We start from the raw sequence: 55492 nt of genomic DNA on the forward strand, positions 1-55492 counted from the left end.
ACGAAACAGGCGGCCTGTGGTAGGGCGCGGCGGATGTCAGCACGGCTGACGGCCTGAATCGTGATATTGGCGGGGCCGCTGACTTGGCTGATCTGGATACCCGCCTCGGACCGCAAGCGGTGCAGGAGGCGCGAGAGGTCCGATTGCAGCGTCGCGGGCGGCGCACCGGTGACCGTCACGCTGATCGGTCCCTCAAAGCGGGTCAGCACGGGCAGGTCGCGGCCCGATTCAAGGCGCAGCGACAAGTCCATGAAATCGCGCGCGATATCCTGGTTGGATCTGCTGGGCGCAGCAGGGTGCGGCACCGAGAACATCTTGATTGCAGGCATCCCGCCCAGGTCCGGCGTGGCGGCGCGCGACGCGACATCGCCTGACGTGCCGGGCACGCACGCCCCAAGCATGAGGCAGATAGGCAAGATCATTCGGCGCATATGCACCCCCATGGTGAACCCGGACGCAAGCGCACCCCCGCACCGATCTGGCACCGAGGGGCGCGGCCCCTCGTCCATTGTGGGCCGATGCTCAGGCTCACGTCGCTTATGGTTTTCTCTAAGGAGCATTTGAGACCATTTTACGGCACGCTGTCCGAAATTCTCGCAGGCCCCGTGTCATCCGCCGCGCCGCGCCATGAAGGCCAGACGCTCGAAAAGATGGACGTCCTGTTCATTCTTGAGAAGCGCGCCGTGCAGGCGGGGCAAGGCATCCTTACCATTGCGCTGTAGATCTTCGGGGCTCAAATCCTCGGCCAAAAGCAGCTTGAGCCAGTCCAGAACTTCGGAGGTCGACGGCTTTTTCTTGAGCCCCTGTTGATCCCGAATCTCGTAAAACTGGGTCAGTGCAGTTGTCAGCAGCGCGTCCTTGATGCCGGGATGATGCACCTCGACGATGCGGCGCATCGTGTCCATGTCCGGAAAGCGGATGTAGTGGAAAAAGCAGCGGCGCAGGAAGGCGTCGGGCAGCTCTTTTTCGTTGTTAGAGGTGATGATGACGATGGGGCGCTGCGCCGCGCGAATCGTCTCGCCGGTTTCGTAGACGTGGAACTCCATCTGGTCGAGTTCCTGCAGCAGATCGTTGGGAAACTCGATATCCGCTTTGTCAATTTCGTCGATCAGCAGAACGACGCGGCCCTCGGCGGCGAAAGCCTGCCACAGCTTGCCGGGGCGGATGTAGTTGGCGATGTCATGCACGCGCGCGTCGCCCAGCTGGCTGTCGCGCAGGCGGCTGACGGCGTCGTATTCATAGAGGCCCTGATGCGCGCGGGTCGTGGATTTCACGCTCCACTCGATCATCGGCAGGTCCAGCGCCGCGGCCACCTGGCGGGCCAGCTCGGTCTTGCCGGTGCCCGGCTCGCCCTTGACCAGAAGGGGCCGCTGCAGCGTGATGGCGGCATTGACCGCGACAGTCAGATCCTCGGTCGCGACGTAACTGCCTGTGCCTTGAAAATTCATAATCCGATCAGCCCTTTCAGGCGCACTTCTCATCCGCGCCGCCGGTCAGCATATGCGCAGAGCCGATTTCGATCAATGCGCCTTGAATTCGTGTAGTGACAACGGCTGCCGGTTGCAGTAAATGCACCCCGAGGGGGAGCCAGATGACACAGCATCCTGACGCCTTGGACCTTGAAAATAAAGAGGATCAAAGCTTGAAAGCCGAAGTTTTCCTGCCCGACGATTACCAGCCCGTCGAAGACGAGCCCTTCATGAACGAGCGCCAGCAAGAGTATTTTCGGCGCAAGCTGATGGATTGGCGAGAAGATCTGCTGGCCGGCAGCCGCGACACGATCGAAGCGCTTCAGGATGGCACACGCGCCATCCCCGATGTTGCAGATCGCGCCAGCGAAGAGACGGATCGTGCGCTGGAATTGCGCACCCGCGATCGCCAGCGCAAGCTGGTTGCCAAGATCGATCAGGCATTGCGCCGCCTCGATGAGGGCGAGTTCGGATACTGCCAGATGACCGGCGATCCGATCAGCCTCAAGCGGCTGGACGCGCGCCCCATCGCCACCATGACGCTGGAGGCGCAAGAGCGTCACGAGCGCCGCGAGAAGGTGCATCGCGACGATTGATCGCGCGGACATGACAAACTTTCTGAAACGCCGGGGCTGGTTCTCCGGCGTTTTTCGTATGATCTAGGGGCATGGATATGCAGGGCCTCTCAATCTCGATCATCGGCGCGGGTATCGGCGGGCTGGCCGCTGCGCGCGCGCTGGCTCTGCGCGGCGCGCGCGTCACCGTGCATGAGCAGGCCGCCGAGATTTCCGAGGTGGGCGCGGGATTGCAGATCTCGCCCAATGGGTTCGCGGTGCTCCGCGCTCTGGGCCTTGGCGATGCCGTCCGCGGCGCGGGCGTGCAGGGGGCGGCGGTGGCGCTGCATGATTACCGTCGGGGGCAGGTGGTGCGTCTGGATCTGACGCGGCTTGCCTCGCGCGATTACTGGTTTTTGCACCGCGCGGATCTGATCGGTATTTTGCACAAGGGCGCCGTGGATGCTGGCGTTCGGATCGAACTGGGCAAGCGCGCGGTGGACCCTGCTGCGATGGATGGCGATCTGGTCATTGGCGCCGACGGCCTGCATTCCGTCACGCGCAGCGCGTTGAACGGCACACTTGCGCCTTTCTTTACCCGCCAGGTCGCGTGGCGCGCGGTCGTGCCGCATGATGGCAGTCGCATGGGCGAGGCGCGCGTTCACATGGCGCCGCACCGGCATCTGGTCAGCTATCCGCTCCGCGGCGGGTCCGAGTTGAACATCGTCGCCGTCGAGGAGCGCGCGGGCTGGGCCGAGGAAAGCTGGAGCGCGGCGGGCGACCCGAATGATCTGCGCGCGCGCTTTGCCGATTTCGGGGCAGATGCGCAGGCGATGCTGAGAAAGGTCGATCGTGTGGGCCGGTGGGGCCTGTTTCGCCACCCCGTCGCGCCCGTCTGGGGCAAGGGGCGGCTGGCCGTTCTGGGCGACGCGGCGCATCCGACGCTGCCCTTCATGGCGCAGGGCGCCTCTCTTGCGATGGAGGATGCCTGGGTGTTCGCCGACGCCCTGGCCACGGCGCCGGATCTGTCTGCCGCCCTCAACACATACCAAGAGCGCCGCGCCGAGCGCGCGCGCAAGGTCGTCGAAGCTGCAAACGGTAATGCGTGGAAGTATCACTTGAAATTCAAGCCGCTACGCGCCGCAGCTCATCTATCACTCAAGATTGGTGGTGCGCTGGCGCCGGACCGCATGATGGGCCAATTCGACTGGATCTATGGCCATGACGTGACGGGCGGCGCGCCTCCTGTCATCCCTTCTTGAGCGGCCGGCCGTACAGCTCCATTTTGTGCCCCTTCAGCTTGTAACCGAGACGGGCCGCGATCTTTTCCTGCAAACGCTCGATCTCGGGGTCGAAGAACTCGATCACATCGCCGGTCTCGAGATCGATCAGGTGGTCATGGTGACCCCGCTCGGCATCCTCGTAGCGCGCGCGCCCGTCGCCGAATTCCAGCTTGTCCAGAATGCCGCTTTCCTCAAACAGCTTGACCGTACGATAGACCGTCGCAATGGAAATCTTGGGATCGCGCGCGGCGGCGCGGGCATAAAGCTCGTCGACATCGGGATGATCGTCTGCCTCTTCCAGAACGGCGGCGATGATGCGCCGTTGGCCTGTCATGCGCAGGCCGCGCGCCTCGCAGCGGTCGATGATTGTCTCGGGCGTCATTTCGGTCATGGGGGTATCCGGCTGGTATCAAGGCGTCTTTGTTAGCGTGCGGTGTTTTGGATTTCTACCGTTCATGGCGCGCGCCGTCACGCAAAGCTTGACTTTGCTCGCGCGGCCCTCCATCTAGCGCCTACCGACATTTCCTGCCGCGTGAGCAGCCGGGCCGCCCAAACGGCCGCCCCCAGATACCGAAATGTCGCCAGTATGATCCCAATATCACGCGTGGGGCCAGCCGCCGGATCGGCGCGATGGGCAATTCCGCCTATGCGTCAGGGCCTTGGCGGAACCACCGTAAGAGGCTGGCCGTACGCCGCCTCGACGCACGGGCCATTCGCGCCCGGAAACGGCATGGGACGTTCCCATGTCCGAAAGGATAAGATTTTGAACCTCTTCGAAGAAATGGGCCTGCCGGCCGTATTGGTCCGCAAACTGGGCAATATGGGCATCACCGAGCCGACCCCGATCCAGACACATGCAATTCCCTATGCGCTCGATGGCAATGACGTCATGGGCCTCGCCCAGACGGGCACGGGCAAGACGGCTGCCTTCGGCCTGCCGCTCATCGCGCAAATGATGGAGAATGACGAGCGTCCGCGCCCCAAGACGGCGACCAGCCTCATCCTCGCGCCGACGCGCGAACTGGCCAACCAGATCCGCGAGACGCTGCTGCCGCTGGTCAAGGACACGCCGATGAAGATCAACGTGGTCGTTGGCGGCATGTCGATCAATCCGCAGATCGCGCGCCTGGAGAAGGGCACGCATATCCTGGTGGCGACGCCGGGCCGCCTGCTGGACCTGATCGACCGCCGGGCGATCCGCCTTGATGCCACGCGTTTCCTGGTGCTGGATGAGGCCGACCAGATGCTGGACATGGGCTTTATCCACGATCTGCGCAAAATCGCGGCCCTTTTGGCCAAAGAGCGTCAGACGATGCTTTTTTCGGCCACCATGCCCAAGCAGATGGAAGAAATCGCGGGCAGCTATCTCACCCACCCGAAAAAGGTGCAGGTCAGCCCTCCGGGCAAGGCCGCCGACAAGGTCACCCAAGCGGTGCATTTCATTGCCAAGGCCGAAAAGCCGAACCTCTTGATCGAGCTTTTGGGCAAGCACAAGGGCGAGTTGGCGCTGGTCTTTGGCCGGACCAAGCACGGCTCGGACAAGCTGGCGCGCAAGTTGGAAAGCGCGGGCTACAAAGTGGCGGCCATTCACGGCAACAAAAGCCAGGGCCAGCGCGACCGTGCGCTGAAATCCTTCCGCGACGGGCATATTCACGTGCTGGTGGCAACGGATGTGGCCGCGCGCGGTCTCGATATCCCGGACGTCAAGCATGTCTATAACTTCGATCTGCCCAATGTGCCCGAGAATTACGTGCACCGCATTGGCCGTACGGCCCGCGCGGGCAAGGATGGCGCGGCCATCGCATTTTGCGCACCCGATGAGATGGGCGAGCTGAAGGATATTCAGAAAGTCATGGGCATTTCGATTCCCGTGGCGTCCGGACGTGCCTGGGAAGAGCTTCCCGATCCCAAGGCCGCAGCCAAGCGCGGTGGCGGCAACGGTGGCGGTCGCCGCCGTGGTGGCGGAGGCGGCAAGCCCGGCGGTGGCGGCGGCGCTGCATCCAAGCCGCGCCGGCGGCGCAGCGGTGGTGGCGGAGGCGGCGCGCGCAGCAACGCGGCCTGACATTCACCATCCCGAGATCGCAACCGCCGCTCAAGTGGCGGTTGCGACCTTGGTTGAGTTTGCCCGGTATGCCATTGCTTCTTCGCCATCGCTTGAAGATCGTGAGGCGCTCCGCGCAATTCGCAAACGAATACCGCATCTTGCAGGGATTATCTGGCGGCTGCATCCGTGCCCGTTACACAGCTTGAAGCTTGCTCGACGGAACGAAGCGCAGCTGACGCGTCAGCTATCACCTTGCGTCATGTGCCGCAGAATGTCTCGCGTACGATTTGATCCGGGCTGGGCGGCTCTGCCAGATAGGCCGAGACTTCGAGATCCTCATAGGGTCGCGCAAGTGCCTCGACCATCCTGTGAAACGGCGCATCATCACCTGCAACGGCAGCGGCGATCATCTCTTCCACCCGGTGATTGCGCGGAATGACGGCGGGGTTTGCAGCCTCCATGCGCGCGCGCCAGTCTGGCTCGCTTTCGATGCGGCTCTTCCAGCGCGTCTCCCATGCGCGAAACAGTGACGGATCGGTGAACTCATCTGCCGCCTTGCCGCGCGCCAAGGCGCGAAACGTGTTGGTGAAATCCGCGCCGGAATCCTCCATGATCTGTAGCAAATCCCCGATCAACGTCGCATCGTCCTCGCTTGGCTCGGCCAGCCCGATCTTGGCGCCAAAGACGCGCAACCGCTCGTCCTCGATCAGGTCCGGCATGGCATGGACCGCCTCCGTGAAATCGGCGATGGCGGCGTCTTGGTCAGGCATGAGTGGCACTAAGGCAGTCGCCAACTGAGCCATGTTCCAGACGATCAGGTGCGGCTGATTGGAATAGGCATAGCGCCCCTGCCGGTCAATCGAGCTGAATACCTGATCGGCGAAATATCCGTCCATAAAGGCGCAGGGGCCGTAGTCGATTGTCTCACCCGAGATCGAGGTGTTGTCGGTATTCATCACTCCATGGATGAAGCCGAGCCCCATCCACTGCGCCACCAGCGCCGCCTGCCGCGCAATGACCGCCCGCAGGAAGGCGCCCGGATCCTGCGCGCCGGGATAGTGCCGCTGGACTGCATACCCGAAAAGCCGCGCCAGCGACGCCGTATCGCCGCGCGCCGCGAAATACTGGAACGTGCCGACGCGCAAATGGCTGGAGGCAACGCGCGTCAGTATCGCACCCGGCAGGGGGCCATCCTGGCGCAGCACCCGCTCGCCCGTGCGCACGGCGGCCAGCGCGCGGGTGGTCGGAATGCCCAGCGCGTGCATTGCTTCGCTGACCACATATTCACGCAACACCGGACCCAGCCAGGCGCGCCCGTCTCCGCCCCGCGAATAGGGCGTGCGGCCTGAGCCTTTGAGCTGCACGTCGCGCCGCGCACCGCCGCTGGTGATGACCTCTCCCAGAAGTACGGCCCGCCCATCGCCCAATTGGGGAGAGAACCCGCCGAACTGGTGTCCGGCATAGGCCTGCGCAATGGGCGCGGCGCCGGGCAGGGCGCGGTTGCCGGCAAAGATCTCGGCCAATTCGTCATCGTCGCCGAGCGTCATGCCCAGATCCGCCGCCAACGGCCTGTTGACGGCGATCAGCGAGGGCGACGCCACCGGGACAGGCGCCTGCGGCGTGTGAAAAGGCGCCGGAAGCTGCGCGTAGGTATTGTGAAACGGAATTGTGGTTTGCATCATGGCCTCAAGATAGGCGTGTGGCGCCCTTACGCCAATGCCGCGCGCCTGAAAACCCGCCCGCTATTGGGTATTTTGCCCAAGAAAAAGCCGGGCCACAGCGCCAGTCTTTCATTGTTCCGAAGGTACTCCGGGGTCCGGGGCAGCGCCCCGGCGGGTCAGAGCGGGCGCGACATCAGCATATATCCGTCCCGAGCGCGAAAATGCATTTTCTCGTAAAAGGCGCGCGTCTTGGCATCATCGCGCGCCACCTCCAGATGGATCGTGCGCAGACCCGCGCCCGCCAGCGCGCGAGGTAGGGACGAGAGAATCTCGGTGCCAATGCCGCGGCCGCGCACGCCGGGGCGGATGTAGATCTCGTCCAGTATGCCGTCGAGGCCGCCATATTCCAGCGACCAGCCAAAGCTGATAGCTGCGTAGCCGATCGGCGCGCGCACCGGGCCTGCGATGTAGATCGCACCATGGGGCGAGCCTGCGAGCAACGGCTCGACCGCTTTGCGGCGCATGGCCTCGTCCAGAGCGATCCCCGCCTCTGTATGAAAGGCGGCGATGAGCGGCAGGATGCGGTCGATATCGTCTGATTTGGCGAGGGTGAGGGCGGTCACGGGCGGCTGGGCTTTCGTCTGGGAATGCCGCGCCAACATGCCCGCCGGGCCGCGCGCTGTCCATGCGCTGCCCTTCAGTCTGGGCCTTTTTCCGCCGCAGCGCGGTAGTGGCGCAGCACGTGGAGCCGGATCGCCGAGGCGAGGCCAAGATCGGGGCCGCGCGCTGCGTCGATTTCGGCGGCGAGTGCATTGATCGGCGTGCCGCTCTGGGCGGCGATGGCACGGAAGGCGCGCCAGAATTCGGGCTCCAAGGTGACGGAGGTACGGTGCCCGCGCAGGGTAAGCGAGTGTTTGACCGGGCGTAGAGTCATGGCAAGGTCATGGCAGTCTCAGGGCTCGCGCTTGTGATCGTCGATGTGGCGCGCCGCCTTGGCCGCCTCCGTCTCGTCGCGCTTTACCTGAGCCTTCGTGCGGCCGAAGCGGACGGCGTTCTCATCCGCCTCGGCCTTGGCCGCTGCCCGCGCGCGGGATTTGCGCGCGCGGTTCAGATTGATTGGCTTGTCCGTCACTTCGGCCCGACCATGTCTTCGGGCCGCACGACGCGGTCGAAGGTTTCGGCATCAACAAAGCCGAGCGCAATGGCCTCTTCTTTCAGCGTGGTGCCGTTCTTGTGCGCGGTCTTGGCCACTTTGGTGGCGTTGTCATAGCCGATTTCGGGCGCGAGCGCCGTGACCAGCATGAGCGACTCGCGCATCAGCTTGTCGATGCGCGTCTCGTCCGCTTCCAGCCCGTCCACCAGATTGTCGGTAAAGGCCGAGGCCGCATCGCCCAGAAGCTGCATGGATTGCAGAACGTTATAGGCCATCATGGGCTTGTAGACGTTGAGCTCAAAATGGCCTTGGCTGCCGGCAAAACCGACGGCGGCATCATTGCCCATGACATGCGCGCAAACCTGTGTCAGCGCCTCGCATTGCGTGGGGTTCACTTTGCCCGGCATGATGCTGCTGCCGGGCTCGTTCTCGGGCAGGATCAGCTCGCCCAGACCGCAGCGGGGGCCACTGCCGAGGAAGCGGATATCGTTGGCGATCTTGAAGAGCGATCCCGCCACGACGCGCAGCGCGCCCGAGATTTCGACCATCGCGTCATGCGCCGCCAGCGCTTCGAACTTGTTGGGGGCGGTGACAAAGGGCAGGCCGGTGATCTCGGCCATGTTGGCGGCGACCGTCTCGCCCCAGCCTTTTTGCGTGTTGAGGCCGGTGCCGACAGCCGTGCCGCCCTGCGCCAGCTCGTAGATGCGCTCGAGTGCGGCATGGATGCGCTCGATCCCCATGGCGACCTGATGCGTGTAGCCCGAGAATTCCTGGCCCAGCGTCAGAGGCGTGGCATCCTGCGTATGTGTGCGCCCGATCTTGATGATATGCGCCCATTTTTGCGCCTTGGCCTCCAGCGCGTCTTGCAGCTTCTCCAGCCCCGGCAGCGTCACGCCATGGGCTGTCATCGCAGCGGCGATGTGCATCGCCGTTGGGAAGGTGTCGTTGGATGACTGGCCCATGTTCACATGGTCATTGGGATGCACTGGGTCCTTCGAGCCGATTGTGCCGCCCATGATCTCGATCGCGCGGTTGGCGATCACCTCGTTGGCGTTCATGTTCGATTGCGTGCCCGAGCCGGTCTGCCAGACGACCAGCGGGAAGTTGTCGTCGAGATCGCCCTGGATGACCTCGCTTGCCGCTTCGATGATGGCATCGGCGCGGGCCTCGTCCAGTTTGCCGTTTTCCTTGTTGGCTTGCGCACAGGCTTTCTTGATCACGCCGAGGGCGCGGACGATGGCGATGGGCTGACGCTCCCACCCGATGGGAAAGTTGATGATGCTGCGCTGCGTTTGCGCGCCCCAATACTTGTCCGACGGCACTTCGAGCGGGCCGAAGCTGTCGGTTTCGGTGCGGGTGGTGGTCTCACTGCGGCTCATTGGGGCGCTCCTTGGTCAGGTTTGCGCCTGTCTTACCGTCTGGTGCGGAAAGTTCAACGGGCGAGGTGCCGGGCGGCGCGCCCCGCGCCCCGCTTCAATGCTTGCGAAAACTGTCGAGGCTGACGATATCGCCGCCGCCCTTGGGCGCGGTGTCCTCGTCCAGATCCGCTTCCTCGTCCTCTTCGTCCTCATCGCTTTTGGGCTGTGTCTCGAATCGCAGGCCGAATTCGACGGAAGGATCGACGAAGGTCTGAATGGCGTCATAGGGCACATAGAGATTTTCGGGCGCGTCGCCGAAATTCAGTGTGATCCCAAAGCCTTCGTCGCTGACCTCAAGATTGTCGTACCAATGCTGCATCACAACGGTCATCTCGTTCGGGTAGCGCTGTTTCAGCCAATCGGCCAGCGCGGCCTCGGGGTGGTTGGTGTCGAAGGTGATAAAGAAGTGGTGCGCGCCGGGCAGGCCGTTTGCGGCGACATCCTCCAGCACCTCCTGGATCAGGCCACGCATGGCCCGGTGCATCAGATTGCCGTATTCGATGGTGCGCGACATGCCTTGGCCCTCGGTATTTCCTAGATCCCACAATACGGGATTCCGAGGAAAGGAAAAGGGGCGCCGCGCGGCTAGAGCGCCAGATGCAAGAGCCCGCCCGCCGCAGCCATCAGCGCCAGCGCGGGCAGCATCGGGATACGCAGGGCCAGCATCAGGATCGCGGCCAGCGCGGTAAGGCCCGCCGCGGGTGTATCGAGGCTGGAGAGGACCGGATAGGTGCCCAAGGGACCATTGCGTAGCTCCGCAAAAAGAACGTGGAGCCCGAACCAGAGCGAGAGGTTGGCGATGACCCCGACCACCGCTGCTGAGATCGCCGAAAGTGCGCCGCGCAGGCGCGGCTGCGCCAGAAGCCGCTCCAGATAGGGCGCGCCCGCAAAGATCCAGAGAAAGCAGGGAACGAACGTCACCCAAAGCGCCATGGCCCCCGCCGCCAGCGCGGTGCCAGTGCCGCCCGCGCCGAAGCCCGCCAGCATGGCGACGAATTGCGTCACGAGGATGAGGGGGCCGGGCGTCGTCTCGGCCAGTCCCAGCGCGTCGATCATCTGGTCCGCGCTGATCCAGCCATGGGTCTGCGTCACGGTCTGGGTCATATAGGCCAGCACCGCATAGGCGCCGCCGAATGTCACCACCGCCAGCTTGCTGAAGAAAGCTGCGATGGCGGCGAGGAAGGTCGCGTCAGCGGCATGGGCCGCCAGGACAGGCGCGGCCCAGAGGCTGCCCCAGATGGCGATGGTGCGCAGCGTGCGAGCCGTTTGACCCGGAGTGATGGGCGCGGCCGCCCCATGCGGCTGTCCCCGAGCGGCCCAGGCGCCCCAGGCCGCGGCGGCGGCGATGATCAATGGAAAGGGCAGGGCGGCGGCATAGATCGCGGCGAAGGCCAGCACGGCCAGAACCACCTGCGCGCGCCCCTCCAGCGCGCGATTGCCCAACCTCCAGAGCGCTTGTGCGACGATCACCAGCACCGCCGCCTTGACCCCCGCAAAAAGCGCCGCAACCAGCGGCACGTCGCCGTATTGCGCGTAGGCCAGCGCCAGCGCGAGGATGGCCAGCGCGCCGGGCAGGACGAAGAGAAGGCCCGCGAGGATGCCGCCCCATGTGCCGCGCAGGCGCCAGCCCGCATAGGTCGCCAGCTGCATCGCCTCCGGGCCGGGCAAGAGCATGCAAAAGCTGAGCGCGCCGAGGAACTGACGCTGCTCCAGCCAGCCGCGCCGCTCGACCAGCTCGGATTGCATCAGGGCGATCTGAGCCGCCGGGCCGCCAAAGGACAAAAGGCCGATCCGCCCGAAGGCCGCCAGGAAAGCGCGCGTGCTGACCTGCATATCAGGGCCGCCCATTTTGGCCGTGGAGCCAGTCATGCCCCTCATCCTGCCCGTCCCGCGCCCAGCGGTAGAGCGCATCGTAAACGGGAATGGCGGCCTCAAGTTGGGCGTGATCGTTCTTGTATTGACGCGACAGCCCGACCGAAATGGCCAGCAGTCCCGCGGCAACGGGATGCAGGTCATGCCGGTTGGTATCCGCCGCGCGAATGGCCAGCGCCATCTGCTCAAGCGCGGGTGTGGCAAGGCCGAAACGGCGGAGCATCACATCGAAGCTGCACAGATCGCCCTCATGCGAGAACTCGGCCCCGTCAATATCGAAGGGGGTGGCGTCAAAGATGTCGGCCGCCGCCATCACCTCGGACGGGGCGACAAAGAGAAAGCGGGCACGCGGATCGACGAAGCGCCGGATCAGCCAGGGGCAGGCGATCCGGTCGATCTTGGGCCGCGCGCGAGTGATCCAGCGGGTTTGACCCTCCGCATCGAAGCGCACGGCGTTGATCGGCACGAGAGGGCCACCGCTGGCCTGCCACGCTTGCACGCCGCCCGCCAGATATTCGGCCGTGACGCCTTCGGCCTGCAGCGCGCTGACGACGCCCTGGCTGAGCTTGCGGCCCTTCTGGCAAATGATGATTGCGGGGCCGCCGTTGAGGCTTTGCCTCAGCGCCGCCAGTTCGCGATGCGACGCGCGGCGGGCGCCTGGGATCAGTCGGGGATCTTCTGCGAAATCCTCGGGCAGGCAGATGTCGATGAGTGCGGGACAGGCGGGCGTGCCGATCAGGCGCATCAATTGGGGTGGTGTGATGGAATTCGGGTCTGGCATGGCATCCTCTGAGCAATCGAGTTCAGGATGCGACATTGGGCCAAAGCCTCACGGGGAAGTCGCTGTCGTCCCCATGAACAAAGAGTGCACCGGGACCTGCGCGGCTGTCAATGCGGCGTCATTCGGGGTGTACGGGTCACGGATTCAGCGAGTATCTGGCGAACGGGAAATGAAGGTGCAGACTTCCGTTGCCCAAGCGTCTTTCGCTTGCGAAAGGTGCGTGCGAAGCCTGAGCGGCTTGCATTGGCAAATCTAAGAGTTTAAAGGTGAAAAGTGCAGGCTTCTGTTGCCAGGTGCCTGCGGACCCCGCCTTACGCTGCTAGGCGCAAGGACTTAGGTTTCGATTCCTCGAACCGCTTACGCGGCCAGAGCAACCGGAGCACGATTGTCATTTGCAATTGTACTGTTCGGGCCGATACGGTGGCACCCCGCCGAGACAAAGCATAACCCCTTTAGACGTTCGTCGATCCTGTTTCGACCCCGATCCGCCCCCAAATGAAGGGTGATTGGTGGAGTCGCCGGGTACCGCCCCCGGGTCCGATCCGCTTATTACGAGCGCGTTTATGTCCATAGTCCCCGAAGGGACATTATGAATATAGGCAGGCGTACAGGATTTGCAAACCTATGGAGAGCGGGTAGTCATGATTTTTTTTGCTGAGCGTGCGTGGCGCCACTACGCTTCGCGGGACGAAGCTGCCATCGAACGATCAAGGTAAGACTTTTGTCACCCGCCTTAGGATCCAACACAATAGCTTGAGCCACCGTAGATAACCGGAGCGTATCGGGGGCAATTTCCAAGCTGTCTGTTAAAGGGCTTGGCACCGGCAGGATCGCTGACGCGGCCTAGCTTATTGTCCGCGCAAGCGTTAATCCATGCAGCCTCACTGGAGCTAACGTTGCTATCAGGAACTATCCGAATAAGGGTGTCGCCTCCCCAAGGATATGCAACATACGTGGCCCGCAAGCTCGGATATCCACCGTTACCAAGCTCATAGTTGCAGTCAACTATCGCACGATGCTGGTCAGGGGCTGCGAAGTAGTCTTCCCGTTGTGGAAAGTCTTGATCTGGTGCGCCCTCCGCGTATGCCATCTGTACTGAAAGCATTGCCGTGAAAACTACAGCCGAAGCCTTGATTGAGTGCCGCATGTAGGTTTCCTTTGCCGGACAGAAGCTTGATTCCTTTATAGTATGCTATTTCTCCAAAGTGGTCGACATGTCTAAGCAAACAAGGTTATTGGATGCTTGAACCACGCCGGACGGAACGGATGCCTAGAATTCGCCCTTAGCGCCATAATGTATAGGCTGCATCATTGGTCACAAAGGGCTCGGAACAGACTTTCGCTGCGCCGGTCATTTACTGACAGCCGGCATCCAAGCTTTGCAACCGGCTAAACCGTCAAGCAAAAGCACCCGGCAGAACCTGCCGGGCGCTTTCATTTCTCTCAGAGCCTTCGGGCGATCAGCCCTTGCTGAACTCCGGATAGGCCTCCATGCCCAGCTCGGCCATGTCGAGGCCCTGGATCTCGGCCTCTTCGCTGACCCGGATGCCCAGCGTGGCCTTCAGGATGACCCAGACGATCAAGCTGGCGATGAAGGTAAACGCGCCGTAGGCGATGATCCCCAGAAGCTGCGTCATGAGGTTTGCGTCGCTATTGTAGAAGACGACGGCGATGGTGCCCCAGATGCCCGCAAAGAGGTGCACCGGGATGGCGCCGACCACGTCGTCGATCTGAAACTTGTCCAGCATCGGCACGGTCACGACAACGATCACGCCGCCCACGGCACCGATCCAGAGCGCCCCGAAAAGGCTGGGCGCAAGAGGCTCGGCGGTGATCGACACGAGGCCCGCAAGCGCGCCGTTCAGCACCATGGTGAGGTCTGGCTTTTTATACATGATCTGGCTGAGGATCAGCGCAGTCACGGCACCGGCTGCCGCCGCCATGTTGGTATTGGCGAAGATACGGCTGACGTCTGACACGTCGCCCACGGTCCCCATGGCCAGCTGCGAGCCGCCATTGAAGCCGAACCAGCCCAGCCACAGGATGAACGTACCCAGAGTGGCAAGCGCGAGGTTCGAGCCGGGCATGGGGTGGACGCGGCCATCCTTGCCGAACTTGCCCAGACGCGGGCCTAGGATGATGGCACCGGCCAAGGCGGCCCAGCCACCCACCGAGTGGACCACGGTCGAGCCGGCGAAGTCCTGAAAGCCCGCGGCATCAAGCCAGCCTGCGCCCCATTTCCACGACCCCGAGATCGGATACATGAAGCCGGTCAGCACGATCACGAAGATCAGGAAAGGCCACAGCTTGATCCGTTCGGCCAGCGCGCCCGACACGATCGAGGCAGTGGCGGCAACAAAGACCAGCTGAAAGAAGAAGTCCGATCCGATCGACGCGTAATCCAGCGCCGCGTCAGCGGCGGCCACGCCCACCGGATCGAGCACGGTCGGCACAAAGAAGCTGCCGACATAGCCGTTGAATTCGCCCGGATACATCAGGTTGAACCCAACGAGCCAGTATATGATCGCGGCGATGGAATAGAGCGCAATGTTCTTGGTCATTTGCATCGTGACGTTCTTGGACCGCACCAGCCCGCCTTCGAGCATGGCGAAACCTGCGGCCATGAAGAAAACGAGGAAGCCCGCCATGCAGAAAAGCAGGGTCGTCATGATATAGGGGCCGATCTCGTTGAAGTCGGGCGCGGCGGCCGCGTCCTGGGCAAGGCCCATCTGGGGCAGGGCGATCAGCGCTGCGACGATGCCAAGTTTGGTCTTGAATGACATGAGTTTTGTCCTGTCCTTTGTAGTGTGAGTGTCAGCTGGGAGGCGGCGCATCACAGCGCGTCCTCGCCCGTCTCGCCGGTGCGCACGCGGGCCGCATGGGCCAGATCCAGTACGAAGATCTTGCCATCACCGATCTTGCCGGTGCGGGCGGTCTGCATGATCGTGTCGCAGACCTGATCGGCCATCGACGAGGCAACGGCGATTTCGAGCTTGATCTTGGGCACGTAATTGACGGCGTATTCCGCGCCTCGATAAATCTCGGTATGGCCTGATTGCGCGCCAAAGCCCTTGGTCTCGGTCACCATCATGCCGCGCACGCCGATTGCGGTCAGCGCCTCGCGCACCTCGTCGAGTTTGAATGGCTTGATCGTTGCGATGATCAGTTTCACCTGACGTGTCTCCCTTGTGGCCGTGCAGTCGTCTGCACCTGTGCCCGAAGCTGACGACCTCTGCGGCGCGGCGTAAGGCGGATCTGCGCGTGACGTGCGGGATTTACGCAGCGCCGCCCAAATTGCGGGCGCCTCAAATAATCTGCCTAATTTTTAGGCATTATCTGTTTGGTCTGTTTTAGCCCCGCGCCATCGCTGGACAGCGCAGGTCCACGATCTAGTTAAAAAGACCGATAAGGAATGAAGGACAGGACAGCCCCATGAGTGATTTTCGCATCCCGCCGACCAATGCGCAGGCCCCCGCACAGGCCACTGCCGGACGCCGCCTTGGCCCCAGCCGCCGCAGCGTTCTTGCCAGCGGCGCGGCCGCCGGCCTCGGTGCCGCCCTGCCGATGGGCTGGGCCAAGCCGGCGCGGGCCGAACCCAAGCGCGGCGGAGTGTTCCGCGTCGGCGTGCATGACGGCAGCTCGACCGACACATGGGATCCGGCCACGACCGAGAGCATCATGATGATCCAAGCGAACCATGTCGTGCGATCGTTCCTGACGGAAATCACCAATCAGAACGAACTGGGCTCAGACCTTGCGCTGTCTTGGGAGGCGACCAAGGAGGACGCGACCGAGTGGCGCTTCGAATTGGCGCAGAATGCCACCTTCCACAACGGCAAGAAGGTGACGGCAGAAGACGTCATTGCGTCGATCAACTACCACCGGGCCGAAGGGTCGGCGTCGGCGGCCAAATCGCTTCTGGATGGAATCACGAATATCCGGGCCGATGGTGATTACGCGGTGATCTTCGAGCTGGATAGCGGCAATGCCGATCTGCCTTACCTCATGTCCGACTACCACCTGACCATTCAGCCCGCGCAGCCGGATGGCAGCATCGACTGGGCCAACGGCATCGGCTGTGGCCCCTACAAGGTGATCGACTACTCGCCCGGCATCAGCGCGGCCTTTGTGCGCCATGACGGCTGGCACCGGATCGATGAGGGGGCCTGGTTCGACGAAGTCCGCATGACCGTGCTCAATGATCCCAATGCGCGACAGGCGGCCATCGTGACCGGCGATGTCGATGCCGTGACGGACGTCGATCTGAAGACCGCTGGCCGCCTCGCACAGGCGCCGGGTGTCATTCTCGATAACGTGCCGTCGGGCACGCATATCACCATGCCGATGTTCTGTGACGTGGCGCCTTTCGATGATCTGAACGTGCGCCTCGCGCTCAAGCACGCAATCAACCGGCAAGAGATTGTGGACAAGATCCTCTTTGGCTACGGCACCATCGGCAATGATCACCCCATCGCGCCGTCGATGCCCTATTACGCCGACCTGCCGCAGCGCGAGCAGGATCTGGACAAGGCCAAGTATCATCTCAAGCAAGCTGGAATGGACAATCTCTCGGTCGAAATCTCGGTCAACGACGCGATCCTCGCGGGCGCCGTGAACATGTGCAGCCTCTTTGCCGAGCAGGCCCGCCCCGCCGGGATCGACATCAAGGTCAACCAGGAGCCGGTTGATGGCTACTGGTCGAATGTTTGGCTGAAAAAGCCGTTCTGCGTGGTGTCATGGGCCGCGCGCCCGACGCCGGACATCATGTTCAGCCAAGCCTACAAGGCGGGTGCCGATTGGAACGAAAGCCATTGGGAGAACGAGCGCTTCAACCAGCTTTTGCTCAAGGCCAAGGCCGAGACGGACGACGCCCTGCGATCCGAGATGTATGCCGAGATGCAAATGCTGTGCCGCGATGACGGGGGCACGATCGTGCCCTTCTTCCGTGAGCGGATGTCGGCGCGGCGTGATAATGTCCTGCGCGAGGATACCATCGCGGCCGTCTGGGAGCTCGATGGCGCGCGCGGCTATCACCGCTGGTGGTTCGCCTGATCTACGCCGGATGAGATTGACGCGGCCCGCCCGAGGTGACACCTCTGGCGGGCCGAACTTTGACCAAAGGTGATGCCCCGATGACCGACGATATCAACGCCGCCCACAACGCCAAGATGAAGCGCATCAAGGCCCAGCGCGACGCGCTGATGAAGCACAAGACCGAGGAGAAGGGCCTGATCATTGTCCATACGGGTGACGGCAAGGGCAAGTCGTCCTCGGGTTTTGGCATGATCATGCGCTGCATCGGGCATGGGATGCCCTGCGCGGTCGTCCAGTTCATCAAGGGCACGTGGGTCACGGGTGAAAAGACGCTGCTGCGCGAGCGGTTCGCCGATGAGTGCCGGTTCTTTGTCTCGGGCGAGGGCTTCACCTGGGAGACACAGGACCGCGAGGCCGATATCGCCGCCGCGCAGAATGGCTGGAAGATCGCCAAGGAGCAGATACTCGCCCCCGAAATCCAGTTCGTCCTGCTGGACGAGATCAACATCGCGCTGCGATACGATTATCTCGATATCGACGAGGTGGTGGACTTCCTGCTGACGCAGAAGCCCGCGATGACGCATGTCTGCCTGACGGGCCGCAGCGCCAAGCCCGAGCTGATCGAGGCTGCCGATCTGGTGAGCGAGATGAAGCTGGTCAAGCACCCGTTCCACGACGGGGTCAAGGCGCAGAACGGGGTCGAGATGTAGTCAGGGGCGTTCATGCGCGTTCAGCCAGTCCTTGATGATTTGCCGGTGGCGAGCGCGGCCATAGCTGGGGAAATGCCCGCCATGCACGATCTCGACGGGCAGGTCGTAAAGACGCACCATCGAGCGGTGATAATCCTCGGCGTCGGCGTGGTAGGTATCCTCGATCAGCGGGCCGTCATAGACGATATCGCCGGAAAAGAGGATGCCGGTCTTCGCCTCCCAGAGGGCGATACCGCCCGGCGAATGGCCGGGCGTGTGGATCACCTCGAAGGCGCGATCTCCGAGGTCGATCATGTCGCCATCCGCCAGTAGCCGGATCGCAGGAGCAGATTTCAGCCGGTAGCTCTCGGAGCTGTAGGGCAGGGGCGGCAACTGCGTGAAGATCTCGTCAGTGACGTAGGGATCGGCCAGCGTCGCGGCATTGGTCGGATCGGCGAGGATATGCGCCTCGGCCTCGTGCACGCAGCGATCGGCGAATTCGTGGTGGCAGCCCATGTGATCGAAATGCGTATGGCTGGCCACGGCGGTCAGGTCCCGCTCGGTCACCAGCGGCACCCATTCGCGCAAGCTGACGACGCCCATGCCGCTATCGACCAGCATATCCCGCTCGCGCCCCCGGACGTGCCACATGTTGCAGCGATAGAATTCCTCGATATGCGGCTCGCAGATATAGGTGACGTCATTCGCGCGGCGCTCCACGCGGTACCAGTCCTCGGGGCGGGCGCGCTTCATGCCTCGGCCTCGAAGACGCTGAGATCTGCGGGGTCCGCCGAAAGCTGTACGATGCTGCCCGTGTCGGGGCGGGCATTGGGGGGCAGATGCGCGATCAGGTCCATGTCGGGCGCGGCCTCGGGCGCGAGGTGGCAGCGGAAATGCGTGCCGAAGAAGGCGGCATCGGTAATGCGGGCGGCGCCTATGTCCCATGCGCCTTTGCCCATACCGATCTGCTCGGGCCGCAGGCAGAGCGTGACCGGGCCAAGCGGCGCACCATCGGGCGCGGGCAGCGCGCCGATCGCCGTTTCGATCTTGCCTGCGTTCCGCGTGCCTGGAATGCGGTTCATCTCGCCCATGAAGCCCGCGGCAAAGAGCGATCCGGGCCGGCGATAGATGCGGTCGGGCGGGCCGCAATCCTCGATCCGGCCACCATTCATCACCACGATGCGGTCGGCGATGGCCATCGCCTCTTCCTGATCGTGGGTGACGTGGACAAAGGTCGTGCCGACCTTGCGCTGGATCTGCTTGAGCTCGTCCTGCATGGCACGGCGCAGCTTCAGGTCCAGCGCGCCCAAAGGCTCGTCCAGCAGCAGAACATCCGGATCGACGGCAAGGCTGCGGGCCAGCGCAACGCGCTGGCGCTGCCCGCCCGAGAGGGCATAGGGGCGCTTTGATGCCGCGTCCTTGAGGCCGACGAGATCCAGCAGTTCCAAAGCCTTGGCGTCGCGCTGGGCCTTGCCCACGCCCGCCATGCGCGGGCCGAAGCCCACATTGTCGCGCAGCGTCATATGCGGAAAGAGCGCGTAATCCTGAAACATCGTTGTCGTGGGGCGTTTGGCCGGGGGCACATGCGTCATGTCGCGCCCGCCGATCAGCACCGTGCCGCGCGTCGGGTCGATGAAGCCGCCCAGCGTCGACAAAAGCGTGGTCTTGCCGCAGCCCGAGGGGCCGAGCAGCACGATGTATTCGCCAGCCTCGATCTCGAGGTTGATATCGTCGAGCGCGCGGAACGTGCCGAAATCGTGGCTGACGGCTTGGATGGCGATAGTGGCGGTCAACGGCGTTTCCTTCCGAAGATGAAGAGTTCGAGGCCGATTACCAGCGCGACCGAGACGAGAAAGACGATGGACCCGATGGCATTGGTGCGCGGCGAGAGGCCCGAGCGCAGCAGGCTCCAGATCTCGACCGGTAGGGTCACGTCAAAGCGCGTCATCAGGAAGGCGATGATGAATTCGTCCCAGCTGAGCGTGAGGCACAGAAAGAACGCGGCCAGGATCGAGGGCGCCAGCATCGGTACGGTGACGAGCGCCAGAACGCGCCATTCCGAGGCGCCCAGATCGCGCGCCGCGCGCTCGGCATTCTCCTGCTGCGCACCCATCGAAGCGTAGATGATCGCGAAGGCCAGCGGCAGGTTGATGACGACATGGCCCACGGCGGCGGCATAGAGCGAGGGGCCGGGTCCGTAATTGTTGAAGACGATCAGAAGACCGAGGCCGATGATGAGGTAGCTGACCGTCATCGGCGCGATCAGGAGACCCCTCATCAGCGCGCTGCCCGGCAGGACATGGCGCGCGAGGCCATAGGCTGCGAGAAAGCCGAGGATACAGCTGAGCGCCGCCGAGCCAGCGCCGACTAGCAGCGAATTGAGCAGCGCGGACATCAAACGATTGTCGCCCAGAACGTCCGCATACCATTTCAGCGTCGGCCCGTTGAAGGGCGGCACCGGCAGGCGGCCGTCCTGGAAAGAGAAGAGGACCAGCGTCAGCACCGGCAGGAAAATGAAGCCATAGGCCAGCGCCATGTAGATCCAGGGGATGCTGCGTCTCATAGCCGGTCGATCCTCAGCCAGCGGGACGCGCCCAGATAGGCCAGCGTCACAAGACCCATCAGCACGATGGACATGGCGGCGGCCAGCGGGAAATTCGCCCCGCGCCCCAGCTGCACCATGATAATCTGCGGGCCGGTCAGCTCGTTATTGCCGCCGAGGATCTGCGGCGTGATGTAGTCGCCGATGCACAGAACGAAGGTCAGGAAGGCGCCGGTCATGATGCCGGGTAGGGTCAGCGGCAGGATGACATGGCGAAACGCCTGCCAGCTTGAGGCGCCCAGATCGACTGCGGCGCGGCGGTAGTTGGGCGGCAGTTGCACGAGGTTGGCATAGATCGTCAGCGTCAGCAGCATGACAAAGAAATGCACGAAGCCCGTGACCGTGGCGAAGCGCGTGGAGGCCAGTGTCAGCGGCTCGGATATGAGGCCGATGCCCATCAGCGTCTGATTGATGACACCCTCGCGCGAGAGGACCAGAAGCCACGCGTAGGAGCGCACGACATAGGAGGTCCAGAAGGGCAGGATCGCCAGCAGGAGCGCGAGGCGCTGCCACCGCTCGGGCACGCGGTAGGCGATGATCCATGCCAGCGGATAGGCGAGAAGGACCGAGACGATCGTGACGGTCAGCGTGATCTCGAGCGAGACCATGATCGCGCGCAGAAGGTAGCTTTGCCCGAACAGCCGCGCGTAATTGTCGAAGCTGAAGCCCCAGATCAGTTCTCGCCCCTCCAGCGTGGCAAGGCTCATCGCCGCCATCACACCGAAGGGGACCACGAAGAACGCGAGCGTCCATAAAAGCGCCGGGGCGACAAAGCCCCAGCCGCGTATCGTCTCGGACTGCGCCATCAGTGCTGCAGCATTTCCAGCCAGACATCCTGCATCTGGCCGTCAAGCTCGGCATCGGGGGCAGGGTAAAGCTGAGCGCGCTCGAGGTATTCGGCCTGATTGTCCCAGCGCAGAACGTCCTTTTGTGCGTCGGTCAGGTGCTCGCCGGCCTTCTCATTCGCCGGCATCCCCCAGTAGCAGGAGGACGTGGCAAGGCGCGCCTGGCCTTCGGGGCTGGTGATGTATTTCACGAACTCGACGGCCATGTCCTTGTTCTCGCTCGTCTCCAGCACGCCGATGGATTGCGACCAGCGCACTGCACCCTGATCGGGGATGGTCCATGTCAGCTCGGGCTGCTCCTCGGCCAGAACGGCGGTCAGCCACTCGCCGCCGCCCACGACGATATCGACCTCGCCGGTGGCGAGCGCGGTCTGGCTGGCGACAACCTCGCCGACCGAGCGCGCATTTTCCTTCATCGTGAAGAGCGTCTCTTTCAGCGCGGGCAGGTCGTCCACCGTCAGACTCGCCGTCTCCTTGCCGTTCGCGATGGCGGCGAGGCCCATGACGGGCAGGTAATAATCGTAGACCGCGATGCGATCTTTGTACTTGTCGCTCCAGACGGTGCTCAGATCCTGCATGTCCGCCGCGTCCACCTTCTCGGAGTTGAAGGAAATGGTGTTATAGCCGAATTTCTCGGTCACGGCGTAGGTCTTGCCGTCCATCGTCACCTGATCTTCCATCGCGACGCCGGGCCAGAAATCGCCCGTCTGCAGCTCATCGCCCGGCAGCTCGGCCATCAGGCCTGCCTCGACGGCGCGGGGCACGTCGATGCCGTCGATCACGAGAACGTCCCAGTCGCCGGGGCGCGACTGCTCGAGCAGGGCCAGCGCGGTCGCGGTGCCTTCATATTCGCGCAGGTTGACGCGGATGCCGTGCTCTTGCTCGAACGGCTCGATCAGCGCGGGGTCGGTGTGATCGCACCAGACCAGTGCGTTCAGATCCTCGGCGGCCATGGCCGAGGCGGGCAGGGCCAGCGTGGCGGCGGTGCCCAGAAGGGCGCGGCGAATGGACGGATGGGTCATGTCTCAAATCTCCATGTTGGTGTGAGCCGTGCGGACTTGTCGCCGCTTGATGAAAAAAATGAGTTGCCTCAAAATTAAAGTCAACACTAAAATTGGGGCAGCATCAGAAGAGGGCCAATCCATGTCGGGCTTGCGCGCAAAACAAAAAGCGGACCGGAACGAGCGGATCCTGAAGGCCGCGGTCACGCTTTTTCGCGCTGACGGCTACCGCGCCGCGCGGATCGAGGACATGGCGGAAATGGCCGAAGTGTCGCCCGGCACGGTCTACAACTACTACGGCTCCAAGGGTGATATCCTCTTTGCCACCGTCGCCATGGAGGTCGAAGAGGTGCTGGCGGCTGGAAATCAGATTGTGTCGGACCCGCCCCACGGCGCGCAAGAGGCGCTGATGGCATTGATCGGCAGCTATTACGATCACTCGCAGGATTACCTCAGCAAGGAGATGTGGCGCACCGCTTTCGCTCTGTCGGTCGAGGCGCCGCACACCCCGAATGGTGTGCGGTTTTCCGAACTGGACCGTGCGCTGTCGGCGCAAGTGGTGGCGCTGATCACGCGGCTGCAGGCGCGCGGCGAGGTGGCAGCGCATCTGGACGCGCAGGCGCTGGGTGAGGTGGTGTTCAACAATCTCAACGCGATGTTCATGGAATTCGTCAAGGATGACGCGATGACACTGGACCGGCTCAAGGCCGAGGTCGCGCGTCAGATCGCGCCGCTCACCGCGTTGATTTCACGCTAGGCTCGCAATAAGATCAAGGTTCTGCCGGACGTTCCTTTGCGGGACGTTTTCCCGCAACTGCATTTCGGCGGCGAATTTCGGTTTGCAAGGCACCTCGGACCGCGAAACGTCCATCCTTTGCGTATGATCACCGCCGCCACTCGGCCACCCGGCCAATCAGCGATCTACCCTTGCCAACAAGGGCGGATCGCACGACATCACGGCCAAGATCCTGTCCACATCCGATTTCGGAGGTACTTTAGATGAGACATTTGCTTCCCGCCGCCGCGCTGGCCCTTGCAAGCATTGCGGCGCCCGCCTTCGCGCAAAATATGTTCGGCCCACTGATCACACCGGACGCGCTTGAGACCCGTCTGGAATCCGACGCGCCCCTCATCCTAGACATTCGCGGGGATGCCTATGCCGAAGGGCATATCCCCGGCGCGGTTTCCGCCCCCTATGGCGATTTTCGTGGCCCAAAGGAGAACCCCGGTCAGGTCATCCCCGAGGACAAGTTGGAGGCGATGCTCCAGAGCCTTGGCGTCACCTATGAAAGGCCCATCGCCATCGTTCATGAGGGCGACAGCGACACTGATTTTGGCGCCGCCGCGCGTGTCTATTGGACGCTCAAGTCCTCGGGGCTGACGCAGTTGGCCATCGTCAACGGCGGCATGCAGGCCTGGGAGGCTGAAAAGCGTCCGCTGATGACCGGCTCACTCCGGCCCGAGCCGTCGGATATCGACATCACATGGACGGATAAGTGGCTTGCCACCACAGACGAGGTGGCCAATGTCGTGACCGGCGGCCAGGATGCGCAGCTGGTGGATGCGCGTCCGCTTGATTTCTTTGAGGGGCGCAGCGCGCATGATGCCGCCGCACGGCCCGGAACGCTGCCGGGTGCGACGAATGTCACCCATTCCAACTTCTTCACCGAAGGCGGGCGCATCGTGGATGCGCAAGAGGCCAGCACCATAGCCGAGCGTCTGGGACTTAGATCGGACCGTCCGGTCGTGTCGTTCTGCAATACGGGTCACTGGGCTGCGACAGATTGGTTCGCCATGTCCGAGCTGGCTGGCATGGATAACGTCAAGCTCTATGCCGAGAGCATGGCAGGCTACTCGCAGACGGATAACGAGATGGCCAATGTGCCGGGCCTTTTCCGGAACCTCTGGAATCAGGTCATGGGCTACTGATGTCTGCGACTGCTCAGGAAGCCCCATCCGCCGGCGCGCGCATCTTGCCGCGCGCCGGTCTGATCTTTTTGGCCGCGCTTCTGGTGGCAAGTGTCGCCGCCCTTGCGGGGGCGCGGTTCGGCCTGATGCTGGCCATCGGCCTAGGGATCGGCATGACGCTTGAGGGGCTGCGTTTCGGCTTTGCCGGACCGTGGCGTGCGATGATCCTGCGGCGCGAGCCTGCGGGCGTACTGGCGCAGCTTTTGTCCATCGGTCTTGTGGCCGTCGTGGCGTTGCCGCTTTTGGCCAATAGCGGCGGCGAGCTGGTCGGCGCCGAGGCGCCCATCGGGTTTGCCATGATCGGCGGCGCCTTTATCTTTGGCGCCGCGATGCAGGTGGTGCTGGGCTGCGGCTCGGGCACGCTGGTCAACGCGGGCAGCGGCAACCCCGTCGGCCTCGTCGCGCTACCATTTTTTGCGCTGGGCAGCTTTCTGGGCGCCTATCACCTTATCTGGTGGACCGAACTGGGGGCGTTGCCCATCATGACGCTCAGCGGTGCCAGCGGCCTTGGCATCACGCTGACCGGGCTTCTGGCGGTGGCCGCAATCCTTTTGTGGCGCGCGGCGCCGGGCACTCGGACCATTCCGCGCCGCCTGATCGTGGCCGCGCTGCTGCTGGCGGCTTTTGCCGTCGGCAACTTTCTGGTGGCGGGCCAGCCTTGGGGCGTGGTCTATGGCCTTGGTCTTTGGGTCGCCAAGGGCGCGGCGGGCATGGGGCTGGACCTTGCCGGATCCGCTTTCTGGTCGGCGCCCGGCAACGCCGCGCGCATCGAGGCGTCGGTGCTGACCGATTACACCTCGCTCACCGATTTTGGGCTGATCGCGGGAGCCTTCATCGTGGCAAGCTGGCGGGCCGGGGGCCTTTCGGCGCCTTTGCCAAAGTTGCCGGCGCGCGCGTGGGCGGCGACAGTGATTGCCGGACTTTTGCTGGGCTATTCCTCGCGGCTCGCTTTCGGCTGCAATGTGGGCGCATTTTTCTCGGGCATCTCGACGGGCAGCCTCCATGGCTGGGTCTGGTTCGCAGCGGCGTTCTTTGGCTCCTATTACGGGATCAAATTGCGACCCGTGCTGGGCCTCGAGGCGCGCCGATGAGCCGCCGGATCATCGCCCTCGCCGCCATGGCTTTTGCCGTTGGCATTGTCGCGCTTGATATGGCGGCCTCGCCGCCCGATCCGTATGCGGCGCCATCGCCGATCGCCTATGGCTCGGGGCAGGCGCAGTCAGGCGGGTTTTGCGGGGCGTTGCCGGACTGACGAACGCTGCTGGATGCAAATAGGTGCTCGACTCGCGCCCAGTTCGATACTTCTGCGCGATTGTTGCCACCGCAGCACCTTGGGGGCTGGAAAATGCCTGCGCGCTGACCAATGCGCCGCCATTTGTCATGAGCCTTCTCGCGCCAAGGATCGGCATCACCGGCGCTCTGATCGCGGCTAGCCCGCTGTCCAGCCGCCATCGACCAGCAGATGCGTGCCGGTGATCATCGCCGCCGCATCCGAACAGAGAAAGACCGCCGGCCCCATGAGATCCGTCACCTCGGCCACGCGCGGTAATTTGATCTTGGCCTCGATCCAGGCGCGCTTGTCCGGATCGGCAAACGTTGGCGCCGTCAGAGGCGTCAGCACAAAGGTGGGGCAGAGCGTGTTGATGCGCACGCCCATCGGGCCGAACTCGATCGCCATCGCCTTGGTCATACCCTCGAGGCCATGTTTTGTGGCGCAATAGACCGCGCGGTCTGGTCCGCCCACATGGCCCATCTGGCTGGACACATTCAGGATCGCCCCGCCGCGCCCTTGCATCTTTTGCGCGGCGGCCTGGGCAAGGAAGTAGGCCGCACGCAGATTCACATCCATCACGGCGTCATAGTCCTCGGGCGTCGTTTGGGATGCGGGGCCGTGCCGTGCGAGGCCAGCGGAACTGACAACGATGTCGAGCGTCTCAAAGCGTGCCACAGCCTCCCGCATTGCCCCGATATCGGTGATATCGAGCGCGAGCGTATCGGCCTGATGGCTCGCCTCGATGAGTGCGGCTGCCGCCTCATCCAGCTGCGCTGCGCCGCGCGCGGCCAAGGTCACATGCGCGCCTGCCTCGGCCAGTGCGGCAGCCAAGGCAAACCCGATCCCGCGCGAGGCGCCGGTGACGAGCGCGCGCTTGCCGTCCAGCCGCATCGACGGGGTGCGGGGCAGCTCCATCAGTCCTTCGCCACCGGGGCGCCCTCGCCATAGGGAACATTGACGCCGCCGTAGCGACGCACGCGAATGTTGCACTGCTCGGCATGGCCGACAAAGCCCTCGAGCATACACAGGCGCGAGCCATAGGCGCCGATACTGGCCGCCGCCTCGTCAGTTGTGATGCGCTGATAGCTGTGGGTTTTCAGAAACTTGCCCACCCAGAGACCGCCAGTATAGCGCCCGGCCTTTTTCGTGGGCAGCGTGTGGTTCGTTCCGATCACCTTGTCGCCATTGGCGACATTGGTGCGCGGGCCAAGGAACAGCGCGCCGTAGCTGTGCATATGCTCCAGAAACCAGTCGTCGCGATCTGTCATCACCTGCACATGTTCGGATGCGATATCGTTGGCGACCTCCAGCATCTCGTCATAGCTGTCGCAGACGATCATCTCGCCATAATCGCGCCAGGAGACGCTGGCCGTCTCGGCGGTGGGCAGGATCTCCAGCAGGCGGTCTATTTCGGCCAGTGTCGCATCGGCCAGCTTGCGCGAGTTGGTCACCATTACGGCGGGCGAGTTATAGCCATGCTCGGCTTGGCCCAGAAGATCGGTCGCGCAGAGCTCGGCATCGACGGTGTCATCGGCGATCACCATCGTCTCGGTCGGGCCGGCAAAGAGGTCAATCCCGACGCGCCCGTAAAGCTGGCGCTTGGCCTCAGCCACGAAGGCGTTGCCCGGGCCGACCAACATATGCACCGGATCAATCGTTTCGGTCCCGATGGCCATGGCGCCCACGGCCTGCATCCCGCCCAGGACGTAGATTTCATGCGCGCCGCCCATATGCTGCGCGGCGACGATGGCCGGGTGGGGCGCGCCATTGACGGGCGGCGCGGCCGAGACGATGCGCGGCACGCCCGCGACCGAGGCTGTCAGCACCGACATGTGCGCGCTGGCCACCATGGGGAACTTGCCGCCCGGCACATAGCAGCCCACTGATTGCACCGGGATATTCTTGTGCCCCAATATGACGCCGGGCAGCGTTTCGACCTCGATATCGGTCATGGACGCGCGCTGCGCCTCGGCAAACCCGCGGATCTGGGCCTGCGCGAATTTGATGTCCTCCATCTCGCGTGCCGTGACCTTCTGCATCGCGGCCTCGATTTGGCTGGGCGTCAGGCGAAAATCATCTGGGGCATAGCCATCGAACTTCTCGCTCAGCGCGCGGATGGCAGCGTCGCCGCGCGCTTCGATATCGGCCAGCGTCGCTTCGACGATGCCGCGCACCTTCGTGTCATCTTCGCTGCGCTCTGCCTCTGACTTGCCACGTTTGAGATACTGGATCGCCATGACGTCCCCCTTGATGATTGCACGCCTCAACGCGAGGCTATCAAACTCAAGGAAGGGGGTGAATGGCAAACGATGTGGTGCTTGATGCGGCGCCTGGCTGGATGATGCGTTCAACAGGCGCCGGATTTATCCCGCAGGTGTGCGGACGTGGCGCAAATGGCCTGTTTTCATCCAAAGTCGCGCCCCCTCGGGGCCGGCGGTCAGATCCAGCGGCTGACCATCGGGCCGTCGCAGCCAAGCGCCCTTGGCAAAGGGTGTATCCGCGAGGGTTGCCGCACCGTTCAGCATCAGTGCCTCGATCCCGCCTTCGACCGCTTCGTGCAGATGCGCACCGGGGGCCATCTGGATCAGGCTGACACACTCGCGCGCATCGCTGTGTAGCGTCCCGCGCCGGATGCCGTCCCGGGGCGCACCGAGCCGGTCCTCCATGCGGATGGACACCGGGGTGCGATCGTCCGCATCGAATTGCCAGAGCTTGACAAAGATCGTGCAGCCCGCGTCCGAGCGGGGTGTGTGCCGGGTGGTCGGGGGATTGCGCACATAGCTGCCCGCCGGATAATCGCCATGCTCATCCGAGAATACACCCTCCAGAACGACGAACTCCTCGCCCCCGCCATGGGTATGCGCATCAAAGCTGTGACCGGGCTTGAAGCGCACGATGCTGGTGGCGCGCGCTACCTCTCCGCCGATCCGGTCCAGCATGCGCCGCTCGACCCCCGCGGCCGGCGAGCCGTGCCATGGCAAATCGCCAGTTTGCAGCAGGACGGCTTTGGTGAAGTCGGCATTGATCTGCATCATGGGGCCTCTCGGGGTCGGGCTTGGATTGGGGTCTGCGGGGGTAGATGACAGCAATGCCGGGAATTTCAAGTTGGACCGCCGCGCAGGCGCGCTATCTGTTCTATCGACGGGCGCTGAGCCTGTTTATGGTCCCGGAGGCACCTAAATGACACGATTTTTGGCACTGACATTGGCCCTCGGTCTAGGGTTTCTCATTGGCGCACCCGCGCGCGCAGTAGATCTGGCCGCGCCATTCGCGTCGATAGACGGCGGCGAGCTGGCTGTGGATCAGTGGCGCGGGCAGCCCGTGCTGGTGGTCAACACGGCGTCGCAATGCGCCTTTACCCGCCAATATCGCGGCCTTCAGGATCTGTATGATCGCTATCGCGCGCAAGGTCTCGTTGTGCTGGCCGTGCCGTCGGATGATTTCAGCCAGGAGCTGGACAGCAACGAGGCCGTCAAGGAATTTTGCGAGCTGCAATACGGGATCGACATGCCCATGACGCAAATCACGCATGTCCGGGGGCAGGGCGCGCACCCGTTCTATGCCTCTCTGCGCAGCAAGACCGGGTTTGAGCCGCGCTGGAATTTTAACAAGGTGTTGATCGGGCCGGATGGCGCGGTGGTCGGTACGTATCCTTCGGGCGTCGATCCGCTGTCTGGCGAGATCACTGGCGCGGTCGAGGCGCTGCTGCAATGAAAGATCACGCGCTCGTTGCGTGCGAGAACCGCGAGAATGCCGCGATCACGGTCTATTATGACGGGGCATGCCCGCTTTGCCGGGCGGAGCTGTCGCATTACGCGCGCCGCGACCGCGAGGGGCGGCTGGGCCTCGTCGATGTCTCGCAAGAGGGCGCAAACCTGCCCGAGGGGCTGGGGCCCGAGGAGGCCAAGGCCCGTTTTCACGTGCTTACGCCGGATGCGCAACTGACCTCGGGGGCCGCGGCCTTTGCCGAGGTGTGGCGCCAGGTGCCGGGCTGGAAATGGGCGGCGCGAATTGCGCGCGTGCCCGGCGTGCTTCCGGTTTTGGAACTGGCCTATCGCGGCTTCCTCAAGATACGTCCCCAGATGGTCGGAGCGTTCAAACGCCTGTCACGGTCGTAGGCGCTGCGCCCTGAAATAGGCAAGCGGCGCGACCACGCGTTTTGCGCTGCTATCGAGGCGAATGGGGCAGACAGTGGCGCATCGGCGGCAATGCGACCTCCCCAAACCCGCGATGCTCATCACCCTTGGTTTTCAGGGCTGGTGCGCGATCTGATGGTGCTGGCCAAGGCCGCAGCCTAGGTTGCACTGTATCTCATGCTCTTTGATCATGGCCGCAGCCGGGCGTCAGAGCGGTGCGGTCTGTCCAATGCGGATCCCCAAAAGGAGAGCAGCCGGACCTCGACGGGCCCGGCTGCTCTGTTGTTTTCGCTGAAGGGCTTTACTGCGACAGCGCCGCGCCGCTGGTGATGAGCGACGGCACGAATTGCTGCAGCGCACGGTTCCAGCGCGTGATCGGCTGCTCGGCGATGAAGACCACGTCATTGGGGCGCAGCTGCATGCGTGTGGCCAGGATCATGTTGCTGGCATTCGATGCATCGAGGTGCCAGGCTGTCACCAGATCTGGCCGGCCCGGCTCGGGCGAGCCGCGCAGCACGTAAAGCTGATTGGGATTGGCCTTTTCAGTCGTGTACCCGCCGGTCTCGAACATCGCATCGGCCAGGGACGCCTCGCGCCCGAAGGGCAGGGCAAAGCGGCTGGGCGTGCGGAATTCGCCCGTCATGTAGACATAGTCGCGGTCGACGGCGTCCATCTCCATCTGGGCGCGGAAGTTGTCCCGGCTCTCGTCCAGCGCGTTGCGGCGCAGCGTCACCTCGGAGTTGAGCGCGTTCAGCGCCTGCACCCGTGCGCCTTGGCGGAATTCGGCAAGGCGGATCTGCTCTTCGAAATAGGCCTGCGCGCGGGCCAGCTCGTACTCGGTATCGACAAAGACGCTATCGCCATCGACGAGGCGACTTTTCTGCACATTGGGCCGGCTGAGATACTCGTTCAGCGGGATCTGGTAGAGCGTGCCGTCGCGGTAAATGCGGATTGACGCATAGTCGAGGTCGGACGTCGCGATGCCGCCCGCCGCGGCCAGTGCGGCGTCCAGCGTGAGGGGCGTCAGGCCCACAGGCACGACGGTCGGATTGCCCACGGCGCCGCCCAGGGACACGCGCTTGGAGTTGAATTCGGCGATCTCGAGGCTGAAAGTCGGATCGATCTGGTTCTCGACAAGGCGCTGGAACAGCATCGCCTCGGCTTCTTCCAAAGTAAGACCGGCGAGGCGGACACGGCCCACATCGGGGATCGCGATGGCGCCGTCATCCTGCACCGTATACCCTTGGCGTGCGTTCTGCGCCGCCAGAAGACCGCTCAGCTCTTCGACGGTGTTGTTCCCGGCCGTCTTGGTCGCCAGGAGCAAAACATCGCCGACGCCGATCTCGTAGGGACCGGGGTTCACTTCGGGCAGCAGGCGGATTTCCATGTTGGCGGGCCGGTTCTGACGGTCGATCGACGGAGCGGGGCCGCCGCCGCCGGCGCTCATGCCGCCGCCGCTGCCGGCATTGGCAAAAAAGACGGCGGGCAATTCCTTGGGGCGGTAGGGCGCGCCGTTTGCGACACGCACAGAATCGGCTGTCAGCTTGAGAACGCGCACATCGTCGCCGGCATCGCTGACTTTGGGCGAGATATAGGCAACGCCGCAGCCTGTCAGGGCAGTCAGGCTGATCGCCAGGGCCAATCGTTTGAGCATGATGTCTCCGCCAAGTTGTGCTGGTGTCCCCCTTTGCCCTCAAACTGGGGCTTGTTGCAAGCCCGCTATGGCCCAAACGGATGCCGCTGCGCCCCGCTTGTTGCCCTCAAGCCGCAGGCTTTCGCGGCCCCGTGCATGAGGTGGCGACGCGGCATTCGCCTGGGAAGCGCTTGGGTGGCGGCCTTGTTGCGGGGGGCGGAACGCCTTATGTTTAGCGGCGCCGACGTGACGTCTGGCAGCGTTTTTTTTGGATTGCAGGGCTCGTATCTAACATGCGCAACTTGATCACGCGGGCGTTTGGCCGAAAAAAAGGCGCTGAGAGCGCCTCCGGCGCCGAAGCGGGCCGCACGGACAGGAGCGGGACCAACGACATCGATACGGCCCTGATCGCGCCCGCGCGCCCGCTTTACGCCATTGGCGATGTGCACGGGCGCGATGACCTGATCGAGCCGATGATCGAACGGATTGACGCGGATGCGGCGGCGCGCGGGTTCGATGCAGCAGATCTGATTTTTCTGGGCGATTACGTCGATCGCGGCCCACGCTCGGCCGAGGTTCTGGCGCGCCTGCGCGGTATGGCCGAGACGATGCCCGACATGGTCACCTGCCTTGGTGGCAACCACGAACGCATGATGCTGGATTTCCTCGATGATCCCGCCGGACGCGGCGCGCGCTGGCTGATCAATGGCGGGATCGAGACGCTGGCCAGTTATGGCGTGGACGGTCTGGATGCCAAGTCGCCGGGCAAGGCTCCGGTCGAGGACATGATGGAGGCCAGCGATGCGCTGGCCCGTGCGATGCCCGACGGGATGGCCGATTGGCTGCGCGCGTTACCGCTCTGGTGGCAGAGCGGGAACATGGTTTGCGTGCACGCGGCGATGAACCCGGCGCGCGCGCCCGAGGATCAAAAAGATCGCGCGCTGATCTGGGGTCACCAGGATTTCGGCGCCAAGCCGCGGCAGGACGGGCTATGGGTTGTCCATGGCCACACCATCGTCAAGGAGCCGTTGTTGGAGCCGGGCCGCATCTGCGTCGACACCGGCGCCTACGCCACAGGGCGGCTGACTGCGGCGGCGCTGACAGCAGGCGCATGCCGCTTTCTGTAGATCGCGCCACGTCTGGGACAGCCCATCCGCAACAGCGCCCGTACTTTTGATACCGCAGTCTGCGGCGACACGTGCAATCGTGCCGAACTTGGACCTATGCTACGCTTCAACACCCGGCGCCCGGCCTGATCCGCGCGCGAAGCATGAAGGGCGCGCGCATGGCGAACTGGTCATTTCATACCGACCGCGAATCGGTCATCGCCGAGCCGCATGCCCGACCGCCGATGCCCGCTTCACCCGGCGACACCCTTTTGCATCTGGGGCTTGGCTGCACCAGTGAGGCGCGGCTGGCGCTGTTTGGCCTCTTAGGGATCGACCCCGAACTGAAAAACGATCGCCATTGGAAGAAAGATTACGGTCGCTTCGGGCTGAAGCTGGAACAGCATACCGAATTCATGTCCATCACGCTGTTGGCTGCGAACGACGGAAAGAGCGCCGAGCTGACAGACCTGCTTAACCGTATCGCAGCGGTCGAGGGCGCCGAGGCGATCACGCTGACCCGCGTCGAGATGGCACCCGAAGGGACCAAGCCGATGCCACCGGCCCGCGCCTTCGGCGGCACCATGCGCGGCGGTATGGCGGTCCTTTCGACCCTGACGCCCGATCCTGCGGGTTTCATCGTTTATCATGTTCACGCACGGCCCGGATCGCCCGACGAGACGGGCCGCCGCGTGCAGCGCCTGATCGAGATGGAGACCTACCGCACGCTTTGCTTGCTGGGTCTGCCTCTGGCGCGGCGTACGGGCGAGAGCCTGGCGGGCGACGAGCGGCGATTGATCGAGGTGGTGGGCGCCATGGGCTCCGAGAGCATCGAGGGCGACGGCACGCTTTTCGAGCATCTGTCGCAGCTTTTGCAGAAAAGTAATGCGATGCGCGCCTCTACGCGTTTCCGCTTTTCGGCCAGCCTTGCCTATTACAATCTCGTCCAACAGCGCCTGACCTCGCTGGAGGAGGAGAAGCTGGACGATCTTCAAACCATCAGCGGTTTCGTCCGCTCGCGGTTGGAGCCGAGCATGGCGACGATCGACAGCACCGCCGCACGTCAGCGCACGCTGATCGACGATCTGTCACAGGCGCTGTCGCTGTTGCGCACGCGCATTGACCTGGCGCTGAACCGTGACAACCAGACGGTTTTGAAATCGCTGGATGCGCGCAACCGCAAGCAGGTGCTAATCGCGCAGACGGTCGAAGGGCTGTCGGCTGTCGCGATCTCTTATTACGCGGTTGGCCTTCTGTCCTACGTGCTGAAGGCGGCGGCACCCCATATCTGGCCGGGTATGCCGCAGACAACGCTGATCGCGATATCGGTCCCCATCGTGGTCGCAGCGGTCTGGATCACGCTCCACCGTCTGCGCGGGCGTTGGGAAAAGGGCGCATGAGCGCCCGCCGCATCACTCCGCCAAAAACGCCGTAATAACTTCTGCCACGTCCTCGGGCGCTTCTTCGTGCATGAGATGTCCCAGACCGGGCATCTTGCGCACCTGCGCATGGGGCATGCGGGCGGCGGCACGCTCGGACACCTCGGGCGGCACAGCGCGGTCGCGTGCGCCGGTCAGCATGAGCGTCCGGTTCTCGATCCGTCCCAGCTGTGCAAGCAGATCCTCCAGCGACCATTGCGACATCATGGCCAGCGTCGCGTCCACATGCGCGCGGTCTGAAACCAGCCGCTGATACAGCGCGATGCCCTCGGGCGGCAGCTTTGACCCCGTTCCCTCAATGAGGCGCGTGACACTCGCCGTCGACGAGGCCGTTGCGGCGAAAAGATCGGCAGTGAAGGGCGTCATGGCCAAGAGCTTGGCCAGCCGCGGGAACAGCCATCCGGCCACGCCCGAGAAATTCGACAGCGCCGCGTTCAGCGTCACGATGCGCATGTCCGGCCGCGCGATACGCAGCGCCAGATCCAGCGCGATGGCGCCGCCCGCCGAATGGCCGATCAGGGCGGCGGGAAGCCAGCCTTCCGCCGCGATCAGCTCGGCGATATCGGCGCTCATGCCCTCCAGCCCGCTGCGCTGGCGCGCGCCGGATTGAGTAAACCCCTGGCCGGGCAAATCGAGCGCGATGACGTGGAAGGAGTGCGCGAGGATGGGCATCAAGCCGCGCCAGCTATGGGTGGCGCCGCCCGCGCCGTGCAGCAGGATCAGCGTCGGCCCATCGCCCATCTCCTGCACATGCCAGCGATGCGGGCGGTGCAGGATCATCCGCGACTGCGCCGTGATGGGCCAGCCTTCACTATCCTGGGGCCAGCGCATGTTCAGCCGTCCATGACCGAGCGAACGGCCTCGGAAATGCGCCGCGCGTCGGCGCGCGGCAGCACGAAATAGGGGGCGTGCATCGCGCTTGCGAGCGTCTCCAGCGCCGTCTCGGGGCGTGCGCCCATATCGACGACCAGCGCGCTTGCGCCGCTGGCGGCGATGGCGCGGCCCATCTCGGCGGCATCCTCGCCGGCGCGCGCGCGGTCCGGGCTGCCATCCAGCGCGATATTGGCGCGCCCGTCGGTCAACAGGGCCAGTGTCGGCGTCATGCCCTTGGCCCGCGCGGCGCGGGCCAGCTCCATCGCGGCGCGCAGGCCATGAGCCAGGGGCGTGGCGCCGCCGCCGGGCAGGGCGGCCAGCTCCCGCTTGGTCCGCACGAGCGAGCGTGTGGGGGGCAGCAGCACCTCGGCCTCGGTGCCGCGAAAGCCGATCAGCGCCACGTGATCGCGCCGCGCATAGGCGGCGGCCAGCATCAGCTCGACCGCGCCTTTGGCCTCGGCGAGGCGGGTCATGGCCGCCGATCCCGACGCATCGACGACAAAGATCAAAAGGCGGTCCGCGCGTTCCTCGTAGCGGCGCAGGTGGATGTCGGACGGGCGTATATGCAGGCCGGCGTGGTCCGGGCGCTGCGCCGCGCGCGCCTTTTGCCATGGGGCGGCGGCGCGCAACGTGGCCACCAGATCGAGCCGGGCGGCGCCGCCGAGGCGCCCCTTGCGCGGTGTCAGGGGGCGGCCCCGCCGCTTGCCGGTCGTCTTGTCGCCGCTGCCCGATCCCTTGGCCTGCCGGGCCTTGCCTCTTGCGATGCGGGCCAGCATATCTTCGGGCAGGCGCGCCAGGATGGCCTCGATCAGAATGTCGTCCGGAAGTTGATCCGGCAGCTGATCGGGCAGGGCCTCCGGCTCGGTTTCGCTCTCGGGCGGGGTCTCGGGCGGCTCCGGCACCTCCGGGGGCGCCTCCTCCTCCATCTCGGGCAGGCAGGTGGCGCGGGGCGCCAGCACCAGCGTCGCCGCGATCTCGATATCCGCATCGCTCACGTCGGCGCGGCCCTCCAGCGCCGCGTGGGCGGACGCGGCGCGCATCGCGAGGCAGGCGGCGCGCGGGCTGGGCACGCCAAGGGCCTCGGCCAGCATGGCGATCCGGTGGATGTGATCTTCGCCAAGGCGGGGCAGGCGCAGGGGTCCGGGCAGGGTAGAGCGCAGGGGCGCGATATCCGCCAGGCTCAGCCCTTCCAGATCCAGCGCAAAGGCCAGCCGGTCGGTCAGCGCGGAGGGCGCGCCCTCATCTTCGCTGGCCGCCTCGTCGAGCGCAATCAGCGGATGCGCGTGAGTGCCGCTATCCATCATTGCGGCCAGCCGCGCGGCCAGTTCGGGGCGCGCCCGCTCGGCCATGGGCAGGATCAGAGGGCCATCATGCGCGGCCAGTCCGGCTTGCCGGACCATCCGGCCTGCGGCCAGCGTCGCGTTGAGGTCCAGCCCACCGAAAAGCGCGGCATCGTCGATATCGGGGCCAAGGCGCCGGGCGGGGCGGGGATAGCCTTTCAGCGCCGCAAGAAACGCATCACGCGCCGGGCCGCTGCGCGCGCGCAAGGTGATCCCGCCCAGACCGACGGGGTCCACCGCCAAAAGGCGCAGCGCCAGCATGGCGCGCGTCCAGCTGGGATGCTCATGGCGAACGGGGGCAGGCGCGGTGGGCATCAGCCCAGCACGGTCTCGATGACGCGGCCGACGCGCGCGCCAGATCCCGCATCATCCAGCGGATCGCGCCGCAGCCGGTGGCGCAGGGCCAGCGGCGCAACGGCGCGGATATGGCTGCGCGTGATGGCGGTGTCGTCGCGCCAGGCGGCATGGGCGCGCGCGGCCTTGAGGAGGGCCAGCTCGCCGCGCACGCCGTCCGATCCCAGTGCGATGCACAGCTCGGCCACGTCATGGAGGCACGCTTCGTCGGGCTTCAGCTCGCGCAGGGCGACACGCGCGCGCAGGATCTGATCGCGGATGGTGGCATCCTCGGCCTGCCAGCGCAGCATGAAGGCCGCCTTGTCATGATCGAACGCATCACGGCGGCGCAGCACCTCGACGCGGCTAGCAATATCCGTGGGCGATGTCACATCGACCGATAGGCCGAACCGATCCAGCAGCTGGGGGCGCAACTCCCCTTCCTCGGGATTGCCCGAGCCGACGAGGACGAAGCGCGCCGCATGGCGGATCGACAGCCCCTCACGCTCGACCACGTTCTCGCCCGATTGGGCCACGTCCAGCAGAAGATCGACGATGTGATCCTCCAGCAGGTTCACCTCGTCGATATAGAGGTATCCGCGATTGGCCTGCGCCAAGAGGCCCGGCTGAAACACCTTGGTGCCATCGACCAGCGCCCGCTCGATATCGAGCGCGCCGGTCACGCGGTCCTCGCTGGCGCCCAGCGGCAGATCGACGACGGGCGTCGGGATGCTGTGCGTGCGGGGCGAGGTGATATTGGCCCATGCGGGGCAATCGGAGGGCTTGGCCGCGTTGACCGGGCAGCCCTCGACCGCCGTGATCGGCGGCAGCAGCGCGGCGAGGGCGCGCACGGCGGTGGATTTGCCGGTGCCTCGATCGCCAAAGACCAGAACGCCGCCGATGGAGGGGTCCACGGCGGTCAGGATCATCGCCAGTTTCATCTCGTCCTGTCCGACGATGGCGGAAAAGGGGAATGGCTGGGTCATAGAGGCTCCGATGCGAGGCAGGAAGGATTGGGCGCCAGCGGCGAGACGCAGTTCCAGCTGCCCATGTCGGAATGGATGGCGAAGCGGGCGTACAGCTCTTCGCTGAACCAGTTTTCGGCGCGCACGGCGCGGATCGCCTCGGCATGGGGGCCGGTGCGGGCAAAGGCGGCCATGCTGGCGGTGTCGGGCCAGATCGAGAAGGTGACCTGATGCAGCCACGGCACTTCGCCGATGCCGATCTTGAACATGGTGCTGGTATTGCTGCCGATCACGCCCGAAATATCCGGCACGCGCCCCCAGAACCGGGCAAGCACCGAAGGGCGGATGGTGGCGCGTGTGAGGGCGGCAAGGGCGGTGCCTTCGCCTGCATCCGCTTGCGGTTGGAACGGCGCCTTGCCCGACCACGCGCCGCGCGATGAAAGAGGGCGCAAGAGGACGGTCCACGACTCGCTCGCCATGCTGCGGTAGCGGCCGAGGATGCCGCCCCCGGTCAGCGCAGCGCGCGCCGTGTCGGCATCGGGCCAGGTCGCGAGGATGGCGTAGACGCCCAGATTGGGGCGCGGGGTAAATCCTACGCCGGTGCCGGAGCCGCACAGTTTCCAAAAACCGATGCCGGGCACGCGCGCCATGGCGGGGCGCGCAAGCCCCATCATCGCAAAAGCCCACAGCCGCGCGCGCAGCCCATCGAAGCGATGGAAGGTGAGTGTCACGATTTGTCCCGTGTCAGGTATGTCCCGGTCAGGCGTATCCATGTCAGGCCAGATTCCCTGCGGCCTCCTTGTGGCGTAAACCTACCTTGACACATTGGACCTCTCATGGAAAGCGCGGAGTGTTTCGGATTCCCGTTTGTTTTCATGGTGCGGCTCGCGCTATCCGTCCGCACGAACAGGGTCATTGTAAATTAAACTGGACATATGTAGGCTGGGCGGGAATGACGCAACGCTCAGGTGATCCAATGTCCGCAGCCGGAAATATCGCGATCGTGGTCGGCGGCGGGCTTGGCGGTCTGGCGTCGGCCATGCGGCTGGGGGCCAAGGGCTATCATGTCACCGTTCTCGACCGGCTGGACCGGGCGGGCGGGCGCGGCAGCTCGATCACTGAAAGCGGCCACCGCTTCGATCTGGGGCCCACCATCGTGACCGTGCCGCAACTCTTCGAGGAGCTGTGGGCCGCGTGCGGCGAAGATTTCCGCAAGGATGTCGATCTGCGCCCGCTCGATCCCTTCTACGAGATCCGCTGGCCCGATGGCTCGACCCTCAAGGCGACGGGCGACACCGAGGCCATGGTGGCCGAGATCGCGCGGCTCAGCCCGCGGGACGTCAAGGGCTACCGCCGGTTTCTTGCCGATAGCGAGGCGCGCTACAGCTTCGGCTTCGAGGATCTGGGCCGCCGCCCGATGAACAAGCTGATGGATATCATCAAGGTGTTGCCCACCTTCGTACGGCTGCGCGCCGACCGGTCGGTGCATGCCCATGTCGCGGCCCGCGTCAGGGATCCGCGCCTGCGCATGGCGCTGTCGTTCCACCCGCTTTTCATCGGGGGTGATCCGTTTCACGTCACGTCGATTTATGCGCTGGTGTGCCATCTGGAAAAGGAATTCGGCGTCCATTACGCCGTGGGCGGCGTGCAGGCCATTGCCGATGCCATGGTGCGCGTGATCCGCAGGCAGGGCGGCATGGTGCGGCAGGGCGCCGAGGTGGACGAGATCCTGGTCGAGGAGGGCGCCGCCACCGGCGTGCGCCTGACCGATGGCACGGTGATGGGGGCCGATATCGTCGTCAGCAACGCCGATGCGGGCCATACCTATGACCGCCTGTTGCGCAACATGCCCAAACGCCGCTGGTCCCCGGCCAAGCTGAAGCGTCAGCGGTGGTCGATGGGCCTTTACGTCTGGTATTTCGGCACCAGGGGCACGGCGGATCAATGGCGTGATGTGGGCCATCACACGATCCTCAACGGCCCGCGCTACAAGGGGCTGGTCAATGACATCTTCATGACGGGCAAGCTGGCGGATGACATGAGCATCTATCTGCACCGCCCTACCGTCACCGACAAAGGCGCCGCGCCTGAGGGGGATGACACGTTCTACGCCCTCTCGCCCGTGCCGCATCTGGGCGGCAAGATCCCGGTGGACTGGGCCAGGGAGGCGCCGCGCTACCAGCGCAAGATGACCGCCGAGCTGGAGAAGGTCATTCCCGGTTTCGAGGACAAGCTCTCGGCCTCCATGGCCTTCACGCCCGAGCATTTTCGCGACCGCTACCTGTCGCCCTACGGCTCGGGATTCTCGATCGAGCCGCGTATTTTTCAAAGTGCGTGGTTCCGGCCCCACAACGTCAGCGAGGAGGCACGCGGCCTCTATCTGGTGGGCGCGGGCACGCATCCCGGCGCGGGCCTTCCGGGCGTGATCTCCAGCGCCGAAGTGCTGGCCAAGCTGGTGCCGGACGCGCCGCAGGTCGTGCAAAGGCTGGCGGCGGAATGAGCGCGCTGGGCTTATATCGTGCCAGGGGCCACGGCATCGCGCCGGGCGATCTGGCGCATTGCCGCGCAGTCATTCGCACCGGATCGCTGTCCTTTCATACCGCGTCCAGGGTGCTGCCCGCCGCCGTGCGCGACCCGGCGCTGGCGCTTTATGCGTTTTGCCGGCTGTCGGATGACGAGGTGGACGAGGGCGGAAACAAGGCGCAAGCGGTGCTGGGCCTTGGCCGGCGGCTGGACGCCGTCTATGCCGGCGCGCCCGGAGATACGCCCGAGGACCGCGCTTTTGCCGCTATTGTGGCGCGCTACAAGATGCCCCGCGCGCTGCCCGAGGCGCTGCTGGAGGGGCTGGCCTGGGATGCCGAGGAACGGCGGTATGAGAGCCTTGCCGATCTGAATGCATATTCGGCCCGCGTGGCCAGTGCCGTGGGCGCCATGATGTGCGTGCTGATGGGCGTGCGCGATGCGCATGCGCTGGCGCGGGCCTGCGATCTGGGCGTTGCGATGCAGCTGACCAATATCGCCCGCGACGTGGGCGAGGATGCGCGCGCCGGGCGGATCTATCTGCCCTTGCAGTGGTTACGCGAGGCCGGAATTGACCCCGAGGCGTTCATGGCCGATCCCACGCCCCATCCCGAGATCCGCGCCATGGTCGCCCGCCTGCTGGGCGAGGCGCGCAAGCTCTATCTCCGCTCGGAGGCGGGCGTGCCGCGCCTGCCGCGCCGCGCGCGCACCGGCATCTATGCCGCACGCTTCATCTATGCCGGGATCGGCGCCGAGCTGCGCAGGCAAGGCCACGATTCGATCACGCTGCGCGCCCGCACCGGAAAATTACAAAAGCTGGGCTGGCTGGGCAAATCGGCGGCCTATGCAGCGGGGTCGGCGCTGATGCCGCAGCCCGCGACGCTCTTTGCGCCGCCCTTGCCCGAAACGGCGTTTCTGGTTGATGCCGTGGCCGAGCGGGACGGCAGGGCGCCCGGATGGGGCATCGGGCGGACCGGCGCGCTGCTCCAGACGCTGGCCGATCTCAAGGCGCAGGACGCGATGGGGGGGCAGCAGGGACGGCGCGCTTGATCTTTCCGCGCCGATCCGAAAGGGTGCGTTTATGGATATCTCGCTCTTTGCCATTTTCCTTGCAGCCTGTTTTGGCGCCGGCGCCACGGGTGCTATGTTTCCCACGGGGCCATGGTATGAGCGCCTGTCGAAACCCTTATGGACCCCGCCAAACTGGGCCTTTCCCGTCATGTGGACGTCGATCTATCTGCTAATCGCGTTTGCGGGCGCGCGGGTGGCGCCGCTGGAGGGGAATGGATACGCGATGGCGTTCTGGGCGATGCAGATCGCGTTCAACACGCTCTGGACGCCGATTTTCTTCGGGCTGCGCCGCCTCAAGGGCGCGCTGCCTGTGATGGCCTGCCTTTGGGTGGCCGTGCTGGGCGCGACGATCACGCATTTTCAGCTGGATCTTTGGGCGGGCCTTGCCTTCGTGCCGTATTTCATCTGGGTCAGCATCGCGGGCGCGCTGAATTTCACCGTCTGGCGCCTCAACCCCAATGAAAAGCCCCTGCGCCCCGCCGAAATCGGCACCTAGCCGTCAGTCGAATCGCCAACGTGCCCGGCGCGGCACGCGAAAGGCCAGCATCGGCTTGACGAGGCGCGAGGCGAAGCGGTCGAGGTCGAGCGCTTCATGCACGCCTGTCACCTCCTCGCCGTTCAGCTGCGTTGTCACCGCCGAGCGCGAGTAGAAGGGCGCGTCCAGCATGGGTAGGACTTGCGTCGGCACCGTTCCCGGATCGGCGCGCGTCTCGCGCCGGATCTGCCAGAGCGTGCGCTTGAACGCGGTGCGCGGCGGCGCGTCGGTGACGCTGGCGCTGCCATCCGGCGCGATATGCACGGCGCAGTCCAGGCTGCTGCCATCGCGCAGCGCGGCATCATAGATGCAGGTCGTGCCCACGGATGTCGGATAGCGGCCCCACGTCCAGAAGCTGAAATCCTGTTCCAGCGCCCGCGTGCCGAAATTTGCGTCGAAATAGCCGTGCCCGGACCATGTGCCGCCGGGCGCATCCATCTCGACCTCGATCTGGCAGGACGGTGCGAAAGGGCGCCAGACATGGCTGCCATCCGGTGTCAGCGGCAGCTCGACGGATGTGACCGCCTCGGGCGTCAGCGTGACGCGCCCGCGCATGCGCGAGACGATGGGCGGGCCTGACACCTCGTCGATCTCGATGATCAGGCGCCCGCCGTCCCAGCGCATAGACGACGGGCCGATGGTCAGTTGATCGCGGCTCTGGCGCAGCGCGCTGCGGCCCCGGTCCGTCATAGCAAAGCGTCCGCCCGGCCCATAGGTGGCGACGTTGAGGCAGACGTGATTTTCGGGATCGCGCCGGCCCGACCACGCATACCAGGGCGAAAAGACCGATCCTATGAATCCGATGACCGAGATGGCGCGGGCGCCATCGTCGCTGATGCCGTCGACATACCACCAGGCATAACCATTGGGCGGGACGGCGAGGTTGAAGTTCGGTCCGTCAAGATCGCCTCGGCCGCATGCCGCCCGGAGAGGGTGGCCATCGGCAGGCCCGCCCCCGGATGCGCCCCGCCCCCCGCCAGGTAGAGCCCCGGTAGGCGCGTGCGCGCCGTCGGCCGCGCGAAGGCCGCCATCATCCCGTGCGGGGATCGCCCGTAGAGGGAGCCGTGGCTCTGCGGAAAGAGATGATTGAACATTTGCGGCGTGGTCAGCGCGTCCGCGCCCGGCGCGGGTGTCAGCCTGAGGCCGTGACGGGAAAGCGTGTCGCGTATGATCGTCAGGCATGTTGTCTGGTCCATTTGTGAGGAGGAGGGCGCGTCCGCCGGGCAGGGCGCCGCGTTCATGATGATCTCGAAGCGCTGAGAGCCTTCAGGCGGCGCGCTGATCCCGTGATCCTGCGCACAGATATAAAGCGTGGGATCGGGGTAGGTCTCGCCGCGCGCGAGGGCGCGAAATTCGGCCTCGGGATCGCTGTTGAAGAATACCGTGTGATGGGCCAGCGCCGGCCCTTCGGGTTTGGCCGCGAAGGCCAGCACATTGGCCGACAGGCTGCGCGGCAGGGTGGCGCGGACGGGCACCGCATGGCGCGCTTCTTGCCCGAGGGTGCCAGTGCGCAGAGCGTTCGGATCGCCGTTGAACAGAACGCTGGTCGCCTGATGGGTCTGCGTCGCGGTACGCACCGTGCAGGCCCGTCCGCTGGCGACCTCGATCCCCGTGACATCCGCGCCATAGTGAAACTCGGCGCCGCGCGCCTCGGCCAGCCGGGCAATCGTGGCGGCCAGCCGGTGCATGCCGCCCTCGATGCGCCAGACGCCTTGGGCTTCGGCGTGCCAGATCAGGCCCAGGATCGCGGGCGACGCATAGGGCGAGCCGCCGACATAAGTGGCGTAGCGCCCAAAGAGCTGCGCGAGGCGCGGCTCGGCGAATTCCTGGCGCAGCATCCCCGCAAGGCTGCGCATCGGCGCCATGGCGCGCGCGAGGCCCGGATCGCGCAGAACGCGGCCCGCCACCTGCATCGAACTAGGCTGCGCGGCCTGCATCATGGGCGCGTCGAACCCGTCATAGAGCCGCTGCGCGCGGCGGGAAAAACGCAGGAAATCGTCCCGCGCGCGGGTGCCGAAGGCCGCCTCGACATTCGCGGCGCTCTGCGCGGAGTCTGCATCGAGGTCCAGCATCGTGCCATCCGGCCAGTAATGCCGCGCGAGGATGCGCTGCGGCGTCAGCGTCAGATGATCGCTCAGCGATTCGCCCACATCGGCGAACAGCGCCTCGAAGACGGGCCGCATGGTCAGAACCGTCGGTCCCGCATCGACCGGGCCAAAAGCGGAGGGCAGCGTGCGCAGCTTGCCGCCGGGCGCGCCGTGCCGCTCCAGCACGGTCACCTTTCGCCCCGCATGCGCAAGGCGCAGTGCGGCAGACAGCCCGCCGATGCCTGCGCCAATGATGATGTCGGATGCCTGTGCGCCCATGTCTCTCACGTCCCATGTCTCGTTTCGATTATTGACAGATGAGCTGAAACTGTCCAGTTTAGTTTACAGATTGATATGTCGCGTAAAGCTGACAGGTCGCAATCATGCACAGATAAGGGTGGGGCATATGATGGCATTCTCGGACCGGATCGAGGCGGCGCTGGGCCTTGCCATCGCCAGATGCCGCACCCCCGCCGCGCCGCGCCGGCTGGCTTCGGCGCTGGATTACGCCGTCTTGCCCGGCGGCGCGCGCATCCGTCCCACGATCCTTCTGGGTGTCGCCGCCGCCTGCGGCGAGGACCGGCTCGAGATCGGCGATGCAGCGGCCACGGCGCTGGAATTCATCCATTGCGGCTCGCTCGTCCATGACGATCTGCCCTGCTTCGACGACGCGGACACGCGCCGCGGCAAACCGTCGGTGCATGTGGCCTACTCGCAGCCTCTGGCCGTGCTGACCGGCGACAGCCTGATCATCCTGGCGTTCGAGCAGCTGGCCCGCGTGGCCGAGATCGACCCCGTGCGCAGCGCGCGGCTGGTCATGACGCTGGCGCAGCATACCGGCATGCCGGGCGGCATCTGCGCCGGGCAGGGATGGGAAAGCGAGGCCGAGATTGACCTCGACGCCTATCACAACGCCAAGACGGCCGCGCTCTTTGTGGCGGCGACCCAGATGGGCGCCATCGCGGGCGGGCAGGAGCCGGGGCCATGGGCCGAGCTGGGCGCGCGGATCGGCGCCGCCTTTCAGATTGCCGATGATCTGCGCGACACGCTTTATGACGCCGAGACGCTGGGCAAGCCTGTAGGGCAGGACGATCTGAATGGCCGCCCCAATGCCGTGGCCTCCTTGGGCGTTGCGGGCGCGGTGTCCAAGCTGAAGGACAGCCTGAGCGGGGCGATCGCGTCGATCCCGTCCTGTCCGGGCGAGGCGATGCTGGCCCAGATGGTGCAGCGCTACGCCGAGAAGCTGGCGCCCGTGACACCTGCTGCGGCTCCCGCGCCTGCCCGGCGCACAGTTCCCGGAGAATAGGCGCGTGACCGAACTGCCCATCGCGCAGCATCCGGTCCGCCCTCCGCAGCGCCGCATCGTGGCGCGGCTCAATCACCTTCTGGCCTCGCCGCGTTTTCAGGCGCTGGCCGCAGGTCTGCCCGGCCTCCGCCGCCTCGTGCGCCGCGATGGCGAGGCGCTCTTTGGTCTCGTCGCGGGGTTTTGCAGCTCTCAGGCGTTGATGGCGCTGGTGCAGCTGCGCATCCCGGAGATGCTGCTGGACGCGCCGCTGAGCGCGCAGGCGCTGGGCCGCCGCTGCGCCATGCCGCCGGAGCGGATGGATGTCCTTTTGCGGGCCAATGTGGCGGGCGGCCTGCTGAAGATGACGCGCAAGGGTGATTTCGCCCTGACGCGCAAGGGCGCGGCGCTGGCTGGCGTGCCGGGCCTGCGCGAGATGATCCTGCATCACGATGTGCTTTACCGCGACCTCGCCGATCCCGTGGCGTTTTTCCGGGGCGAGACCGAGACCGAATTGGCGGGCTTCTGGCCCTATGTGCTGGGTGCGGGCGCAGGCGGCGATCCGGAACTTGCGGCGCGGTACTCGGACCTTATGACCCAAAGCCAGCGGATGGTTGCGGCCGATACGCTTGCAGCGGTCGATCTGACGGGCATTCGCCTGCTCATGGATATCGGCGGCGGCTCGGGCGCCTTTCTGCGCGCGGCCTGCGACGCTGCGCCGGACCTGCGCGGTCTGGTTTTCGATCTGCCCGAGGTGGTGGGCGCCGCGGGCGCCGATCCGGGGCCGCGCATTCGCGCCGCTGCGGGCTCGTTCACCTCTGATCCGCTGCCCGAGGGCGCGGATGCGATCAGCCTCATCCGCGTTCTTTACGACCATTCGGACCAGACGGTGGCGCAGTTGCTGGCCAAGGTTCATGCCGCGCTGCCTCCCGGCGGGCGGCTGATCATATCCGAGCCGATGACCGGCGGCGCGCGGCCCAGCGTGGCAGGGGATGTCTATTTCGCACTTTACACCATGGCCATGCGCACCGGGCGCGCCCGATCCGCCGACCGCATTGAGGCGCTGTGCAAGACCGCCGGATTTGCGCGCACGCAACGCCGGGTGGCGCGCCGACCCTTTGTGACCAGCGTCATCATCGCCGAAAAGTGTCAATCCAAGTTGACAGATAATAATGTCAGGTTAAACTGACATAACGCGGTGGGAGGATGATTCCACGATCCCACCCGCTACCAGGGAGAGGAACGGCAGTTGCAAACTCAAGCGGTACTTCTGACAGGACCAAAGGCGCTGGAGGTCCGCAACGTGGGCCTCACCGCACCCGGCCCCCAGGATATCGTGGTCGAGATTGCACATTCGGGCATTTCTACAGGCACCGAGAAGCTTTTCTGGTCCGGTGACATGCCGCCCTTTCCGGGAATGGGCTATCCGCTGGTTCCCGGCTACGAGGCGATGGGCGAGGTCGTCGAGGCGGGCGCCGATACAGGCTACCGCGTGGGCGAGACGGTGTTCGTCCCCGGCTCCAACTGTTTTGACGGCGCGTTCGGCCTCTTTGGCGGCGCCGCGCGGCGCTTGGTGGCACAGCCCGGCCGCGTGACCCGCATAGATCGCGGTTTCGGCGCCGAGGGCGCGCTGCTGGCTCTGGCCGCGACGGCGCGGCACGCCATGGCGGGGCAGGGCAAGGCCGTGCCGGATCTCATCATCGGCCACGGCACGCTGGGCCGCCTTCTGGCGCGGCTGACCATCGCGGCAGGCGCCCCGGCGCCCACCGTCTGGGAGCTGTCCCCGTCCCGCATGACCGGCGCCAATGGTTACGAGGTGATGCATCCCGATGCCGACCCGCGCCGCGACTACGCCTCGATCTATGACGCCTCCGGCGCTCCCGACATGCTGAACACCCTCGTCGGGCGCCTTGCGCGCGGCGGCGAGATCGTTCTGGCCGGTTTTTACACCGTGCCGCTCAGCTTTGCCTTTCCGCCCGCGTTCATGAAGGAGGCGCGGCTGCGTGTCACCGCCGAATGGACATCGGGCGATCTGACCGCCACCCGCGCCCTGGTCGAAAGTGGCGCCCTCTCGCTTGCGGGGCTGATCACGCACAAGGCCGATAGCACTGATGCGACCCGCGCCTATGAGACGGCATTCACCGATCCCGATTGCCTCAAAATGATACTGAACTGGAAGGACGCGTCGTGAAAGATGAAGTTCCAAATCTGAAAGATTTCGACAAGCGCCTCCGCGACGAAGCCGCCGAAGAGCCCAATCTGGAAGTGCGGCAGGACGCGCCCACATCCAAGACGCAGATCATCGCGATCTACGGCAAGGGCGGCATCGGCAAATCCTTCACGCTCGCCAATCTCAGCCACATGATGGCCGAGCAGGGCAAGCGCGTGCTGCTGATTGGCTGCGATCCGAAATCCGACACGACCTCGCTGCTCTTTGGCGGCAAGGCGTGCCCCACGATCATCGAGACCTCCGGCAAAAAGAAGCTGGCGGGCGAAGAGGTCAAGATCGGGGATGTCTGCTTCAAGCGGGGCGGCGTCTTTGCCATGGAGCTGGGCGGGCCAGAGGTTGGCCGTGGCTGCGGCGGGCGCGGCATCATCCATGGCTTCGAGTTCTTGGAAAAGCTGGGCTTTCACGATTGGGATTTCGATTATGTCCTGCTGGACTTTCTCGGCGACGTGGTCTGCGGCGGCTTTGGCCTGCCCATCGCGCGGGACATGGCGCAGAAGGTGATCCTGGTCGCGTCCAACGACCTGCAATCGCTTTATGTGGCCAACAATGTCTGCTCGGCGGTGGATTACTTCCGCAAGCTGGGCGGCAATGTGGGCGTCGCGGGGCTGGTCATCAACAAGGATGACGGCTCGGGCGAGGCGCAGGCCTTTGCCAGCGCGGTCGACATCCCCGTTCTGGCCGCCATTCCGCAGGATGACGATCTGCGCAAGAAATCGGCGAATTACCAGATCGTCGGCACGGACAAGTCCCAATGGGGAGGTCTCTTTGCCGCGCTTGGCGATGCCGTCGCGCTGGCTCCGCCCGTGCGTCCGACGCCGCTGGATCAGGACGGCCTGCTGGCGCTTTTCGACGCCAAGGATACAGGCGGCGATTACCAATTGGTGCCCGCCACCGATGCCGACATGCGCGGCAAGAACGCCGTCATCCGCGAAACCCTCGAGGTTATCTACGATGAGGCGTGATCCTCATATCATAGGCTCGGAGGCCCGTCATGGATGATGCCGGACGCCAGGGCTATGAGGTCAGCTATGACGCGGACGGGGCGGTCTCCGTCACCGAAGCGCCCGCCGGCGCGCCCGAGATGATGTCGGTTGCGGCGCTGAAATCGCCCGCCGAGTTCCGCATTCCCGAGCTGCCCGCAGCCGACGTGCCCGCCGCTGAAGTTCAAGCCACGGCGCTCGAGGGGGGATGCTCGGCCGGGGCCGAGACGATGCGCGAAGCGGCCCGCAAGGCGGGCGCGTCTGATGTGCTCGATCAATATGCCAAGGACTATCCCACCGGCCCCCATGACAAGCCGCAATCCATGTGCCCCGCCTTCGGCAGCTTGCGCGTGGGCCTGCGGATGAAGCGGGTCGCGACGATCCTGTCGGGCTCGGCCTGCTGCGTCTATGGCCTCTCGTTCGTGTCGCATTTCTACGGTGCGCGCCGCTCGGTCGGCTATGTGCCGTTCAATTCCGAAACGCTCGTGACCGGCAAGCTCTTCGAGGATATCCGCGAGGCGGTGCATGACATGGCCGATCCGGCCAAGCTGGATGCGATCATCGTCACCAACCTCTGTGTGCCCACTGCGTCGGGCGTGCCGCTGCGCCTGCTGCCGCCGCAAATCGACGGCGTGCGCGTGGTCGGCATCGACGTGCCGGGCTTCGGCATCCCCACCCATGCCGAGGCCAAGGACGTTCTGGCCGGCGCGATGCTGAAATACGCCCGCGAAGAGATCAAGGCAGGCCCGGTGCAGCGCCCCGCGTCGGGCAAGTCCGACCGCCCGACCGTGGCCCTCCTGGGCGAGATGTTTCCGGCGGACCCGATGATGATCGGCGCGATGCTGGCCCCGATGGGCCTGGCCGCTGGCCCCGTGGTGCCAACCCGCGAGTGGCGCGAGCTTTACGCCGCGCTCGATTGCGGCGCGGTCGCCGCTATCCATCCCTTCTACACCGCCTCGATCCGCGAGTTCGAGGCCGCCGGGCGCCCCATCGTTGGATCGGCCCCTGTGGGCCATGACGGCACCGCCGAGTGGCTGGCGAATATCGGCGCAGCCTTCGGCATCGGCGCGGGCCAGATTGCCGCCGCGCAAAACGCTTTCCTGCCCGCCATCAAGGGCGCGCTGGCCGCAGCGCCCATCAAGGGCACCGTCACGCTTTCGGGCTACGAGGGCTCGGAGCTTCTGGTCGCGCGCCTTCTGATCGAGAGCGGCGCAGATGTGCCCTATGTCGGCACGGCCTGCCCGAAAACGCCCTGGTCTGCGGCGGATGTCGACTGGCTGCGCAGCAAGGGCGTGACGGTGAAATACCGCGCCTCGCTGGAGGATGATTGCGCCGCGATGGAGGGGATCAAGCCGGATCTGGCCATCGGCACGACGCCCGTCGTGCAAAAGGCCAAGGAGTTGGGCATCCCGGGCCTCTACTTCACCAACCTGATTTCCGCGCGGCCCCTGATGGGCCACGCCGGTGCCGGATCGCTGGCCGAGGTCATCAATGCGGCCATCAGCAACAAGGACCGGATGAAGGATATGAAAGCCTTTTTCGAGGGTGTGGGCCATGGCGACACCGCCGGCGTCTGGGAGGGTTCTCCCAACCTGCACCCGCGCTTTCGCGAGCTGAACGCCAAGAAGCTGGAAAAAGCCGCCCGTGCCCGCGCCGCAGAGGAGATGATCTGATGCTGGTTCAGGACTTGAGCATGACTGTGTCGCAGCGGGCGCCAACCCCCACACGCTGCTATACGTGGGGGCCAGCCCCCACACCCCCGGGATATTTTTCGCAAGAAGAAATGGGGGGGCAGGGCTGATGCTGGTTCAGGATCACGATCGCGCAGGCGGCTATTGGGGGGCGGTCTATGCCTTCTGCGCCACCAAGGGATTGCAGGTGGTGATCGACGGCCCCGTGGGCTGCGAGAACCTGCCGGTGACGTCCGTTCTGCACTATACCGACGCGCTGCCGCCCCATGAGTTGCCCATCGTGGTGACCGGGCTGGCCGAGGAAGAGATGGGGTCGGGCACCGAAGAGGCGATGAAACGCGCCTGGAAGGTTCTGGACCCCGCGCTGCCTGCGGTCGTGGTCACAGGCTCGATCGCCGAGATGATCGGCGGGGGCGTGACGCCCATGGGAACGAATATCCAGCGCTTCCTGCCGCGCACCATCGACGAGGACCAGTGGGAAAGCGCCGACCGCGCGATGACCTGGATGTTCACCGAATTCGGCATGACAAAGGGACGCATGCCCAAGGAGACGAAACGCGAGGAGGGCGCGGCGCCGCGCGTCAATATCCTGGGGCCGATGTATGGCACGTTCAACATGCCCTCGGATCTGGCCGAGATCCGCCGCCTCGTCGAAGGAATCGGCGCCGAGGTCAACATGGTCATGCCCCTGGGAGCGCATGTGGCCGAGATGCGGGGCCTTGTGAATGCGGACGTCAATATCTGCATGTATCGCGAGTTTGGCCGGGGCCTCTGCGAAGTGCTGGACAAGCCCTATCTTCAGGCGCCCATCGGCATCGACAGCACTACGAAATTTTTGCGCAAGCTGGGCGAAATGCTGGAGCTCGATCCCGAGCCTTTCATCGAGCGCGAGAAGCATTCGACCATCAAGCCCGTCTGGGATCTTTGGCGCTCGGTCACGCAGGATTTCTTTGCGACCGCATCCTTTGCCGTGGTCGCGAACGAGACCTACACGCGCGGCATCCGCAAATACCTGGAGGACGATCTGGGCTTTCCCTGCGCGTTCGCCACGTCCCGTCTGCGCGGCAAGAAGACGGACAATGACGAGGTGCGCGCGCAGCTTCATGCCAAGCGGCCGCTCGTCGTGCTCGGCTCGATCAACGAGAAGATGTACCTGGCCGAGATGAAATCGGGCCATGGTCCTGCGCCCAGCTTCATTCCTGCCAGCTTCCCCGGCGCCGCCATTCGGCGCGCCACCGGCACGCCCTTTATGGGCTATGCGGGCGCCACCTATCTTTTGCAGGAAGTGTGCAACAGCCTCTTCGACGCGCTTTTCCACATCCTGCCGCTGGGCACCGAGATGGACGCCGCCGAGGCGACGCCGACGACCCTGCGGCGCGATTTTCCCTGGGATGCGGACGCGCAGCGCCGCCTCGACGAGATCGTGGCCTCGCACCCCATACTGACCCGTATTTCCGCGGCCAAATCCCTGCGCGACGCCGCAGAGAAGGCCGCACTGGCGGGCGGCGCCGAACGCGTCGTTCTGGAAACCGTCAACCGTCTGCAACCCAGCACTGGAGGTGTAAAATGAGTGATTTCACAAGCGACATGAAGGGCATGCGCACGCAATCGCGCGAGGCGGCCAACCGGCGCGAATTCATCGCGTATTTCGCGGTCATTTTCGTCGTCTCGCTGCCGGTGGCCTGCATCACATGGGCGCTGACCGCCGCGCGCCACATGCGCCTGCCGCAAAAGTCACCGCTCCGCACCGCGTGGAGCGAGGCCAGCGTGATCACTTCGATGATCCTGTCGGCCTGACCCGAGGGGTCCAAGGTTTTGCGCCTCCCCCAAAGGGGCGCGAATGAAGGGCAGGGGGTTGGCCCCTGTCACCCCGCCGTGGGGGCGCTACGGCATCAGTTCACTTCTCCGGAGGAAATACCATGGCTGATAAAACCGACCTGTCCTTTACGGGTCTCACTGACGAGCAAGCCCAGGAGCTGCACTCGGTGTATATGAGCGGGTTCGCGATCTTCACTGCGATCGCTGTCGTCGCTCATATCCTGACGTACATCAAGCTTCCTTGGTTTGCTTGGTAGGAGAGAACCCCATGGCACAGTTTTACAAGATCTGGCTGATCTTCGACCCGCGCCGCGTTTTCGTGGCTCAGGGTGTCTTTTTGTTCCTGCTGGCGGTGATGATTCACCTCGTCCTGCTCAGCAACCCGCAGACCAATTGGTTCGAGCGGGCTTTCGGCACGGAAATGTCGGCTGAATAAGCCCGGCGATCGCAACAACATCAGCTGCGGGCGGGGACATTCCCGCCCCGGCAAACCAGACACGCAATAACGACGCATCGATCCCGTCCTGCCGCGCCATGGTGCCGCGGGGCGCAATTTGGAGACGCAAGATGGCACTGCTCAGCTTCGAAAGAAAATACCGCGTCCGGGGTGGGACGCTCGTCGGCGGTGATCTATTCGATTTCTGGGTAGGTCCCTTCTATGTCGGATTCTTCGGGGTCACGACGATCTTTTTCTCGGCCCTCGGCACGCTTTTGATCTTTATCGGCGCGGCCCAGGGGGACACCTGGAACCCGTGGTTGATCTCGATTGAACCGCCGGCATTGGAGGTGGGTCTCGGCATGGCGCCGCTGGCCGAAGGCGGCTTGTGGCAGATCATCACGATCTGCGCGACGGGCGCCTTCATCAGTTGGATGATGCGCGAGGTCGAGATCTGCCGAAAACTCGGGATGGGGTATCACGTGCCCTTCGCCTTCGGCGTCGCGATCCTGGCCTATGTCACATTGGTGATCATTCGCCCGATCCTGATGGGCGCCTGGGGACATGGATTTCCCTATGGCATCTTCAGCCATCTCGATTGGGTGAATAACGTCGGCTACGCCTATGGCAACTTCCACTACAACCCGGCCCATATGGTCGCGATCAGCTTCTTCTGGATCACGGCCGTCGCCTTGGCGCTGCACGGATCGCTGGTCCTGTCCGCGGTCAATCCCGGCAAGGGCCGCCAGATCGCATCGCCCGACCACGAGGACACCTATTTCCGCGATTTGATCGGCTATTCGATCGGGCCGCTCGGCATCCACCGCCTGGGCCTTTTCCTGGCGCTGATGGCAGGCTTCTGGAGCGCGGTCTGCATCGTGATCTCGGGCACCATCTGGTTCGACCAGTGGATCGTCTGGTGGGACTGGTACTACGAGCTGCCCTGGTGGGTGGACCTTTAAGGAGGATATGAGCAATGGCTGAATATCAGAATATCTTTACTCAGGTCCAGGTGCAGGGACCGCCCGAAATGGGCATGAGCATGGCAGACGGCGCCCCCATGCGGGGGCGCACCAAGAAGGCCCGCTTCAACCGGCTCTATGGCCTTTTCGGCAATGCGCAGGTCGGCCCGGTTCACCTGGGCACCTTCGGTCTGATCGGTGTCATCGGCTTCGGCATGTGGTTTTTCATCATCGGTCTGAACTTCTGGGATCAAGCCGGCTATTCGCCCGGTGTATTCCTGCGCGATCTCTTCTGGATGTCGCTCGAGCCGCCGGGGCCGGAATACGGGCTGGGCATGGCGCCGCTGCAAGAGGGCGGATGGTGGCTGATCTCCAGCTTCTTCTTTCTGGTCGGCGCCGTGGCCTGGTGGGTGCGCACATATCGCCGCGCCGAAGAACTGGGCATGGGCAAGCATGTGGCCTGGGCGTTCCTGTCGCTTCTGTGGCTGATCTTCGTGCTCAACCTCTTCCGCCCGATCCTGATGGGATCGTGGTCGGTGGCGGTACCCTACGGTGTGTTCTCGCATCTCGACTGGACGAACCTTTTCTCGCTGACATGGGGCAATCTTTTCTACAACCCGTTCCATGCGCTCTCGATCGTGTTCCTCTATGGCTCGGCGCTGCTCTTTGCGATGCATGGCGCCACGATCCTCGCGGTCAGCCGGTTCGGCGGCGAGCGCGAGATCGAGCAGATCGTGGACCGGGGCACAGCGTCCGAGCGTGCCGCGCTTTTCTGGCGCTGGACCATGGGCTTCAACGCCACGATGGAAGGTATCCATCGCTGGGCCTGGTGGTTCGCCGTGCTGACGCCGCTGACGGGCGGAATCGGCATCCTGCTGACGGGCACGGTCGTTGAAAACTGGTTTGTCTGGGCGCAGATCCATGGCTACGCGCCGCTGAACTGAGGAGTAGGATCATGACGGAACAAGACGACTATCTGCGCACCGGCAATCGCAATTTCCGCCTGACTGCCGATGTCACCGCCCTGATGCTGAAAGGGGCGGGCTACGCTGCCCTCTTCTGCTTCGCGATCTTTTTGATCGGATGGGTCTTTGTCTTTGTCGCGGGCCTTCTTCCCGAGGATAGCAAGCTGGCACCGGACCCGACGCCGACCTCGTCGCTGGTCTCGCCGGAGGCGCGCGGCCTGGCCTGACGCTGATGATTTGACGGGCGCCGCGTGATGCGGCGCCGGTCTCCGCCGGATCGGGCGTCTTCCCGGACGTCCGGTATCCTGGGGGGCGCGGGCCGGCCCGCATATCCCCGGTTCCCTTCCTGTTGGCGACAGGAGCCCGGCGCCGCGATGCGCGCAAGCCCTCTCGCGGCGCCGGATATCAGCCACCCTCCCGGATGCGTGTCCCCTCTTCCCGGACGCATCCGGGCAGGAGGCGGGCGCGGACGGCCATGGCGCCGGTCCAGCCAGTCTGAGGAGACGCATCATGACTGCCTCGCACAGCCCCATACTCGACCGGATCGCAGGCCCGTCGGACCTCAAATCGCTAAGTGACGGCGATCTTGGCGCCTTGGCGACTGAGCTGCGCCGCGAGGTGATCGAGGCGGTTGCCGTCACGGGCGGGCATCTGGGATCGTCGCTGGGCGTGGTCGAAATGACGGTGGCGCTTCATGCGGTCTTCGACACCCCGCGCGACAAGCTGATCTGGGACGTGGGCCATCAATGCTATCCACACAAGATCCTGACCGGGCGCCGGGACCGTATCCGCACCCTGCGTCAGGAGGGCGGGCTCAGCGGCTTTACCAAGCGCAGCGAGAGCGTATTCGACCCGTTCGGCGCTGCCCATTCCAGCACCTCGATTTCCGCCGCGCTCGGCTTTGCCGTGGGGCGCGACATGGGGATGGAAACGGGCGACTCCATTGCCGTCATTGGCGACGGCTCGATCAGCGCGGGCATGGCCTATGAGGCGATGAACAACGCCGGCGCCGAAGGGCGGCGCCTGTTTGTCATCCTCAACGATAACGAGATGTCGATTGCGCCCCCGGTCGGCGCCATGTCCAGCTACATGTCGCGCCTGTCGGACGGCCCCCTGGGCAAGCTGGGCAAGCTGGGCGAGGGGCTGGAGGCGCGTCTGCCCGGCCCATTGCGTGATCACGCGCGCCGCGCGCGCGCGCTCGTCACCGGGCATTCGGCCAAGTCGGGAACGCTCTTCGAGGAACTCGGCTTTGACTATATGGGCCCCATTGACGGGCATGACATGGGACAGCTCCTGGCGGTACTGCGCACGGCGCGCACCCGCGCCACTGGGCCGGTTCTCATTCATTGCTGCACGGTCAAGGGCAAGGGCTACGCCCCCGCCGAAAGCTCGGCCGACAAATATCACGGCGTTTCTAAATTTGACGTGGCCAGCGGCGCGCAG

Annotated in this window: 57 protein-coding genes and 1 other RNA gene (2 of these 58 running past the window's edge); 29 read left to right on the forward strand and 29 right to left on the reverse strand. The window is 64.8% G+C overall.

The window, feature by feature from the left end; all coding sequences use genetic code 11:
• On the reverse strand, positions 1-431 hold the 5' portion of the coding sequence (locus BW975_RS14505) for a DUF2927 domain-containing protein (protein ID WP_076535035.1). Its footprint begins 934 nt before the window's first position; 431 of the gene's 1365 nt are visible here — the first part of the coding sequence; the start codon lies at positions 429-431; its stop codon lies beyond the left edge, outside the window.
• A gap of 177 nt (positions 432-608) precedes the next feature.
• Positions 609-1448, reverse strand: a complete 840-nt coding sequence (locus tag BW975_RS14510; protein ID WP_076535036.1) for an AAA family ATPase — start codon at positions 1446-1448, stop codon at positions 609-611.
• Positions 1449-1591: 143 nt separating this feature from the next.
• Here BW975_RS14510 and dksA point away from each other — a divergent pair, with 143 nt between their 5' ends.
• Together dksA and BW975_RS14520 are read left to right on the forward strand one after the other, a co-directional pair.
• Positions 1592-2065 carry an RNA polymerase-binding protein DksA gene (gene dksA, locus BW975_RS14515; RefSeq protein ID WP_076535037.1) on the forward strand — a complete coding sequence of 158 codons (474 nt, stop codon included), beginning with the start codon at positions 1592-1594 and terminating at the stop codon, positions 2063-2065.
• Between the two features lie 71 nt (positions 2066-2136).
• Positions 2137-3285, forward strand: coding sequence for an FAD-dependent monooxygenase (locus BW975_RS14520; protein ID WP_076535038.1), 1149 nt, complete (start codon positions 2137-2139; stop codon positions 3283-3285).
• Here BW975_RS14520 and BW975_RS14525 read toward each other — a convergent pair.
• Entirely contained in the window at positions 3272-3688 is a 417-nt protein-coding gene (locus BW975_RS14525) for a Fur family transcriptional regulator (protein ID WP_076535262.1), read from the reverse strand. The genes BW975_RS14520 and BW975_RS14525 overlap by 14 nt on opposite strands.
• A gap of 381 nt (positions 3689-4069) precedes the next feature.
• Between BW975_RS14525 and BW975_RS14530 the strand changes: the two genes are divergently transcribed.
• Positions 4070-5368 (forward strand): DEAD/DEAH box helicase, encoded by a 1299-nt coding sequence (locus tag BW975_RS14530; protein ID WP_076535039.1) that lies wholly within the window; start codon positions 4070-4072, stop codon positions 5366-5368.
• 239 nt (positions 5369-5607) lie between these two features.
• On the opposite strand, the gene BW975_RS14535 is transcribed toward BW975_RS14530, so the two are convergent.
• From BW975_RS14535 to BW975_RS14585, 11 genes are all read right to left on the reverse strand, one after another.
• Positions 5608-7029: a protein adenylyltransferase SelO gene (locus tag BW975_RS14535; RefSeq protein WP_076535263.1), complete on the reverse strand. Its 1422-nt coding sequence runs from the start codon at positions 7027-7029 to the stop codon at positions 5608-5610.
• A 158-nt stretch (positions 7030-7187) separates the two neighbouring features.
• Positions 7188-7634, reverse strand: coding sequence for a GNAT family N-acetyltransferase (locus BW975_RS14540; RefSeq protein ID WP_244512583.1), 447 nt, complete (start codon positions 7632-7634; stop codon positions 7188-7190).
• Positions 7635-7708: 74 nt separating this feature from the next.
• The gene (locus BW975_RS14545) at positions 7709-7945 is read right to left on the reverse strand and encodes a ribbon-helix-helix domain-containing protein (protein ID WP_076535041.1); all 237 of its coding nucleotides are present in this window, start codon (positions 7943-7945) and stop codon (positions 7709-7711) included.
• Between the two features lie 18 nt (positions 7946-7963).
• Positions 7964-8143, reverse strand: coding sequence for a DUF4169 family protein (locus BW975_RS14550; RefSeq protein WP_076535042.1), 180 nt, complete (start codon positions 8141-8143; stop codon positions 7964-7966).
• Positions 8140-9543, reverse strand: coding sequence for a class II fumarate hydratase (gene fumC, locus BW975_RS14555; protein ID WP_076535043.1), 1404 nt, complete (start codon positions 9541-9543; stop codon positions 8140-8142). The genes BW975_RS14550 and fumC overlap by 4 nt, the downstream gene beginning before the upstream one ends.
• Positions 9544-9637: 94 nt before the next feature.
• Complete coding sequence (locus BW975_RS14560; protein WP_076535044.1) at positions 9638-10096, reverse strand: SspB family protein; 459 nt, start codon at positions 10094-10096, stop codon at positions 9638-9640.
• A gap of 71 nt (positions 10097-10167) precedes the next feature.
• Complete coding sequence (gene chrA / locus BW975_RS14565) at positions 10168-11415, reverse strand: chromate efflux transporter (protein ID WP_076535264.1); 1248 nt, start codon at positions 11413-11415, stop codon at positions 10168-10170.
• Position 11416: 1 nt separating this feature from the next.
• Positions 11417-12235 (reverse strand): chromate resistance protein ChrB domain-containing protein, encoded by an 819-nt coding sequence (locus BW975_RS14570; RefSeq protein ID WP_076535265.1) that lies wholly within the window; start codon positions 12233-12235, stop codon positions 11417-11419.
• A gap of 272 nt (positions 12236-12507) precedes the next feature.
• Positions 12508-12860: a transfer-messenger RNA gene (gene ssrA / locus BW975_RS14575) on the reverse strand.
• Positions 12861-13695: 835 nt separating this feature from the next.
• Positions 13696-15018, reverse strand: coding sequence for an ammonium transporter (gene amt, locus BW975_RS14580; protein WP_076535045.1), 1323 nt, complete (start codon positions 15016-15018; stop codon positions 13696-13698).
• Between the two features lie 50 nt (positions 15019-15068).
• On the reverse strand, positions 15069-15407 hold the full coding sequence (locus BW975_RS14585) for a P-II family nitrogen regulator (protein ID WP_076535046.1): 339 nt from the start codon (positions 15405-15407) through the stop codon (positions 15069-15071).
• A 260-nt stretch (positions 15408-15667) separates the two neighbouring features.
• Between BW975_RS14585 and BW975_RS14590 the strand changes: the two genes are divergently transcribed.
• Both BW975_RS14590 and cobO read left to right on the forward strand, forming a co-directional pair.
• Positions 15668-17287 carry an ABC transporter substrate-binding protein gene (locus BW975_RS14590; RefSeq protein WP_083687126.1) on the forward strand — a complete coding sequence of 540 codons (1620 nt, stop codon included), beginning with the start codon at positions 15668-15670 and terminating at the stop codon, positions 17285-17287.
• A gap of 80 nt (positions 17288-17367) precedes the next feature.
• Positions 17368-17979 carry a cob(I)yrinic acid a,c-diamide adenosyltransferase gene (gene cobO, locus BW975_RS14595; RefSeq protein ID WP_076535047.1) on the forward strand — a complete coding sequence of 204 codons (612 nt, stop codon included), beginning with the start codon at positions 17368-17370 and terminating at the stop codon, positions 17977-17979.
• Here cobO and BW975_RS14600 read toward each other — a convergent pair whose 3' ends face one another.
• From BW975_RS14600 to BW975_RS14620, 5 genes are read right to left on the reverse strand one after another with little or no spacing between them, the layout of a single operon-like run.
• Positions 17980-18711 carry an MBL fold metallo-hydrolase gene (locus BW975_RS14600; RefSeq protein ID WP_076535048.1) on the reverse strand — a complete coding sequence of 244 codons (732 nt, stop codon included), beginning with the start codon at positions 18709-18711 and terminating at the stop codon, positions 17980-17982.
• A complete protein-coding gene (locus BW975_RS18465; protein ID WP_076535049.1) occupies positions 18708-19751 on the reverse strand; it encodes an ABC transporter ATP-binding protein in 1044 nt (347 codons plus the stop codon). The genes BW975_RS14600 and BW975_RS18465 overlap by 4 nt, the downstream gene beginning before the upstream one ends.
• Positions 19748-20521 carry an ABC transporter permease gene (locus BW975_RS14610; protein WP_076535050.1) on the reverse strand — a complete coding sequence of 258 codons (774 nt, stop codon included), beginning with the start codon at positions 20519-20521 and terminating at the stop codon, positions 19748-19750. Before BW975_RS14610 ends, BW975_RS18465 begins: the two co-directional genes overlap by 4 nt.
• A complete protein-coding gene (locus BW975_RS14615) occupies positions 20518-21366 on the reverse strand; it encodes an ABC transporter permease (protein ID WP_076535051.1) in 849 nt (282 codons plus the stop codon). The genes BW975_RS14610 and BW975_RS14615 overlap by 4 nt, the downstream gene beginning before the upstream one ends.
• A complete protein-coding gene (locus BW975_RS14620; RefSeq protein ID WP_076535052.1) occupies positions 21366-22427 on the reverse strand; it encodes an ABC transporter substrate-binding protein in 1062 nt (353 codons plus the stop codon). Before BW975_RS14620 ends, BW975_RS14615 begins: the two co-directional genes overlap by 1 nt.
• A 121-nt stretch (positions 22428-22548) precedes the next feature.
• Here BW975_RS14620 and BW975_RS14625 point away from each other — a divergent pair, with 121 nt between their 5' ends.
• The 4 genes from BW975_RS14625 to BW975_RS18120 all read left to right on the forward strand — a co-directional run bounded on the left by BW975_RS14625 (position 22549) and on the right by BW975_RS18120 (position 25626).
• Entirely contained in the window at positions 22549-23163 is a 615-nt protein-coding gene (locus tag BW975_RS14625; RefSeq protein WP_076535053.1) for a TetR/AcrR family transcriptional regulator, read from the forward strand.
• A gap of 242 nt (positions 23164-23405) precedes the next feature.
• Complete coding sequence (locus BW975_RS14630) at positions 23406-24335, forward strand: sulfurtransferase (RefSeq protein WP_076535054.1); 930 nt, start codon at positions 23406-23408, stop codon at positions 24333-24335.
• A complete protein-coding gene (locus BW975_RS14635; protein ID WP_076535055.1) occupies positions 24335-25465 on the forward strand; it encodes a YeeE/YedE family protein in 1131 nt (376 codons plus the stop codon). Before BW975_RS14630 ends, BW975_RS14635 begins: the two co-directional genes overlap by 1 nt.
• Positions 25462-25626, forward strand: coding sequence for a hypothetical protein (locus tag BW975_RS18120; protein WP_170846583.1), 165 nt, complete (start codon positions 25462-25464; stop codon positions 25624-25626). Before BW975_RS14635 ends, BW975_RS18120 begins: the two co-directional genes overlap by 4 nt.
• Positions 25627-25803: 177 nt before the next feature.
• Here the strand turns inward: BW975_RS18120 and BW975_RS14640 are convergent, their stop codons facing one another.
• The 3 genes from BW975_RS14640 to BW975_RS14650 form a co-directional block, all read right to left on the reverse strand.
• Positions 25804-26562: an SDR family NAD(P)-dependent oxidoreductase gene (locus BW975_RS14640; protein WP_076535056.1), complete on the reverse strand. Its 759-nt coding sequence runs from the start codon at positions 26560-26562 to the stop codon at positions 25804-25806.
• Positions 26562-27884 (reverse strand): histidinol dehydrogenase, encoded by a 1323-nt coding sequence (gene hisD, locus BW975_RS14645; protein WP_076535057.1) that lies wholly within the window; start codon positions 27882-27884, stop codon positions 26562-26564. The genes BW975_RS14640 and hisD overlap by 1 nt, the downstream gene beginning before the upstream one ends.
• A 126-nt stretch (positions 27885-28010) precedes the next feature.
• The gene (locus BW975_RS14650) at positions 28011-28682 is read right to left on the reverse strand and encodes a cupin domain-containing protein (RefSeq protein WP_425288645.1); all 672 of its coding nucleotides are present in this window, start codon (positions 28680-28682) and stop codon (positions 28011-28013) included.
• A 145-nt stretch (positions 28683-28827) separates the two neighbouring features.
• Here BW975_RS14650 and BW975_RS14655 point away from each other — a divergent pair, with 145 nt between their 5' ends.
• Together BW975_RS14655 and BW975_RS14660 are read left to right on the forward strand one after the other, a co-directional pair.
• Entirely contained in the window at positions 28828-29361 is a 534-nt protein-coding gene (locus BW975_RS14655) for a glutathione peroxidase (RefSeq protein ID WP_076535058.1), read from the forward strand.
• Complete coding sequence (locus BW975_RS14660; protein ID WP_076535059.1) at positions 29358-29765, forward strand: thiol-disulfide oxidoreductase DCC family protein; 408 nt, start codon at positions 29358-29360, stop codon at positions 29763-29765. The genes BW975_RS14655 and BW975_RS14660 overlap by 4 nt, the downstream gene beginning before the upstream one ends.
• Positions 29766-30084: 319 nt before the next feature.
• Here the strand turns inward: BW975_RS14660 and BW975_RS14665 are convergent, their stop codons facing one another.
• Positions 30085-31437, reverse strand: coding sequence for a polysaccharide biosynthesis/export family protein (locus tag BW975_RS14665; protein WP_083687127.1), 1353 nt, complete (start codon positions 31435-31437; stop codon positions 30085-30087).
• A gap of 272 nt (positions 31438-31709) precedes the next feature.
• On the opposite strand from BW975_RS14665, the gene BW975_RS14670 reads away from it, so the two are divergent.
• Together BW975_RS14670 and BW975_RS14675 are read left to right on the forward strand one after the other, a co-directional pair.
• Positions 31710-32543, forward strand: coding sequence for a metallophosphoesterase (locus BW975_RS14670; RefSeq protein ID WP_244512582.1), 834 nt, complete (start codon positions 31710-31712; stop codon positions 32541-32543).
• Between the two features lie 158 nt (positions 32544-32701).
• Positions 32702-33922, forward strand: a complete 1221-nt coding sequence (locus tag BW975_RS14675) for a DUF3422 domain-containing protein (RefSeq protein WP_076535060.1) — start codon at positions 32702-32704, stop codon at positions 33920-33922.
• 12 nt (positions 33923-33934) lie between these two features.
• Here BW975_RS14675 and bchO read toward each other — a convergent pair whose 3' ends face one another.
• Genes bchO through crtA form a run of 4 tightly spaced genes read right to left on the reverse strand, consistent with a single transcriptional unit; the run spans position 33935 to position 38245 of the window.
• Positions 33935-34792: an alpha/beta fold hydrolase BchO gene (gene bchO, locus BW975_RS14680; RefSeq protein WP_076535061.1), complete on the reverse strand. Its 858-nt coding sequence runs from the start codon at positions 34790-34792 to the stop codon at positions 33935-33937.
• Positions 34793-34794: 2 nt separating this feature from the next.
• Complete coding sequence (locus tag BW975_RS14685) at positions 34795-36489, reverse strand: magnesium chelatase subunit D (protein ID WP_076535062.1); 1695 nt, start codon at positions 36487-36489, stop codon at positions 34795-34797.
• Positions 36489-37493 carry a magnesium chelatase ATPase subunit I gene (gene bchI / locus BW975_RS14690; protein ID WP_076535063.1) on the reverse strand — a complete coding sequence of 335 codons (1005 nt, stop codon included), beginning with the start codon at positions 37491-37493 and terminating at the stop codon, positions 36489-36491. Before bchI ends, BW975_RS14685 begins: the two co-directional genes overlap by 1 nt.
• The gene (gene crtA, locus BW975_RS14695) at positions 37490-38245 is read right to left on the reverse strand and encodes a spheroidene monooxygenase (protein ID WP_076535064.1); all 756 of its coding nucleotides are present in this window, start codon (positions 38243-38245) and stop codon (positions 37490-37492) included. The genes bchI and crtA overlap by 4 nt, the downstream gene beginning before the upstream one ends.
• 203 nt (positions 38246-38448) lie before the next feature.
• On the opposite strand from crtA, the gene BW975_RS14700 reads away from it, so the two are divergent.
• From BW975_RS14700 to tspO, 3 genes are read left to right on the forward strand one after another with little or no spacing between them, the layout of a single operon-like run.
• On the forward strand, positions 38449-39972 hold the full coding sequence (locus BW975_RS14700; RefSeq protein WP_244512581.1) for a phytoene desaturase: 1524 nt from the start codon (positions 38449-38451) through the stop codon (positions 39970-39972).
• A complete protein-coding gene (gene crtB, locus BW975_RS14705; protein ID WP_076535066.1) occupies positions 39969-41042 on the forward strand; it encodes a 15-cis-phytoene synthase in 1074 nt (357 codons plus the stop codon). Before BW975_RS14700 ends, crtB begins: the two co-directional genes overlap by 4 nt.
• Positions 41043-41073: 31 nt before the next feature.
• Positions 41074-41559: a tryptophan-rich sensory protein TspO gene (tspO, locus tag BW975_RS14710; protein WP_076535067.1), complete on the forward strand. Its 486-nt coding sequence runs from the start codon at positions 41074-41076 to the stop codon at positions 41557-41559.
• Between the two features lie 3 nt (positions 41560-41562).
• Here the strand turns inward: tspO and crtC are convergent, their stop codons facing one another.
• Both crtC and crtD read right to left on the reverse strand, forming a co-directional pair.
• Positions 41563-42435 (reverse strand): carotenoid 1,2-hydratase, encoded by an 873-nt coding sequence (crtC, locus tag BW975_RS14715; RefSeq protein WP_076535270.1) that lies wholly within the window; start codon positions 42433-42435, stop codon positions 41563-41565.
• Positions 42390-43964 carry a 1-hydroxycarotenoid 3,4-desaturase CrtD gene (crtD, locus tag BW975_RS14720; RefSeq protein ID WP_076535068.1) on the reverse strand — a complete coding sequence of 525 codons (1575 nt, stop codon included), beginning with the start codon at positions 43962-43964 and terminating at the stop codon, positions 42390-42392. The genes crtC and crtD overlap by 46 nt, the downstream gene beginning before the upstream one ends.
• Positions 43965-44094: 130 nt before the next feature.
• Here crtD and BW975_RS14725 point away from each other — a divergent pair, with 130 nt between their 5' ends.
• From BW975_RS14725 to dxs, 13 genes are all read left to right on the forward strand, one after another.
• Positions 44095-44991, forward strand: a complete 897-nt coding sequence (locus BW975_RS14725) for a polyprenyl synthetase family protein (RefSeq protein ID WP_076535271.1) — start codon at positions 44095-44097, stop codon at positions 44989-44991.
• A gap of 13 nt (positions 44992-45004) precedes the next feature.
• Positions 45005-46156, forward strand: a complete 1152-nt coding sequence (locus tag BW975_RS14730) for a methyltransferase (RefSeq protein WP_418314384.1) — start codon at positions 45005-45007, stop codon at positions 46154-46156.
• 60 nt (positions 46157-46216) lie between these two features.
• The gene (bchC, locus tag BW975_RS14735) at positions 46217-47158 is read left to right on the forward strand and encodes a chlorophyll synthesis pathway protein BchC (RefSeq protein WP_076535069.1); all 942 of its coding nucleotides are present in this window, start codon (positions 46217-46219) and stop codon (positions 47156-47158) included.
• Entirely contained in the window at positions 47155-48159 is a 1005-nt protein-coding gene (locus tag BW975_RS14740; RefSeq protein ID WP_076535070.1) for a chlorophyllide a reductase iron protein subunit X, read from the forward strand. The genes bchC and BW975_RS14740 overlap by 4 nt, the downstream gene beginning before the upstream one ends.
• A 29-nt stretch (positions 48160-48188) precedes the next feature.
• A complete protein-coding gene (bchY, locus tag BW975_RS14745; RefSeq protein WP_244512580.1) occupies positions 48189-49850 on the forward strand; it encodes a chlorophyllide a reductase subunit Y in 1662 nt (553 codons plus the stop codon).
• Between the two features lie 127 nt (positions 49851-49977).
• Positions 49978-51438, forward strand: coding sequence for a chlorophyllide a reductase subunit Z (gene bchZ / locus BW975_RS14750; RefSeq protein ID WP_076535071.1), 1461 nt, complete (start codon positions 49978-49980; stop codon positions 51436-51438).
• Complete coding sequence (gene pufQ / locus BW975_RS14755; protein ID WP_076535072.1) at positions 51435-51665, forward strand: cytochrome PufQ; 231 nt, start codon at positions 51435-51437, stop codon at positions 51663-51665. Before bchZ ends, pufQ begins: the two co-directional genes overlap by 4 nt.
• A 122-nt stretch (positions 51666-51787) precedes the next feature.
• Positions 51788-51943, forward strand: a complete 156-nt coding sequence (gene pufB / locus BW975_RS14760; RefSeq protein ID WP_076535073.1) for a light-harvesting antenna LH1, beta subunit — start codon at positions 51788-51790, stop codon at positions 51941-51943.
• Between the two features lie 11 nt (positions 51944-51954).
• The gene (gene pufA, locus BW975_RS14765; RefSeq protein ID WP_076535074.1) at positions 51955-52122 is read left to right on the forward strand and encodes a light-harvesting antenna LH1, alpha subunit; all 168 of its coding nucleotides are present in this window, start codon (positions 51955-51957) and stop codon (positions 52120-52122) included.
• Between the two features lie 131 nt (positions 52123-52253).
• Complete coding sequence (gene pufL / locus BW975_RS14770) at positions 52254-53084, forward strand: photosynthetic reaction center subunit L (RefSeq protein WP_076535075.1); 831 nt, start codon at positions 52254-52256, stop codon at positions 53082-53084.
• A 14-nt stretch (positions 53085-53098) separates the two neighbouring features.
• Positions 53099-54028 (forward strand): photosynthetic reaction center subunit M, encoded by a 930-nt coding sequence (gene pufM, locus BW975_RS14775; protein WP_076535076.1) that lies wholly within the window; start codon positions 53099-53101, stop codon positions 54026-54028.
• 11 nt (positions 54029-54039) lie between these two features.
• Entirely contained in the window at positions 54040-54276 is a 237-nt protein-coding gene (pufX, locus tag BW975_RS14780) for an RC-LH1 core complex protein PufX (protein WP_076535077.1), read from the forward strand.
• A gap of 283 nt (positions 54277-54559) precedes the next feature.
• Positions 54560-55492 carry the 5' end (the start) of a 1-deoxy-D-xylulose-5-phosphate synthase gene (gene dxs, locus BW975_RS14785; protein WP_076535078.1) on the forward strand. The gene runs 978 nt beyond the window's last position, so the window shows 933 of its 1911 coding nt (coding positions 1-933); its start codon is at positions 54560-54562; its stop codon lies beyond the right edge, outside the window.

This window comes from Roseovarius nanhaiticus (assembly GCF_900156535.1).
GTDB classification, from domain to species: Bacteria; Pseudomonadota; Alphaproteobacteria; order Rhodobacterales; family Rhodobacteraceae; genus Roseovarius; species Roseovarius nanhaiticus.

What these genes read in the sequence shown, in the direction of transcription:
- BW975_RS14510 (WP_076535036.1), bottom strand. Translation starts at nt 1,448, where the DNA reads ATGAATTTTCAAGGCACAGGCAGTTACGTCGCGACCGAGGATCTGACT.
- dksA (WP_076535037.1), top strand. Translation starts at nt 1,592, where the DNA reads ATGACACAGCATCCTGACGCCTTGGACCTTGAAAATAAAGAGGATCAA.
- BW975_RS14520 (WP_076535038.1), top strand. Translation starts at nt 2,137, where the DNA reads ATGGATATGCAGGGCCTCTCAATCTCGATCATCGGCGCGGGTATCGGC.
- BW975_RS14525 (WP_076535262.1), bottom strand. Translation starts at nt 3,688, where the DNA reads ATGACGCCCGAGACAATCATCGACCGCTGCGAGGCGCGCGGCCTGCGC.
- BW975_RS14535 (WP_076535263.1), bottom strand. Translation starts at nt 7,029, where the DNA reads ATGCAAACCACAATTCCGTTTCACAATACCTACGCGCAGCTTCCGGCG.
- BW975_RS14545 (WP_076535041.1), bottom strand. Translation starts at nt 7,945, where the DNA reads ATGACTCTACGCCCGGTCAAACACTCGCTTACCCTGCGCGGGCACCGT.
- fumC (WP_076535043.1), bottom strand. Translation starts at nt 9,543, where the DNA reads ATGAGCCGCAGTGAGACCACCACCCGCACCGAAACCGACAGCTTCGGC.
- BW975_RS14560 (WP_076535044.1), bottom strand. Translation starts at nt 10,096, where the DNA reads ATGTCGCGCACCATCGAATACGGCAATCTGATGCACCGGGCCATGCGT.
- chrA (WP_076535264.1), bottom strand. Translation starts at nt 11,415, where the DNA reads ATGCAGGTCAGCACGCGCGCTTTCCTGGCGGCCTTCGGGCGGATCGGC.
- BW975_RS14570 (WP_076535265.1), bottom strand. Translation starts at nt 12,235, where the DNA reads ATGCCAGACCCGAATTCCATCACACCACCCCAATTGATGCGCCTGATC.
- amt (WP_076535045.1), bottom strand. Translation starts at nt 15,018, where the DNA reads ATGTCATTCAAGACCAAACTTGGCATCGTCGCAGCGCTGATCGCCCTG.
- BW975_RS14590 (WP_083687126.1), top strand. Translation starts at nt 15,668, where the DNA reads ATGAGTGATTTTCGCATCCCGCCGACCAATGCGCAGGCCCCCGCACAG.
- cobO (WP_076535047.1), top strand. Translation starts at nt 17,368, where the DNA reads ATGACCGACGATATCAACGCCGCCCACAACGCCAAGATGAAGCGCATC.
- BW975_RS14600 (WP_076535048.1), bottom strand. Translation starts at nt 18,711, where the DNA reads ATGAAGCGCGCCCGCCCCGAGGACTGGTACCGCGTGGAGCGCCGCGCG.
- BW975_RS14610 (WP_076535050.1), bottom strand. Translation starts at nt 20,521, where the DNA reads ATGAGACGCAGCATCCCCTGGATCTACATGGCGCTGGCCTATGGCTTC.
- BW975_RS14615 (WP_076535051.1), bottom strand. Translation starts at nt 21,366, where the DNA reads ATGGCGCAGTCCGAGACGATACGCGGCTGGGGCTTTGTCGCCCCGGCG.
- BW975_RS14620 (WP_076535052.1), bottom strand. Translation starts at nt 22,427, where the DNA reads ATGACCCATCCGTCCATTCGCCGCGCCCTTCTGGGCACCGCCGCCACG.
- BW975_RS14625 (WP_076535053.1), top strand. Translation starts at nt 22,549, where the DNA reads ATGTCGGGCTTGCGCGCAAAACAAAAAGCGGACCGGAACGAGCGGATC.
- BW975_RS14630 (WP_076535054.1), top strand. Translation starts at nt 23,406, where the DNA reads ATGAGACATTTGCTTCCCGCCGCCGCGCTGGCCCTTGCAAGCATTGCG.
- BW975_RS14635 (WP_076535055.1), top strand. Translation starts at nt 24,335, where the DNA reads ATGTCTGCGACTGCTCAGGAAGCCCCATCCGCCGGCGCGCGCATCTTG.
- BW975_RS18120 (WP_170846583.1), top strand. Translation starts at nt 25,462, where the DNA reads ATGAGCCGCCGGATCATCGCCCTCGCCGCCATGGCTTTTGCCGTTGGC.
- BW975_RS14640 (WP_076535056.1), bottom strand. Translation starts at nt 26,562, where the DNA reads ATGGAGCTGCCCCGCACCCCGTCGATGCGGCTGGACGGCAAGCGCGCG.
- hisD (WP_076535057.1), bottom strand. Translation starts at nt 27,884, where the DNA reads ATGGCGATCCAGTATCTCAAACGTGGCAAGTCAGAGGCAGAGCGCAGC.
- BW975_RS14650 (WP_425288645.1), bottom strand. Translation starts at nt 28,682, where the DNA reads ATGATGCAGATCAATGCCGACTTCACCAAAGCCGTCCTGCTGCAAACT.
- BW975_RS14655 (WP_076535058.1), top strand. Translation starts at nt 28,828, where the DNA reads ATGACACGATTTTTGGCACTGACATTGGCCCTCGGTCTAGGGTTTCTC.
- BW975_RS14660 (WP_076535059.1), top strand. Translation starts at nt 29,358, where the DNA reads ATGAAAGATCACGCGCTCGTTGCGTGCGAGAACCGCGAGAATGCCGCG.
- BW975_RS14665 (WP_083687127.1), bottom strand. Translation starts at nt 31,437, where the DNA reads ATGCTCAAACGATTGGCCCTGGCGATCAGCCTGACTGCCCTGACAGGC.
- BW975_RS14670 (WP_244512582.1), top strand. Translation starts at nt 31,710, where the DNA reads ATGCGCAACTTGATCACGCGGGCGTTTGGCCGAAAAAAAGGCGCTGAG.
- BW975_RS14675 (WP_076535060.1), top strand. Translation starts at nt 32,702, where the DNA reads ATGGCGAACTGGTCATTTCATACCGACCGCGAATCGGTCATCGCCGAG.
- bchO (WP_076535061.1), bottom strand. Translation starts at nt 34,792, where the DNA reads ATGCGCTGGCCCCAGGATAGTGAAGGCTGGCCCATCACGGCGCAGTCG.
- BW975_RS14685 (WP_076535062.1), bottom strand. Translation starts at nt 36,489, where the DNA reads ATGCCCACCGCGCCTGCCCCCGTTCGCCATGAGCATCCCAGCTGGACG.
- bchI (WP_076535063.1), bottom strand. Translation starts at nt 37,493, where the DNA reads ATGACCCAGCCATTCCCCTTTTCCGCCATCGTCGGACAGGACGAGATG.
- crtA (WP_076535064.1), bottom strand. Translation starts at nt 38,245, where the DNA reads ATGGATACGCCTGACCGGGACATACCTGACACGGGACAAATCGTGACA.
- BW975_RS14700 (WP_244512581.1), top strand. Translation starts at nt 38,449, where the DNA reads ATGTCCGCAGCCGGAAATATCGCGATCGTGGTCGGCGGCGGGCTTGGC.
- crtB (WP_076535066.1), top strand. Translation starts at nt 39,969, where the DNA reads ATGAGCGCGCTGGGCTTATATCGTGCCAGGGGCCACGGCATCGCGCCG.
- tspO (WP_076535067.1), top strand. Translation starts at nt 41,074, where the DNA reads ATGGATATCTCGCTCTTTGCCATTTTCCTTGCAGCCTGTTTTGGCGCC.
- crtD (WP_076535068.1), bottom strand. Translation starts at nt 43,964, where the DNA reads ATGGGCGCACAGGCATCCGACATCATCATTGGCGCAGGCATCGGCGGG.
- BW975_RS14725 (WP_076535271.1), top strand. Translation starts at nt 44,095, where the DNA reads ATGGCATTCTCGGACCGGATCGAGGCGGCGCTGGGCCTTGCCATCGCC.
- bchY (WP_244512580.1), top strand. Translation starts at nt 48,189, where the DNA reads ATGGATGATGCCGGACGCCAGGGCTATGAGGTCAGCTATGACGCGGAC.
- bchZ (WP_076535071.1), top strand. Translation starts at nt 49,978, where the DNA reads ATGCTGGTTCAGGATCACGATCGCGCAGGCGGCTATTGGGGGGCGGTC.
- pufQ (WP_076535072.1), top strand. Translation starts at nt 51,435, where the DNA reads ATGAGTGATTTCACAAGCGACATGAAGGGCATGCGCACGCAATCGCGC.
- pufB (WP_076535073.1), top strand. Translation starts at nt 51,788, where the DNA reads ATGGCTGATAAAACCGACCTGTCCTTTACGGGTCTCACTGACGAGCAA.
- pufA (WP_076535074.1), top strand. Translation starts at nt 51,955, where the DNA reads ATGGCACAGTTTTACAAGATCTGGCTGATCTTCGACCCGCGCCGCGTT.
- pufL (WP_076535075.1), top strand. Translation starts at nt 52,254, where the DNA reads ATGGCACTGCTCAGCTTCGAAAGAAAATACCGCGTCCGGGGTGGGACG.
- pufM (WP_076535076.1), top strand. Translation starts at nt 53,099, where the DNA reads ATGGCTGAATATCAGAATATCTTTACTCAGGTCCAGGTGCAGGGACCG.
- pufX (WP_076535077.1), top strand. Translation starts at nt 54,040, where the DNA reads ATGACGGAACAAGACGACTATCTGCGCACCGGCAATCGCAATTTCCGC.